The sequence below is a fragment of the Pseudomonas sp. MF5691 genome, assembly GCF_016405645.1.
Lineage (GTDB): Bacteria > Pseudomonadota > Gammaproteobacteria > Pseudomonadales > Pseudomonadaceae > Aquipseudomonas > Aquipseudomonas shahriarae.
Window position 1 is genome coordinate 1 of sequence record NZ_JAEKDC010000022.1, and the last position, 57671, is coordinate 57671.

Annotated in this window: 45 protein-coding genes (1 of these 45 running past the window's edge); 25 read left to right on the plus strand and 20 right to left on the minus strand. The window is 61.1% G+C overall.

Annotation, left to right across the window (positions count from 1 at the left end; all coding sequences use genetic code 11):
* Positions 1–9 precede the first annotated feature (9 nt).
* A complete protein-coding gene (locus JFT44_RS23380; protein WP_374068253.1) occupies positions 10–96 on the plus strand; it encodes an IS3 family transposase in 87 nt (28 codons plus the stop codon).
* Between the two features lie 251 nt (positions 97–347).
* Here JFT44_RS23380 and nfuA read toward each other — a convergent pair whose 3' ends face one another.
* Together nfuA and JFT44_RS23390 are read right to left on the minus strand one after the other, a co-directional pair.
* Positions 348–932, minus strand: a complete 585-nt coding sequence (gene nfuA / locus JFT44_RS23385; RefSeq protein WP_057436766.1) for a Fe-S biogenesis protein NfuA — start codon at positions 930–932, stop codon at positions 348–350.
* A gap of 86 nt (positions 933–1018) precedes the next feature.
* On the minus strand, positions 1019–3310 hold the full coding sequence (locus JFT44_RS23390; protein ID WP_198799298.1) for a fatty acid cis/trans isomerase: 2292 nt from the start codon (positions 3308–3310) through the stop codon (positions 1019–1021).
* 165 nt (positions 3311–3475) lie between these two features.
* Here JFT44_RS23390 and metH point away from each other — a divergent pair, with 165 nt between their 5' ends.
* Entirely contained in the window at positions 3476–7186 is a 3711-nt protein-coding gene (metH, locus tag JFT44_RS23395) for a methionine synthase (RefSeq protein WP_057959409.1), read from the plus strand.
* A 50-nt stretch (positions 7187–7236) separates the two neighbouring features.
* Here metH and JFT44_RS23400 read toward each other — a convergent pair whose 3' ends face one another.
* Positions 7237–14349, minus strand: coding sequence for an NEL-type E3 ubiquitin ligase domain-containing protein (locus tag JFT44_RS23400; protein ID WP_198831236.1), 7113 nt, complete (start codon positions 14347–14349; stop codon positions 7237–7239).
* 136 nt (positions 14350–14485) lie between these two features.
* Here JFT44_RS23400 and JFT44_RS23405 point away from each other — a divergent pair, with 136 nt between their 5' ends.
* Complete coding sequence (locus JFT44_RS23405) at positions 14486–14701, plus strand: DUF2970 domain-containing protein (RefSeq protein WP_057436772.1); 216 nt, start codon at positions 14486–14488, stop codon at positions 14699–14701.
* 8 nt (positions 14702–14709) lie between these two features.
* Here JFT44_RS23405 and JFT44_RS23410 read toward each other — a convergent pair whose 3' ends face one another.
* Positions 14710–15789, minus strand: coding sequence for an ABC transporter substrate-binding protein (locus JFT44_RS23410; protein WP_198831237.1), 1080 nt, complete (start codon positions 15787–15789; stop codon positions 14710–14712).
* A gap of 452 nt (positions 15790–16241) precedes the next feature.
* Here JFT44_RS23410 and JFT44_RS23415 point away from each other — a divergent pair, with 452 nt between their 5' ends.
* Positions 16242–17900, plus strand: coding sequence for a nitrite/sulfite reductase (locus JFT44_RS23415; RefSeq protein WP_057959405.1), 1659 nt, complete (start codon positions 16242–16244; stop codon positions 17898–17900).
* The gene (locus JFT44_RS23420; RefSeq protein WP_029291397.1) at positions 17884–18378 is read left to right on the plus strand and encodes a DUF934 domain-containing protein; all 495 of its coding nucleotides are present in this window, start codon (positions 17884–17886) and stop codon (positions 18376–18378) included. Before JFT44_RS23415 ends, JFT44_RS23420 begins: the two co-directional genes overlap by 17 nt.
* Positions 18379–18470: 92 nt before the next feature.
* On the opposite strand, the gene JFT44_RS23425 is transcribed toward JFT44_RS23420, so the two are convergent.
* The 6 genes from JFT44_RS23425 to JFT44_RS23450 form a co-directional block, all read right to left on the minus strand.
* Entirely contained in the window at positions 18471–21887 is a 3417-nt protein-coding gene (locus JFT44_RS23425; RefSeq protein ID WP_198831238.1) for a beta-ketoacyl synthase N-terminal-like domain-containing protein, read from the minus strand.
* 41 nt (positions 21888–21928) lie between these two features.
* Positions 21929–22786 (minus strand): polyketide synthase, encoded by an 858-nt coding sequence (locus JFT44_RS23430; protein WP_198831239.1) that lies wholly within the window; start codon positions 22784–22786, stop codon positions 21929–21931.
* Positions 22787–22903: 117 nt separating this feature from the next.
* Complete coding sequence (locus tag JFT44_RS23435; protein WP_198831240.1) at positions 22904–24256, minus strand: FAD-dependent monooxygenase; 1353 nt, start codon at positions 24254–24256, stop codon at positions 22904–22906.
* A 57-nt stretch (positions 24257–24313) separates the two neighbouring features.
* Positions 24314–24925 (minus strand): HAD family hydrolase, encoded by a 612-nt coding sequence (locus tag JFT44_RS23440; protein WP_057959402.1) that lies wholly within the window; start codon positions 24923–24925, stop codon positions 24314–24316.
* Positions 24915–26429: a class I adenylate-forming enzyme family protein gene (locus JFT44_RS23445; RefSeq protein ID WP_057959401.1), complete on the minus strand. Its 1515-nt coding sequence runs from the start codon at positions 26427–26429 to the stop codon at positions 24915–24917. The genes JFT44_RS23440 and JFT44_RS23445 overlap by 11 nt, the downstream gene beginning before the upstream one ends.
* Positions 26430–26795: 366 nt before the next feature.
* The gene (locus JFT44_RS23450) at positions 26796–27353 is read right to left on the minus strand and encodes an NADPH-dependent FMN reductase (RefSeq protein ID WP_057436785.1); all 558 of its coding nucleotides are present in this window, start codon (positions 27351–27353) and stop codon (positions 26796–26798) included.
* Between the two features lie 227 nt (positions 27354–27580).
* Here JFT44_RS23450 and JFT44_RS23455 point away from each other — a divergent pair, with 227 nt between their 5' ends.
* Positions 27581–27805 (plus strand): hypothetical protein, encoded by a 225-nt coding sequence (locus tag JFT44_RS23455; protein ID WP_057436787.1) that lies wholly within the window; start codon positions 27581–27583, stop codon positions 27803–27805.
* 92 nt (positions 27806–27897) lie between these two features.
* Complete coding sequence (locus tag JFT44_RS23460; RefSeq protein ID WP_198831241.1) at positions 27898–28797, plus strand: LysR substrate-binding domain-containing protein; 900 nt, start codon at positions 27898–27900, stop codon at positions 28795–28797.
* A gap of 19 nt (positions 28798–28816) precedes the next feature.
* Here the strand turns inward: JFT44_RS23460 and JFT44_RS23465 are convergent, their stop codons facing one another.
* From JFT44_RS23465 to dnaQ, 3 genes are all read right to left on the minus strand, one after another.
* Entirely contained in the window at positions 28817–29380 is a 564-nt protein-coding gene (locus tag JFT44_RS23465; protein ID WP_057436789.1) for a GNAT family N-acetyltransferase, read from the minus strand.
* A gap of 8 nt (positions 29381–29388) precedes the next feature.
* On the minus strand, positions 29389–31644 hold the full coding sequence (locus JFT44_RS23470) for an Orn/Lys/Arg decarboxylase N-terminal domain-containing protein (protein WP_115128315.1): 2256 nt from the start codon (positions 31642–31644) through the stop codon (positions 29389–29391).
* A gap of 217 nt (positions 31645–31861) precedes the next feature.
* Positions 31862–32602: a DNA polymerase III subunit epsilon gene (dnaQ, locus tag JFT44_RS23475; RefSeq protein WP_162947798.1), complete on the minus strand. Its 741-nt coding sequence runs from the start codon at positions 32600–32602 to the stop codon at positions 31862–31864.
* 202 nt (positions 32603–32804) lie between these two features.
* Here dnaQ and JFT44_RS23480 point away from each other — a divergent pair, with 202 nt between their 5' ends.
* A complete protein-coding gene (locus JFT44_RS23480; protein ID WP_198831242.1) occupies positions 32805–33110 on the plus strand; it encodes a DUF2388 domain-containing protein in 306 nt (101 codons plus the stop codon).
* 55 nt (positions 33111–33165) lie between these two features.
* Here JFT44_RS23480 and rnhA read toward each other — a convergent pair whose 3' ends face one another.
* On the minus strand, positions 33166–33618 hold the full coding sequence (gene rnhA / locus JFT44_RS23485) for a ribonuclease HI (RefSeq protein WP_057436798.1): 453 nt from the start codon (positions 33616–33618) through the stop codon (positions 33166–33168).
* Positions 33619–33702: 84 nt separating this feature from the next.
* Positions 33703–34461 (minus strand): class I SAM-dependent methyltransferase, encoded by a 759-nt coding sequence (locus JFT44_RS23490; protein ID WP_057436800.1) that lies wholly within the window; start codon positions 34459–34461, stop codon positions 33703–33705.
* Between the two features lie 65 nt (positions 34462–34526).
* On the opposite strand from JFT44_RS23490, the gene gloB reads away from it, so the two are divergent.
* The 11 genes from gloB (at position 34527) to JFT44_RS23545 (ending at position 49542) form a co-directional block, all read left to right on the plus strand.
* Positions 34527–35294, plus strand: a complete 768-nt coding sequence (gloB, locus tag JFT44_RS23495; protein WP_198831243.1) for a hydroxyacylglutathione hydrolase — start codon at positions 34527–34529, stop codon at positions 35292–35294.
* Positions 35295–35392: 98 nt separating this feature from the next.
* A complete protein-coding gene (locus tag JFT44_RS23500; protein ID WP_057959396.1) occupies positions 35393–36805 on the plus strand; it encodes a lytic transglycosylase domain-containing protein in 1413 nt (470 codons plus the stop codon).
* A gap of 168 nt (positions 36806–36973) precedes the next feature.
* Positions 36974–38803: an extracellular solute-binding protein gene (locus tag JFT44_RS23505; RefSeq protein ID WP_198831244.1), complete on the plus strand. Its 1830-nt coding sequence runs from the start codon at positions 36974–36976 to the stop codon at positions 38801–38803.
* Complete coding sequence (locus tag JFT44_RS23510) at positions 38800–40638, plus strand: extracellular solute-binding protein (RefSeq protein ID WP_198831245.1); 1839 nt, start codon at positions 38800–38802, stop codon at positions 40636–40638. The genes JFT44_RS23505 and JFT44_RS23510 overlap by 4 nt, the downstream gene beginning before the upstream one ends.
* Position 40639: 1 nt before the next feature.
* Positions 40640–41713: a microcin C ABC transporter permease YejB gene (locus JFT44_RS23515; RefSeq protein WP_057436807.1), complete on the plus strand. Its 1074-nt coding sequence runs from the start codon at positions 40640–40642 to the stop codon at positions 41711–41713.
* 1 nt (position 41714) lies between these two features.
* Positions 41715–42734 (plus strand): ABC transporter permease, encoded by a 1020-nt coding sequence (locus JFT44_RS23520; RefSeq protein ID WP_057959393.1) that lies wholly within the window; start codon positions 41715–41717, stop codon positions 42732–42734.
* Position 42735: 1 nt separating this feature from the next.
* The gene (locus JFT44_RS23525) at positions 42736–44346 is read left to right on the plus strand and encodes an ABC transporter ATP-binding protein (protein ID WP_169960683.1); all 1611 of its coding nucleotides are present in this window, start codon (positions 42736–42738) and stop codon (positions 44344–44346) included.
* Between the two features lie 176 nt (positions 44347–44522).
* Complete coding sequence (locus JFT44_RS23530; RefSeq protein WP_152987928.1) at positions 44523–45053, plus strand: sigma-70 family RNA polymerase sigma factor; 531 nt, start codon at positions 44523–44525, stop codon at positions 45051–45053.
* Positions 45050–46018, plus strand: a complete 969-nt coding sequence (locus JFT44_RS23535; RefSeq protein ID WP_170044136.1) for a FecR domain-containing protein — start codon at positions 45050–45052, stop codon at positions 46016–46018. Before JFT44_RS23530 ends, JFT44_RS23535 begins: the two co-directional genes overlap by 4 nt.
* Before the next feature lie 122 nt (positions 46019–46140).
* Positions 46141–48609: a TonB-dependent receptor gene (locus tag JFT44_RS23540; RefSeq protein WP_057959390.1), complete on the plus strand. Its 2469-nt coding sequence runs from the start codon at positions 46141–46143 to the stop codon at positions 48607–48609.
* A gap of 111 nt (positions 48610–48720) precedes the next feature.
* Positions 48721–49542, plus strand: a complete 822-nt coding sequence (locus JFT44_RS23545) for an AraC family transcriptional regulator (RefSeq protein WP_057436815.1) — start codon at positions 48721–48723, stop codon at positions 49540–49542.
* A gap of 1 nt (position 49543) precedes the next feature.
* Here the strand turns inward: JFT44_RS23545 and JFT44_RS23550 are convergent, their stop codons facing one another.
* Together JFT44_RS23550 and JFT44_RS23555 are read right to left on the minus strand one after the other, a co-directional pair.
* The gene (locus tag JFT44_RS23550; protein ID WP_057445062.1) at positions 49544–50131 is read right to left on the minus strand and encodes a LysE family translocator; all 588 of its coding nucleotides are present in this window, start codon (positions 50129–50131) and stop codon (positions 49544–49546) included.
* 97 nt (positions 50132–50228) lie between these two features.
* Positions 50229–50825 (minus strand): NUDIX domain-containing protein, encoded by a 597-nt coding sequence (locus tag JFT44_RS23555; protein WP_198799301.1) that lies wholly within the window; start codon positions 50823–50825, stop codon positions 50229–50231.
* 183 nt (positions 50826–51008) lie between these two features.
* Between JFT44_RS23555 and JFT44_RS23560 the strand changes: the two genes are divergently transcribed.
* Both JFT44_RS23560 and JFT44_RS23565 read left to right on the plus strand, forming a co-directional pair.
* Positions 51009–52178 (plus strand): diguanylate cyclase, encoded by a 1170-nt coding sequence (locus JFT44_RS23560; RefSeq protein ID WP_198831246.1) that lies wholly within the window; start codon positions 51009–51011, stop codon positions 52176–52178.
* Between the two features lie 74 nt (positions 52179–52252).
* Complete coding sequence (locus JFT44_RS23565) at positions 52253–53137, plus strand: alpha/beta hydrolase (protein WP_057959388.1); 885 nt, start codon at positions 52253–52255, stop codon at positions 53135–53137.
* Between the two features lie 202 nt (positions 53138–53339).
* Here JFT44_RS23565 and JFT44_RS23570 read toward each other — a convergent pair whose 3' ends face one another.
* On the minus strand, positions 53340–53552 hold the full coding sequence (locus tag JFT44_RS23570; protein WP_057959387.1) for a PLDc N-terminal domain-containing protein: 213 nt from the start codon (positions 53550–53552) through the stop codon (positions 53340–53342).
* Positions 53553–53657: 105 nt separating this feature from the next.
* Entirely contained in the window at positions 53658–53867 is a 210-nt protein-coding gene (locus JFT44_RS23575; RefSeq protein WP_057436825.1) for a DUF3079 domain-containing protein, read from the minus strand.
* A 176-nt stretch (positions 53868–54043) separates the two neighbouring features.
* On the opposite strand from JFT44_RS23575, the gene JFT44_RS23580 reads away from it, so the two are divergent.
* Genes JFT44_RS23580 through JFT44_RS23595 form a run of 4 tightly spaced genes read left to right on the plus strand, consistent with a single transcriptional unit; the run spans position 54044 to position 57116 of the window.
* Positions 54044–54574, plus strand: a complete 531-nt coding sequence (locus JFT44_RS23580) for an iron transporter (protein ID WP_057959386.1) — start codon at positions 54044–54046, stop codon at positions 54572–54574.
* Positions 54575–54898, plus strand: a complete 324-nt coding sequence (locus tag JFT44_RS23585) for a cupredoxin domain-containing protein (RefSeq protein ID WP_198831247.1) — start codon at positions 54575–54577, stop codon at positions 54896–54898.
* 17 nt (positions 54899–54915) lie between these two features.
* Positions 54916–55758 (plus strand): FTR1 family protein, encoded by an 843-nt coding sequence (locus tag JFT44_RS23590; RefSeq protein WP_057959385.1) that lies wholly within the window; start codon positions 54916–54918, stop codon positions 55756–55758.
* Positions 55759–55790: 32 nt separating this feature from the next.
* Entirely contained in the window at positions 55791–57116 is a 1326-nt protein-coding gene (locus JFT44_RS23595; RefSeq protein ID WP_169989837.1) for a 4Fe-4S binding protein, read from the plus strand.
* 194 nt (positions 57117–57310) lie between these two features.
* Here the strand turns inward: JFT44_RS23595 and JFT44_RS23600 are convergent, their stop codons facing one another.
* On the minus strand, positions 57311–57671 hold the final stretch of the coding sequence (locus tag JFT44_RS23600; protein ID WP_057959384.1) for a methyl-accepting chemotaxis protein. Its footprint extends 1259 nt past the window's final position; only the last 361 of its 1620 coding nucleotides appear in the window; the start codon falls outside the window, past its right edge — the gene reads right to left on this strand; it ends in the stop codon at positions 57311–57313.

Genomic DNA, 57671 nt, shown 5'->3' on the forward strand with positions numbered 1-57671 from the left:
GAGGATTACATTGCCTACTACAACCAAGACCGCATAAGCCTCAGACTGAATGGCTTGAGTCCGGTACAATTTCGTATCCAGACGCTGAATCAATAGCGTCCCTGTCCAACATTCGGGGGGCAGTTCATGTAAGAGCGGAACCAATAGCCGCCATAACCGCAGCAACGGATATGTTCACAAACCCAACAAGCACTGGATAAAAGAGATGTATAGATACCTACGGCTATCGCATGCAAGCCAGCTCAAAAAGCTCATCTTATTTGTTAGACAAATCGTGTAACTTGCTAACTTTAAAGCATAAAAAAACGGCGCTCACGGACGCCGTTTTTTTGTTTGCAGCGAACACCTTAATAGTAGGCGTTTTCTTTCTGCGTATGGTCAGTCACGTCACGGACGCCCTTGAGCTCGGGAATCCGCTCCAGCAACGTACGCTCAATACCTTCACGCAAGGTCACGTCAGCCTGCCCACAGCCCTGGCAGCCGCCACCGAACTTGAGCACGGCGATACCGTCATCCACCACGTCGATCAGGCTGACCTGGCCGCCATGGCTGGCCAGGCCCGGATTGATCTCGGTCTGCAGGTAGTAGTTGATACGCTCGTTGATCGGGCTATCGGCATTGACGTTCGGCACCTTGGCGTTGGGCGCCTTGATGGTCAGTTGGCCACCCATGCGGTCAGTGGCGTAGTCGACCACGGCATCGTCAAGGAAGGCTTCGCTGAAGGCGTCGATATACGCGGTGAAGCTCTTGAGCCCCAGGGCGGTGTCTTCAGGCTTTTCTTCGCCCGGCTTGCAGTAGGCAATGCACGTCTCGGCGTACTGGGTGCCAGGCTGGGTGATAAAGACGCGGATGCCGATACCCGGGGTGTTCTGCTTGGACAGCAGATCAGCCAGGTAATCGTGGGCGGCGTCGGTAATGGTTATGGCAGTCATGGGAACTCCTCACAGGCTTGCCGGCAGTTTACGCCAATCGCCGCGACGGTACAAAGTCCTAGTATTTTTGTCAGGCAAATCCACACCTACAGGTTCTCGTAGCGATTCATATCCAGCACACCCTCTTCCACCGGAGTGGTTTCGCGGATGTATTGCGATAAATCGTGGAAGTACTCCCAGAACTGCGGGTGGCTGCGGCGAATGCCCCAGCGTTCGACAATCCGTTCAAAGCGCTTGGCGTCCCTGGCCAGCTCCATGTCCTCGACAAACTCGGGCACATCCTCGGCCGGCACATTGAAGATGAAGTTGGGGTAGCTGCTGAGCACGCCCGGATAGATCGTCAGGGTATCCAGGCCCGGTTGATAGCGATAAGCCTCGCCGAGCATAAAGGCCACGTTGCTGTGGGCGCGGTTGCGCAGCAGGCTGTAGACCTCGCGTTTGCCGCTCGGAGTCTGGATGCGCAGCAAGGTGGCTTCCGGCAACTGCTCGATCACCTTGAGCCCGGCCGCCGGCCTTGAGGTCAGGCGGCTGAGGGTTTGTTCGACGTCGCGCAGTTGCGGGTCGATACCCAGACGTGAGCAGTAGGCACTGATGCAACGGTTGATCGGGTCCGGGCTGGCGTTCAAGTCGGCATACCGGGCCAGCAACTGGTTGGCAAAGTCCCGTTTCGGGTCCTGCAGGTCCAGCTTCAGGCCGCTGGGCTTGTCATTGTCGATGGCTTCATAGTCCAGCCACAGCTTGACCTTGCCGCTGTTCTGGTACCAGTCGTCGAGCAAGCCATCGCGCGAATCCGCCGGCATCAGGCGCAGGAAGTTCTGCTCGGCGCCATTGCGGATCAGGTCGAAATACAAACGGGTCTGGGCCTGGTGCGAGACATTGCCGAACACGTCGAAATTCACCGCCAACTGATAATAGGTGCGCTCCAGCAGCGGGTAGTCGAACAGCCACATCGTCTGTGGGACTTCGCCAATCAGGCCCTTGTTCACCGAAGCGCTGTCGAAGTGGCGGAAGATGCTCAGCAACGCGTTGTCATTGCCCTGCCACAGGCTCGACCAGCCCGGCGCCGGCAAATCAGCGTAGTTGTCGCGGCGCAGTACCTCGTATTCATTGCGTTTGTCACGGTAGGCCAGCCACAGGCTCAACACACTGCCCACGTCATCGTTCTGCCCCGGCATCGCCAGCAGCGGCGTGGCCTGGCCGCGATAGCGGGCATCGGTGATGTACAGGTCATGGTCCGGGTCCTGGAACAGGGTCCAGAAGTTGTCGCGGATTACGTCCGTGGCAATCTGCCCACGGCACACCGGCCCACGAATAAACGTGCGCACGAAGTATTCGGCGTTATCCAGCATGAACTGGTAGCGCGCCTTGACCGGGATCGCCTCGAACGTTTCAAACGGGTTGGCCCGACGGCCAGGGCCGTAGCCCGGCAGCGCCGTGGCTTGCCAGTCGCCACTGTAGAACAGCGACTTGACCCGCTCCATCTTCGCCGCGCTGAAGGGGTAGGTAATGTGGGTCTTGTGCACGATCACCCCTTGCACCGGCCACAGGCGGTAGTACACGCGGGTGCCAGGGTCGTCATTCGGACGACGGGTGTTGATCAGGTCGATGGGCTGGCCGCTGGGCGTACGCGAGCGGACCCACTGGAAAAAATGCCCCGGCTCACCGCCCTCGAAATAGATATGAGCGAGGAACAGATGCTCGAACAACCAGCGCGCCACCAGGCTTTCCCGGGCGCCGGGCTGGTTCAGCAGGTTTTCCCATTGCTGTACCTGCAAGGCTTCCTGGGCACTCGGCGCCAGACCCTGCTCATCAATAGGCGCACCGGACGCCAGCCAACGCTGCAGGGTCTGGTATTGCTGATCGGTCAGGCCGGTGACGGCCAACGGCATGCCTTCCTTGGGGTGCGCGCCGGCGTAGGCGTCGAACTCCCCCGGCAATGGGCACATATTCTCGCGGTTCAGGCCCAGCACAATCTCTTCGGGCAGCTTGGCATTGGGCGCCAATGGGGTTTTATGACCCAGTTCCAGCATGCGCGCCATCAGCGCCGCCTGGGTGCCCTGGGCATCCAGTACCGAGGCAAAACCGTGGCGCTGCCAGGCGGCCTTGCCAAAGGCGTCATAAAACAGCCGGGTCGGCTGCGACGCCTGGCTGCGCTCGCCGTCATACACCGGCAGCTTGCTCGCGCCGCGTGCCGCACCTTCGCCACTGCCCAGGTTGAGCTGGCAGGCGGAGTCGTAGCAGGCATGGCAGGCCACGCATTTCTCGGTGAAGATCGGTTGAATATCGCGGGTATAGGAAAGCGCCGGGGCGGGTCCGTTGGCCTGCGCGAGGCAGGCGACCAGCGCCAAGGCGGCGCCGGTGATGAGGCGAAGTTGCATGTATCCGGTCCCGAGTCGATGCGAGCGCTGAAAAATTGCCGCGATTCTACCGATGTCGAGGCGCCCTCAACATGAGCGATATTCATGCAAAACCCAGGCATGCTCTAAAAGCGCACAGGTTTGCTATGATCCACGCCCTCCGTAATGCCTGATTAGAGTAGTCCCATGTCCGATCGTAGCACTCGCCTGCAAGCCCTCCACCAAGCCCTCAAGGAACGCATCCTGATCCTCGATGGCGGCATGGGCACGATGATCCAGAGCTACAAGCTGGAGGAAGAGGACTACCGTGGCAAACGCTTCGCCGACTGGCCCAGCGACGTCAAGGGTAACAACGACCTGTTGATCCTGAGCCGCCCGGACGTGATCGGCGGGATCGAGAAAGCGTACCTGGATGCCGGTGCCGACATCCTCGAGACCAACACCTTCAACGCCACCCAAGTGTCCCAGGCCGACTACGGCATGGAGGCGCTGGCCTACGAGCTGAACCTGGAAGGCGCACGCCTGGCCCGCCGGGTCGCCGACGCCAAGACCCTGGAAACCCCGGACAAACCGCGCTTTGTCGCGGGCGTGCTGGGCCCGACCAGCCGCACCTGCTCGCTGTCGCCCGACGTGAACAACCCCGGCTACCGCAACGTCACCTTCGATGAACTGGTGGAGAACTACACCGAGGCCACCAAAGGCCTGATCGAAGGCGGCGCGGACATGATCCTCATCGAAACCATCTTCGACACCCTCAACGCCAAGGCTGCGATCTTTGCCGTGCAAGGCGTGTACGAAGAACTGGGTGTGGAACTGCCGATCATGATTTCCGGGACCATCACCGACGCCTCCGGCCGCACGCTGTCGGGCCAGACCACCGAGGCGTTCTGGAACTCCATCAGCCACGCCAAGCCGATTTCCGTGGGCTTGAACTGCGCCCTGGGCGCCAGCGAGTTGCGGCCGTACCTGGAAGAACTGTCGAACAAGGCCGACACCTACGTGTCCGCCCACCCCAACGCCGGCCTGCCCAACGAGTTCGGCGAGTACGACGAGCTGCCAGCGCAAACCGCCAAGGTCATCGAAGAATTCGCCCAGAGCGGCTTCCTCAATATCGTCGGCGGTTGCTGCGGCACCACGCCGGGCCATATCGAGGCCATCGCCAAGGCCGTGGCCGGCTACGCGCCGCGCCAGATCCCGGACATTCCCAAGGCCTGCCGCCTGTCGGGCCTGGAGCCTTTCACCATTGATCGCCAGTCGTTGTTCGTCAACGTCGGCGAACGTACGAACATCACCGGTTCCGCCAAATTCGCCCGGCTGATCCGCGAGGACAACTACACCGAAGCCCTGGAAGTCGCCCTGCAGCAGGTGGAAGCCGGCGCCCAGGTGATCGACATCAACATGGACGAGGGCATGCTCGATTCGAAGAAGGCCATGGTGACCTTCCTCAATCTGATTGCCGGCGAGCCGGACATCTCCCGTGTACCGATCATGATCGACTCCTCCAAGTGGGAAGTGATCGAAGCCGGCCTCAAATGCATCCAGGGCAAGGGCATCGTCAACTCCATCAGCATGAAGGAAGGTGTCGAGCAGTTCATTCATCACGCCAAACTGTGCAAGCGCTACGGCGCGGCGGTGGTGGTGATGGCGTTCGATGAAGCCGGCCAGGCCGACACCGAGGCGCGCAAGAAAGAGATCTGCAAGCGCTCCTACGACATTCTGGTCAATGAAGTGGGCTTCCCGCCGCAAGACATCATCTTCGACCCGAACATCTTCGCCGTGGCCACCGGTATCGAAGAGCACAACAACTATGCCGTCGACTTTATCAACGCCTGTGCCTATATCCGCGATGAACTGCCGTATGCGCTGACCTCCGGTGGCGTGTCCAACGTGTCGTTCTCGTTCCGCGGCAACAACCCGGTGCGTGAGGCGATCCACTCAGTGTTCTTGCTGTATGCGATCCGCAACGGCCTGACCATGGGTATCGTCAACGCCGGCCAACTGGAGATCTACGACCAGATCCCGGCCGAGCTGCGCGACGCCGTGGAAGACGTGGTCCTCAACCGCACCCCGGAAGGCACCGACGCCCTCCTCGCCATCGCCGACAAGTACAAGGGCGACGGCAGCGTCAAGGAAGCCGAGACCGAGGAATGGCGTGGCTGGGAAGTCAACAAGCGCCTGGAGCATGCGCTGGTCAAGGGCATCACCACCCATATCGTTGAAGACACCGAGGAATCCCGGCAGTCGTTCGCGCGCCCGATCGAGGTGATCGAAGGCCCGTTGATGTCCGGCATGAACATCGTCGGCGACCTGTTTGGCGCCGGTAAAATGTTCCTGCCCCAGGTGGTGAAATCGGCACGGGTAATGAAGCAAGCCGTGGCCCACTTGATCCCCTTCATCGAGCTGGAAAAAGGCGACAAGCCGGAAGCCAAGGGCAAGATCCTCATGGCTACGGTCAAGGGTGACGTACACGACATCGGCAAGAACATTGTCGGCGTGGTGCTCGGTTGCAACGGCTACGACATTGTCGACCTGGGCGTGATGGTCCCGGCCGAGAAAATCCTGCAGGTGGCCAAGGAGCAGAAGTGCGACATCATCGGCCTGTCCGGGCTGATCACACCGTCCCTGGATGAAATGGTGCACGTGGCCCGCGAGATGCAGCGCCAGGACTTCCACCTGCCGCTGATGATCGGTGGCGCCACCACCTCCAAGGCGCACACGGCGGTGAAGATCGAGCCCAAGTACAGCAACGATGCGGTGATCTACGTGACCGACGCCTCACGCGCGGTGGGCGTGGCCACCCAGTTGCTGTCCAAGGAGCTGAAGGCCGGGTTTGTCGAGAAGACCCGCCTGGAATACATCGACGTGCGTGAGCGCACCTCTAACCGCAGCGCCCGCACCGAGCGCCTGAGCTACGCGGCGGCCATCGCCAAGAAGCCGCAGTTCGACTGGAGCACCTACACCCCGGTCAAACCGACGTTTACCGGGGCCAAGGTGCTGGACAATATCGACCTCAAGGTGCTGGCCGAGTACATCGACTGGACGCCGTTCTTTATCTCCTGGGACCTGGCCGGCAAGTTTCCGCGCATCCTCACCGATGAGGTGGTGGGTGAAGCGGCCACCGCGCTGTACGCCGACGCCCAGGAAATGCTCAACAAGCTGATCGACGAAAAACTCATCAGCGCCCGCGCCGTGTTCGGTTTCTGGCCGACCAACCAGGTGCAGGAGGATGACCTGGAAGTCTACGGCGACGACGGCCAGCCGATTGCCAAACTGCATCACCTGCGCCAGCAGATCATCAAGACCGACGGCAAGCCGAACTTCTCCCTGGCCGACTTTGTTGCGCCCAAGGACAGCGGCGTAACCGACTACATCGGTGGTTTTATCACCACCGCCGGCATCGGCGCCGAGGAAGTGGCCAAGGCTTACCAGGATGCGGGCGACGACTACAACTCGATCATGGTCAAGGCCCTGGCCGACCGCCTGGCCGAAGCCTGCGCCGAATGGCTGCACCAGCAAGTGCGTAAAGACTACTGGGGCTATGCCAAGGATGAAGAACTGGACAACGAGGCGCTGATCAAGGAGCAGTACAGCGGTATCCGCCCTGCCCCCGGCTACCCGGCGTGCCCGGATCACACCGAGAAGGCCCAGTTGTTCCAACTGCTCGACCCCGAGGCCCACGAGATGCATGCGGGCCGCAGCGGCGTGTTCCTCACCGAGCACTACGCGATGTTCCCGGCCGCAGCGGTCAGCGGCTGGTACTTCGCCCATCCACAGGCGCAGTACTTTGCTGTAGGCAAGATCGACAAGGACCAGGTGACCAGCTACACCGCACGTAAAGACCAGGATCTGGCCGTGACCGAACGCTGGCTGGCGCCGAACCTGGGTTACGACAACTAGGGGCGATTGCCAGGCACTCTGTTCGGGTGCCTGGCACACCGCTGGCAGCCTTATAGCTTCAGCTCGGCCCGTTCCTGCCGGGTCAGGCGGATCGCCAGCGCCCTGCGCTGCTCCTTGATCCAGGCACCCAATGCCGCGTATTCACGCAAGTAGTCGGCACCGCTCTCGGGGTAGCGCTCATCCAGGCGATCGGTCTGGTGTTCCAGCTCGCGCGCCAGGGTCGCAAAATCCGTGGCGTACTTTTTCTTCAGGTAATTGCGCCAATACTCAAGGCCCACCAGCTTTTCTTCAAAGCCCGGCGTGCTCTCGCCCTCCAGGACAGTGGCGTATGCCCGGTCGAGGTCGGCCTGGGTCACTTCCGATAACTCGCTATACAGCATGCCAGAGGGCTGCCGGGGCAGGTCCAGGCGCTCGGCAAGGCCAATGCGCAGGGCTAAACGAATTTCCGCCGGGTCAATATCCTCATGGGCCTTGATGATGTCCTCGGCGATGCCTTCAACCGCCTCCAGGCGAAGCATGCCACGGGCGAACTTCAACAGGGCGGCGCCATCCTGACCAGCCTCGGCCAATCTCAACGCAGCGAACTCCTGAACGCGGGTTTCAAACGCGTTGAACATCAGGATTCTGCCATCCCCACAGGTCACCTCGGGCATCAACGCCGTCGCCCGGGCGAACACGTCCCGCCGCATGGCCGGGTTGCCGCCAATGGCCTCCAACACCGCCCATACGCGCTGGGTCAGATCGCCTGGCGCCTCAAGGAAGTCCTCGGTATTGCGCAGTTGCGACAGGGTGAAGAAGAAATCGTTGCTCCCCGGCTGTGCGTTGAGGTCGTCCCAGATTCGGTGCCTTGGCGAATCGGGCAAGACATCAGCAAACCAGCGTGCCTTCTGGATTTGTGGCGTTTCGATATCCGGATGGTCCAGCGAGTAGTCAGGGGAGTCAAAAGCCCCCCGCTCATCGCGCTCCCGGTATCCCTGGATCATTTCCTCAAGCTGCTCGGCGGAAAACCCCAAGCCATTGCCGGTCTGCGCCAGATACCCCTGCAAACGCTCACAGCTTTCCTGCTCAAGGCGGTTTCCCGAGAGGTCAGTCCCCGCCATCAAGGCGCGGTGTTGCGGCTCAAAGGCTGTATCTGGCAGGGTCTCGATCCAGTTGTCGTGCAGGTCCAGGGTGCGCAGGCGCCCAAGCTCAAGCACTGTCATGGGCCACTCGTCCAACAGGTTGGTATGCAGGTACAACGTTTCGAGCCTGGACAGGCCAGCGAGGTCCAATTCGCTCAAGACGTTCTCGCCCAGGTTCAGCCATTCCAGCGCCTGCAGGCGCGCCAGCTGCCCCTGAAGCTGGGAGGCGTTTTGTAGTTCATTTCTGCTGAGGTCCAAGCGTCTCAACCCGTGAAACTCTGCGAGGGCATCGGGCAAGGCTCGCAGGCCGTTGTCACTGAGGGTCAACGTACGCACGTGGCTGAAGGCCCGCAGGAACTCGTTGGAACCCTGGGCCGTGAGCCTGACGCGACTCAGGTTCAGTTCGGTGACGTGAGCGAAATACTTGGGCAACTTCGGCAGGTCGCCCAACAACAGGCCGGACAAATCCAGCAGGCTGGCGCTATTCACTTCAGGCAGGCTGGGCGTGGCACGTAGGGTGTGACGCCAACTGTCCAGCACACGGTCCGCTGCGCGACGACGATCCAATACACTGACCCAACCGCCATCAAGGTAGCCATGGACATCTATCCATTCATTGAGCAGTTGCACCCACTGGCTGTACTGCCCTTCCCACTCATCGAGGCGTGCCTGGATCTGCCCGGAGTCGAGGCCGCTGACTTGCAGCTCGGCTAGCCGTGCCACCGCCTGCAACTCGTCCAGCGCCGGGACCAGGCGTTGTATGCGGGCTGCGGGAGCCAGTGCAGCCGAGGCAAGTGCCGTGGGGAGTGCCACGAGCAAGTCGGGGCGGCGCAAGACATTCTCGGGAAAATACTCAGGCTCCCCCCCGGTCAGGCCTTGGGCAAGCAACTCACGGGGTATGCCCAACGGGTTTTCCAGGGCAACGGATGGGTGTTCAATCGCGTAGCGTCGCGCAAACGTCCGCGCATCGGTACGCGCCGTCACGCTGAGGCGACAACCGCGCAGATGAGTGTTGGAAAGCAAACTATCATGCCCGCTCAGCGCCGCTTCGGGGATTGTCGTTACGGCGCTGTGGCTCAGATCCAGGCGTTGCAACGACGACAACTCAAGCACACCCTGGGGCCATTCGCTGATTGCGCTGTGACTCAGGTCCAACGTACGCAAGTCGTGGAAGCCGCTGACATCCAGGCGGCTGATCGGGTTGTACTGCAGGCGCAATGATAAAAGGCCGGTCAACCTGCTCAAACGCGCCTGGATCGCCGGGTTGATCACCAGCCAATTGTGAGACAGGTCGAGGTGGCGCAGGGACGAATGGGTAAGCAGTACCGCAGGCGGCTCGGTCAGGTTGTTGCGGGCCAGGCTCAATGTTTCGACCTGGGGAAACTGGTCGAGCCAGGCATTGATGCCTTCAAGGGAAACGCCGATATCCTCCAGGATCAAGCTGCGCACATGGGCAAACCCGTTGGCCGGCACCCGTGGTAAATCAATCAGGTTGGCGCCTGACAGGTCCAACACCGCCGCCCCGGCAGGAAGTGGCTCAGCCTCTGCTACCAGGCGTTGCTCCAGGCCTTCGCGCCAGCAATCCAGGAGTTTTTCAGAGGCTAGCTGACGATCCAACTCGACCCGGCCAGTGCTTGAATCGCGATCCGACCATTGCTCCAGCTCATCGACCAATCTACGGTATTGCGCCTGCACCGCGTTGACACTCTCCAGACGTTGGCGGGCCGTCAGCCCCTGCGTTCTGAAGCTGAGCAACACCCTTTCGGCGAATGTCGGGTCCGCGCGTCGCAAGCGAGCCAAAGCTCCTTCGCAGTAGGCCTGCACCAGTCGCTGCTCATCGACCAGATGGGCCGGATTGTCATGCAGGTACTCAAAAACCCGCATGAAGTCTTCAGGCTCATACGCCGCCCAATTCATCTGCAACCCGCGCCACAACCGTTGATGCCCGACCAGCATCTCGGCCGGCACCGAACGCAACTGGGTCTGGGCAAGGTCAAGAAACTCCAGGTGCTCAAGTGCCAGGAGCCCTTGGGGCCAGGTTTCCAGGGTTCCGGACACGGTTAGGCGGCGCAGCGCCGTCAGCCCTTGGATATCCAGGGTTTCCAGGTTGCCGGCCAGGGACAATCGTTCAAGCGCAGTCATGCGATTGAGCGCCAGCAGCACTTCAGGCGAATAGGTCAGCAATGGCCCGGTGAGCGACAGCCGGGTGATGCCGGGCACGCTCGCCAGCCGTTCAGCCACCTGGCCAAGATTGTTGGGGCGCACGTAGAGCTCCAGATACTGCACATTGGGAAATGGCCGAAATAAATCGCTGGCTTGTTGGGCGAGCAATCTGGCCCCTGACAGGTGCAGGGATCGCACATGGGAAAAGTCGGCCTCCATCTGCGGTAGCGCGTGCTCCCCGCGCAGATTCAGGGTGGCATGGGCGCTGCGGTCTCGGTCATAGCCCTGGCGCCAGCATTCGATGACGTCCTCTACCGAACGCAAGCGCTGCGCATCTGCCCCCGCCCATTGCTCAAGGGTGTTGCGCAACCCCAACAACTCTCGCTGGCGATTGGCGAACAACCGCCAGATTTGCGGGTTGCTTTCACCGTCACGTCGGCGCGCCCAGATCAGCTCTTGCGCCTGGGTGTCGCTGATATTTGGATACGCCGTGCGAACCTGGGCGATCAGAGAGTCATCCGCTGCAAAAGGCCCGCCGCGCCCCGATAACTCATATCCCAGGCGCCCGCTGGGCAGGCGCAGCGCCGGCCGGGACCTGGGCCTGCGCAACTTTAAGATGTCATCGGCCATAACGTCGCGGTGGCGCCTGGCGTAGGCTGCCAACACCGGCTGCAAGTCCGCCCCATGAGGGGTCAGCGCCAGCGCTTGACGCGCCGCTTCGGGCAAGGCATCGACGATCGACGGGAATAGATTACGGCCCTGGGCCGGTGCGCTATTGAGCGGCTTGCCGGCTTGATCCTGGGCCTGGAAACGATTGCCGCGTTTGATCAGGTAGCGACGCGTGGCGGCGTGCGCCTCGCCAATGCTGTCGACCAAGGGCCCTTGAATGCTGTCTACACGCATCTCCAGGCGCAAGCCTGAAGGCCATCCGGGCAGGCGCTCCAGGGTATGCAAGGCGAGCCGGTCGCTGTCGGCGTTGGCGAGTCGGTCGCGGTGCAGGCCACTGATCGCTCGGCTCAAGCGCCCCTGGTGCAGGCTGCTGCGGGCCTGGTGATCCAGACGCTCGCTCAGCCGCGCGCTGTCTTGCAAGCGCCGCAGTTCCTGGGGGCTGGCGCTATTCAGGAGTTCCTCCCGGGCCCGCGCAGACAGCGAGGGAAACCGGCGTTGCAATGGCCCCCGGTCAACCGCCGGGTCACCCTTGGCAGATAACCGAGCGTCGAACAGCGCTGACTGGCGGTGCAGGCCATGATCGGCCAGGCGCTCGTTGAACACCTGCTCCCTGGGCCGCCCCCTCCAACTGGACGCACTGCCCAGCAGGCCGGTGATTTCCTGTTCGCTCAGGCCATTCAACAGCACCTGAGCGAGCTTGCCGTGCTGTAAATCGGCCCGGCTGATTTTCAGGGTCGGCAACTCATCATCTGCCAAGGCATGGCTGCCATAGCGAATGGAGCGCCCCGCCGGTTCCCAACGCCCGCCTTCCCACTCATCGATCAGCGGCGCGCCAGGCTGCTCGCCGCGCTGCGGCGTGCCCAGCAGACGCCGGGCCTCCTCCTCGCCCAGCCCCGTCTGGCCCTGCGCGCGCGCCACGAAGGCTACCTCCTCAAACACTTCCAATACCCGCCCTGGCGGCCAGCCGCCCATCTCCACCGTGAGGGGCAAGGCGTATTCGTGGCGGCTGTCCAGGCCGGCTCCACGGCGTAGGCGCCCGATCAGGTCGTCGATCTCCTGATCGACCCGGAATCGCTCCAGGGTGTCAGCCAGTCCTGCAGGCACCGGCAGGCCATCCATATGCACTTGGCGCAGCAGGTCGTCATCGACACCACTCACATCGCCGATCAGCCCCAAAGTCTCATCAGAGAACCCGTCGGTGATATGCCCCAGGCGCCGCAGCAGCGTCGGGCGGTCCCACGCCAAGGGCCGCTCATGACTATGGCGCCAGGCCCCCGCCCGGTTGTGCTCAAGGATCGGCTGATAGGCCATGGGGTCTTGCGGGTGTTTGATGCGCCATTTGTTGATCTGCGGATCGAAGGTTTTCTCGTAGAACGCGTTATCCATATGGATGTGGAGCTGCCCATCGACCTCATACTGCCCCAAGGCGTTGGGCTGGCGGCCTGACGCAAGGGTGAGGTGCTTCTTGTAGGGCGCCAGGTCGGGCCGCCATAAGCGCTTCCGGCCGTCCGGCAGCGTTACCGGCACCAGGCCTTCGATCACCGGCTCGGGTCTGAGTTGGCGCAGCGCCGAACCACCCGCCGCCATCAAGCCGATCAAGGCGAGGTTCTGCGCCAGGTCGATCAAGTGCGCACGGGCCGCCTGGCGGTCGCCCGCACTCCACTCCTGGGTTGCCTCAATCGCCCCCGTCAACAATTGCTCGACCATCACGGCCAGCATGAGCTCCCCCAACACGGGCACGAAGCCTGCCACAGCACCCAGGGCAAACATCTCGATATTGAGCACCATGGCCAGTTTCTGTTTACGCACACGGGCATCGACCTGCGCGGTGGGCACGGCGCGGCTGGCCGCATCGGCGATGCACTTGTGCCGATGCTGCTCATACAGGTAGGTCCACAGATCGACTTTATGGCTGCCGAACGCCTGGCCTTTGAACGCTATGGCCTTGGGTGCCAAAAACGGATCCGGGTTTGGCACCTGGGGGGCCAAAGGCAGCGGCGGGAAATTCTTCAGCCTCAAAGGCGTCAGCTTGCTGACCAGCTCATACAGTTGCCCGATGCCGGGGAAATTCGAGCCGATTTTCTCGCGCAAGGTGGCATCGGGCGCATCCTGGGTGAATTGCCTGAAGTAATAAGGGTGGTCGGCCGCCTCGACGAACTGACTGAAAAAGGCCTGATACGCGGTTGGCCCCTCGACCCGGGTGGTGGCCGCGCCAGGCGTGGTGAAGCGGCGCTGCAAAGTCCCCAGCAACTGTGCGTGATCCTTATAGCGCTTGAGAGGGTGATACGGGTCCTGGGGCACATAAAGGATCGGCGAATCCAGATGCTCATCATCGAAGGCCAGAAACAACACACACCCCGTCATGCGTAATTTCATCAGGCCAAGGTCGCAGATCCACACCGGTTGCCCATCCATCTGCGGCGCGCGCTCGCCGTTGATCACCGACAGGATCATGGTGTAGTCGTCCTCGGTAATGTCCTGGCATAAGCGTGCCAGCTCGGCCGCAGCCCTTATTGCCGCCTTTTGACTGGCAATGAATTGCTGGCGCAGGGTGGTTTCGACCGAGGCAAAGAAATCGCTGATATAGGCCTGGTACTTTCCGCCCAGATCCAGGCTGCGGCACAGTTGCACAAACTCATGGACCTTGAGCCTGCCCAAGCGCACGGGCAGCAACGGCTCGTCAGGTGAGGAACCGGAAGACGACACGTGCCAGCGGAAACCGGACGAGGGGTGAAAGGCCCCCTCCTCGCATTCGGATTCCTCGAAGTTATGCAGCGCAGCCTGCAGTAGCTCCAGTTTCAAAAAGTCGTAGGTCCGCGCCGCTATCTTGAAGTCACTGACCAGCAGGGATTTTCTGAGGCTCAACCAGGTGTCGACGTGGGGGGCCAGTGTGACGTCATATTGCTCTTTAAGCGCATTGACCAGCAGCGGCCTGGCAAATGCGTCGATCCCCTGCAAGGCAGACAGGGTCTTGTCCACCGCCGTCTGCGTGGAAAAGCTTGCGGTAAAACAGGCATGCAACTGCTGGCGTTGCTCGGGGGTGGCGCGCCAATAGGCCGGCGGCAGTGACGTATCGGCGTGTTTGAGCGCCGCCCGTCGTGGGGCAGTGCTCTCGATCAGCCATTGCGGGGTGGCACCGATCAACAATTGTCGATGGATACTGGAGGTTGGCGGCTCAAGGCGCGCGGGCGTTACGGGAGAGTCGGGCATGATGCAGCTCCAGGAAAAGGAGCTCCAGCACATCACGCAGGTCAGGCGCGACAGCGGTAACTACGTCTACCTATTCCCCCGGCCTTGGCTATCCTGTTGGGAGACATCATGTCACCCAGACCTCGCAGGAGGACTCATGGACGCACCGGACAATAAACCGCCGACCTTCTGGCAGATGCTTCACAGCGTGATGGCTGCCGCTTTTGGCGTGCAGAGCGGCAAGAACCGCGCGCGGGACTTCACCCATGGCAAGCCCAGCCATTTTGTAGTGCTGGGGATCCTGTTTACCGCCGTGTTTGCCCTGACCCTCTTTGCCATCGTCAAGCTGGTGCTGCACCTGGCCGGGGTCTAGGGGCGCGCTTACTTCCACAGCATCTTCAAGCTGAAGGGGTACTGGTAGGCCGCCGGCTTGCCCTGAGCCGACAGTGCGCGAAAATTCACCCCGTCGCCCTCGTGGTTACGCAGGTCCAGCAGGCGCTGGGCCTGTGGCCTATCAATCAACTGAAATAACCTCACCTGACGCTCGCGCCCGCCATGGCGTTGAATGTCCACCCCACTGGCGTCGTCATGCAGCAGCACCATGGCCCAGCCACCGAGCGTAAAATGCCCGGCCACCAGCGCACTGACCCGCCCTTGCAGGCGCGCCTGCAACACCTCGGGGGAACTGTTGATCGCGCTGAACAACACCTCCTTGCCGGGCGTGCGCCCACTGCCATTCAAGGCCTGCATGGCGCCGAGGGCCATTTCATCATTGGCCGACCAGACCAGCGTCGCCTGCGGGTAGCGCTTGAACATCAGGGTTGCTTGCTCGAAGGCGCGCTGGCGGCTCCATTCGCCATAAACCAACTGGCGCAGATGCACTTGCGGGTGTTCGCCCAAGGCCCGCCGCAGGCCCTGCTCACGGGCCTGGGAAGTGGGGGTATTCTTGGCACCGGAAAATGCCAGCAATTGGAGGGTTTCGCCCGCCGGAACCGGGCCGTGCTGACGCAGCAGCTCCTTGAGCATCAGGTAGCCGCCCTCCTCGTCGTTGGCGGTGATGCTGCCGATCCAGTTGGGGTATTTGCCGGCATCCAGCAACTGCACCTGGTCCGGGGTCAGGGCATTGTTGACGATCAGCAACTTGACCGGGCTGCCCTGGGCCATCCGCAAAATCTGCGGGGCGATGTACTGCTCATTGACCACCACCAGGTAATCCGGGGAATTGGGGCCTTGCAGTGCTTCGCGGGCTTGTTGCAAGGTGTTCTGCCCGTTGCGCTCCGAATAGCGCACACGCAAATCCAGGCCGAGGTCCTTGGCTGCGGCCTGCATGAATTGCGAATAGCTGACCCAGAAGGTTTCAGTGGACAGGCCGGGGTTGAGAAACACCACCGACGTGGCATGAGCGATCGTCCCGAACGTCAGCCCCACCCACCACAAGCACCCACAGAGAACCTTCAACATTACTGCCCGCACCCTGGAAATTGACCGATCATAATAATGGCAATGAGCCTTTTGATCTTGGCTATTTGTCAGATAGTAGGACAGTTGCGTGGCGATCAGCGCTCCCTATTGATGGCTGACCCAGAACACGGCGGTGGCAACCACCAGGATAATCAGGAACAGAATTGCCCAGGCATCCACACTGCTGTCGGGTTTGCGGGCTTTGGTTGGATTGCTCATCGCATCGCCTCTTGTCGGTTTTATGGCTGATTGCATTAAGACTCGACCACAGTAAAGTCGATGATTGCCCGCATGACAAATGTGGGTATCGCAATAACCGTTCTCATTAGGCTATTTGGTTATGTGCATATACTAAAACATCACTTTTGCGCATAAACGCAAGCTGGTATCGTTCGCCGGCTCCGTTGGGAGTGCGCGGCCGTGCGCGCAGATTTGCCGAGAACAGGACCTATATGTACGTATACGACGAATACGATCAGCGCATCATCGAGGACCGCGTCAAGCAGTTCCGTGATCAGACCCGACGCTATCTGGCAGGTGAACTGAGCGAAGAAGAGTTCCGCCCTCTGCGCCTGCAAAATGGCCTTTATGTCCAGCGTTTTGCGCCGATGCTGCGGGTGGCCGTGCCTTACGGCCAACTGACTTCGCGCCAGACGCGCATGATGGCCAAGATCGCCCGTGACTTCGACAAGGGCTATGCCCATATCAGTACCCGCCAGAACGTGCAGTTCAACTGGCCGGCCCTGGAAGACGTGCCGGACATCCTGGCTGAATTGGCCACCGTGCAGATGCACGCCATTCAGACCAGCGGTAACTGCCTGCGCAACGTGACGACAGACCAGTTTGCCGGCGTGGCCGCCGATGAAGTGATCGACCCGCGCCCGTGGTGCGAGATCGTTCGGCAGTGGACTACGTTCCACCCAGAATTTGCCTACCTGCCGCGTAAATTCAAGATCGCCATCAATGGCTCGGCTTCCGACCGTGCCGCGATCGAAGTCCACGATATCGGCCTGGAGCCGGTGTACAACGCTGCCGGCGAACTGGGCTTCCGCGTCCTGGTGGGCGGCGGCCTGGGGCGTACCCCGGTGGTGGGCGCATTCATCAATGAATTCCTGCCCTGGCAAGACCTGTTGAGCTATCTCGACGCCATCCTGCGTGTGTACAACCGCTATGGCCGTCGGGACAACAAGTACAAGGCGCGCATCAAGATCCTGGTCAAGGCCCTCACCCCCGAGGTGTTTGCCCAGAAGGTCGACGCCGAGATGGAACACCTGCGCGGCGGCCAGACCACTCTGACCGAAGCCGAAGTGCATCGCGTGGCCAAGCACTTTGTCGACCCGCACTACAAGGCCCTGGACAACCAGGACGCCGAACTGGCCGCACTCGACCAGCAGCACCCGGGCTTTGCCCGCTGGCGTACCCGCAACACCCTGGCGCACAAGCAGCCGGGCTATGTGGCCGTGACCCTGTCGCTCAAGCCGACTGGCGTAGCACCTGGCGATATCACCGACAAGCAGCTGGACGCCGTCGCTGACCTGGCCGAGCGTTACAGCTTCGGCCAACTGCGTACGTCCCACGAACAGAACATCATCCTCGCGGACGTTGAGCAGAGCCAACTGTTCACCCTGTGGGGTGAGCTGCGCGAAGGCGGTTTCGCCACGCCGAACATTGGCCTGCTGACCGATATCATCTGCTGCCCGGGTGGCGACTTCTGCTCCCTGGCCAACGCCAAGTCAATTCCGATTGCCGAGTCGATCCAGCGCCGTTTCGACGACCTGGACTACCTGTTCGACATTGGCGAGCTGGACCTGAACATCTCCGGGTGCATGAACGCCTGTGGTCACCACCACGTCGGCCACATCGGCATCCTCGGGGTGGACAAGAAAGGCGAAGAATTCTACCAAGTGTCCCTGGGTGGCAGCGCCAGCCGCGATGCGAGCCTGGGCAAGATCCTCGGCCCATCCTTCGCCCAGGAAGCCATGCCCGAGGTGATCGGCAAGCTGATCGACGTTTATATCGAACAGCGCACCGAAGATGAGCGCTTCATCGACACCTACCAGCGCATTGGCATTGACCTGTTCAAGGAGCGCGTCTATGCAGCGAATCATTAAGAACAACGAAGTCGTCGACGAAACCTGGCACCTGTTGCCCAAGGACGCGACGTTCGATGGCATCTCCAACTGCGACGACCTGATCGTGCCACTGGCCCTGTGGCGCGAGCATGGTCATGCGCTCAAGGCCCGCGATGGCGGCCTGGGTGTGTGGCTGGACGCCGATGAAGAAGCCGAGGAAATCGGCGATGACGTGCAACACTTCCAGGTCATCGCCCTGAATTTCCCGGCCTTCACCGACGGGCGCAACTACTCCAACGCGCGCCTGCTGCGTGACCGCTACGGTTACAAGGGCGAACTGCGGGCGATTGGCGATGTGCTGCGCGACCAGTTGTTCTACCTGCATCGCTGCGGCTTCGATGCCTACGCCTTGCGCGCTGACAAAGACCCGTATGAAGCGCTGGAAAGTCTCAAGGACTTTTCGGTGACGTACCAGGCGGCTACGGATGAACCGCTGCCGCTGTTCCGTCGGCGCTAAGCGCCAGCCAATGAAAAAGCCCTGACCTGTCAGGGCTTTTTTGGTTTTACGCCGTGCGGACACGGCTTTGCCGGGGTTGAGGGCAAGCGCGGTTATGCGCCAGCGTGCGCCCGACTCAGCAATTGAGCGGTAATGTCGGCTTGACCGATTTTTTCTCCCCGATTGAACAGATCAATACAAACCTGGTTGGTTTTGAATGACGGCTCAGGCGCCTCGAAGCTGCCTTGTGGCGCCAGTAGCAACGGGCTGTTCGTCGGAATCGGTCGATCCAGCGTGAAACTCAAGGCCAGCAGGTTCATCGGGGTGCCCAGTGGGATGCGTCGGTGGGTGTGAGCAATCTGCATGAAGCACTGGCGCGCAACTTCAAGGAAATACACCATCGAGTAATGCTTGGGGCCGCCCTTGCGGAAAAAGTGCTCGTTGGCCGGTTGAAGGGTTTCGACGCTCAAGCCCCGAGCGACATCGCTCATGTCGCTGACCAGAACGTTTTCTTGTCTGTCCTTGTGCAGCAGAGCCTTGTCGCGGCAGGCGGTCGCAGTGAACGGGGCGGCGGGCAACGCCTCGTGTGCCGAGCTGTATGCAATGCCCAGGGTGCAGGTGCACATGAGCTTGCCGGCTTGCCGGACCTTCGCGCGAAATACCTGGAGTTCTTGGTCGTATTCCAGTTGCAGGTCAATTGCCCCTTGTTTTTGTACGTACCGCTGGAACTTGATCGTCAGGTCGTTGACATACGCGACCCGGCCACTGCGTGGAGGCATGGCGAGTTCGGTCAACTGCAATACCCCCTCGATCAATAAAATGCCGGGGACATGGTCCAGTGGGTGATCAAAAAAATAGGGGTGCGCTTCATTTACCAGCAATTGCGCGTGCAGTGACTGCGCACTGCGTTGAACATTGCTGATCACGATGTTTTCCGGGCTGCGCTGCCAGTGCTCGGCAGGCCGGGCGTGAGCGTCACGGCGCAGGGTGCAAAGCGCTTCGATGGCACGCACCCTGACACGCAGCGCCGAGAGCAGTGTCTCTGTCAGTTGATCGCTGAGTGCCAGCACGCCTGTCTCATCGTTTTGCAAATCAGCCACAGGGCTGGCAGGACCGTCAGGCCCGATGCACGACTGCAACGCCTGAGGCTGCGGGTGCGCGAAGCGCAATTCAAAGGGGCGCTTGATGGCTGGCGGGCATTCGGGGGCGGTGATCCCCCACTCCCGCAGTTTCTCGGTGAATAACCACATCACCGGCTTGCCGGCCTGGCGCACCTCGATCACCGAGTGAACCGAAGCACTCATCATTACGGCCAACAGGGTTTCGACGCCGGTGGCTTCAGCCAGGCAACCGGTCATGGCTTGCCATGAACCGCCGACAGGGGCTGCCGCCGGCTGCAACTCACACACCTCAATATGCTGGACATCGCTTCGCGCCCGGCCCAGACGTGCGCACGCCGCTTCCAGGGAGGTGGCGACATGGCCCAAGACCGCTGCGCGGATCACCAGCACAGGTGTGTCACTGGTTTGCGCTCGATAGGGCCGCAAAGCGAACACCCCCATGCCCTCCCCCTGCAGGGTCGGTGACTGCCGAACGCGCTCGATTTCGGCTGGCGCACTGATGAAGCGCCCCGCACCGAGCAACAGCGTGGTGATGCCTTCGTTGAACCATTGTTGCGAGGCCAGCAGGGCGTGCCAGAACACCCCAGGCGTGCCGACCAATGTCTGATGAAAACCCTTGAGGTCGAAAATTTTCGCCGGGTACCCCGACAACATGCTCGGCAAACTGGTTGCCACGTCCGCCGCATCCTGCTCGGGTGGCATGCCCTGTGCCCGGCCGAAGAAGTTGTGAATACGGCTATAGGCGTTACTGAAGTGCGCGCCGCCCAAGTTACAGCACATGACCATCGCGGTATCGGGTGAGCCGGCTACCCCGGGCAGGCGCCGCAGTAGGTGATTGACACGATCGGTGATCAACAGTTTGAACGGATCGACACTGGCCAGCAGTTTGGGGCCCATGCCGAAGCCATCGATATCAATGACGTGGTCCTGCGCCAGGAATCGCCCTGGCAACGGCTGAACCGAAGTGGCCGGGTAATCAACAAAGCGCCCGTGGGGAAAACCAACCAAGGGGGCCTCAGGCAGATCAAGTTGTTGCTTGAGTGAGTGTAACGAGAAGTGGCTGCCGATCGCCGCCTCCGCCTCGACAATGCCCAGGTCCAGTAGCAGCACGCCGGGGCTGACTCGGGAGGCCATGGGCTGGTTGCCGGGCAGGTATTGATCCACCACCAGGTGCGCGTTGGCACCGCCAAAACCAAAGCTGGAGATGCCGATGCGAATCGCCGACTGGCGATCAGCCAAGGGCTGTCCCTGCCCGCTCGCAAGTTGCAGACAGGATTCATCGACCTTGGCGCTTGGCGAGTAGTCGGGCTGGGGTGGAATGGTTTTTTGAGCCAGTATCATCAACGTCTTGGCGAGCGAAGCACCTCCTGCGGCCGCCAAGGGATGCCCAATGACAGATTTGATCGAGCCTATGGGTAATTTTTTACCCTCGGTCCGATAGGCACCGAAGAAACTGTTCAGCGAGTCGAGTTCTGTCGCATCACCCAGCGGGGTGCCCGTACCATGGGTCTCGATATAGTCCACCGCGCCGGGGTCCAGGCCGAGATAGGCGCGTTGGTAGGCCGTATATTGGGCCTGTTTGCCGGGTGCAAACACTGACCCCTCTGCGCCATCGGCCGACAGCCCCAATGCGCGCAGTATGCCCAGGGGGCGGCGCTGCGCCTGCAGGGCTTGGGATACCGGCTCGACCAGGAAAGCCACCGCGCACTCACCCGGCACAATACCGTCTGCGTCGCGACCGAACGCCTGCATCCGGGCCCTGGGCGAAAACGCCGTCAACTGGGAAAACCCCAGGAAAAGTGGAAGCGGCAGTACCGTGTTCAACGCCATCACGATAGCGTTATCCGCTTGCCCGCTGTTGACCAGGGCCTGGGCCATGTTCAGCGCGTAGGGGAACGAACTGCAGGCGGTATCGACGGACAACGCCGGCCCTCCCAGCCCCAGCGCCAACGCCAACTCCGCCACTTGTTCGCCGGGCGCATAGCCCTGTGGCGCACGGGCCTCAGTCGATGTGGGGGCAAGGAAAAAACTCTCGTCGCTCCAGGACGTCGCGACGACCAACGCCGTGCGCTCCCTGATCAACGCCGAACCTTGTGCAGTCAATTGCGCAAGGAGTGCCTGCAGCACTTTCCGGCCAATGGCGACCTGCCTTCCTTCATACCGTGAAGGGGTCGCTGTGCTATCAGACAGGCAATAGGCACTGTCCAGGTAGGTGCGGTTTTTTTCCCCGACCGTGGCTGAATAGATCGACGCTTTATCCAGCTCCCAGCGTGGCAGCATCGAATTCAGAGGCGCGATCTGCCCTTGTGCCAGCAAGTGCCAAAGCGCATCTACTGATGGCGCCCCAGGGAACTCGCCAGCCATGGCGCTGAAGCAAAAATCCCCCTCTGGTGTCACCGTGCTCTGCATGTCGTTTCCTCCTGATTGCCAAAATTGCAGCGGGGCGAGTCTCAGCTCAGCCTTTCCAAAAACCACAGCGTGTCCCGCGGCGTACGACATGACATCAACGCTTCACCGGCAAACTGGCTGGCAGAGCACTGCTGTGCCAGTGCTTGGCAAAATGCTTCGCGGGCAAAACCATTGAGTCCCAGCTCGGTGAAGGGCGTATCAATATCGAACGCTTTTGGCTCGCCCGGGATCAGCGGTACCAAGGCGTCGAACAGTTGTTGGCTGAAGGCCGGCTCGGCGCTCTGGGCCTCAGGCGTTTGCGCAGCACTTGCCGGCGCGGGGGGCGACTCGGGCGCGGCCAGAGCCGCTTTAATCAGTGCGATAGTGTGTTGCGGGCACTTGGCGTTGAGCAATTGAGTGCCGCTGGCTTTGAGTTCCGGCCACAGGTCGACGAGCGACTCGAGGAATTCCATCTGCACCAAAGAGTCCAGCCCCAGGCTTTCATAGGGTTGTTCCTGGTCGATCTGATCTACGGTAAAACCGGTGATAATTGCCAGTTGTTCAAGCACCGAGGCTTCGACATCCACAGCTGGCAATTGCGCACTGCCTGGCTCATCAAGAGTGGCCGTTGCCAGTGTGGCTGAGTTCAAGTACGACGTTTCCAGCGGTGCAAGCGTTGGATTAAGCGGTACTTCAACCCGACGGGAAAACGCGCCCTCAAGTACTTGTTTGTGAGCATTGAGATACTGCACCGTGATGGTTTCGGCCTGAGCCAGCAAACGCATTAATATTGATTCTTTCGCTGTATCCGAGTCGCCCAGCGAATCAATGATCCTCTCTGATAGAGAGAAATAACTCTGGACCATTTTTCCATTGGACACGATAAATTCCTGCACAACATCGCCAAGTTCAAGGCGCATGGAGACCTCCCAACCGAAGTTAAATTTGGTTATTTAAAACAAACTATCAGTTCATCGCCAACGCGGGCCTTGCGCAAACTAATGAACTGCGCACACAGGTTTAAATCGGCAGCGCCGTTAAATCATTCTTGCTGGAAGTTGCTTTTTTTTCACCTTGACCAGCCCGGATCGCACGTGCAGATACGTCATCAGCGTAGTTATATCCAGCCCCTGAAAAGCGATATAGCCGTCAGGACGAATCAGCATCAATGTGCCTGCCCGCGCGTGATAACGCTTGTGCAAGCGCCAGTCCGGGTCCAATAACGTCGAATGTTGAAACGGCGCCCCTGCACTGCCGAGGGCATCAATAACGCAATAGGCCTTGATACCTGGGTAATCCGTCTGCACTGCATCAGCCAGTGCGTAATAACCCGGCAGTAAAGAGGAAAATTGATCGGCCGCACTGAAGACCAGTAACGTGAACGTTCCCTGGAACAGATCCATCAAGCGTCTTGGCGGCGTACCTGGGGGTTGCCATAACTCGATATCGGGAGCCAGTTGGCCGGCGCGAGGCGCTGCGGTCGGGAACCGCGACTTCCTGCCCTTTTTATTCCAATGCGCGCGCTGCTTGTTCGTCAGGGACTCTTGAATACCGGTACTTTTGCCGTAGCGGTAGTGATGAGCACAAATCATCGAGGCCAACGTGCGCTGGAGCGGGCGCCAGTCACCCAGCAGTGGCAGGATGTTATCCCGCAGCCAGACAAGCACTCGGTGCACCATGCTCTCGGCTCGCAAGGTTGTCGGGAAGCACTCTTCGTTATAGCTCTGCAGCAATGCGGGGGCTGCCAGGCCCTGATCGACATAGGCGATTTTCCACGCCAGGTTATAGGCCTCGCCCATCCCCAGGTTAATCGCCTGATCCGCCAGAGGGTGGCCGATAGGCGCCGAATCGCCTGCCAGGAACACGGCATCGTGCTGCAGTGCCTGCACACGACGCGGCTGGGACGTGGCAATGCGGCGATGAGCACCGTCGCAGGCGACCATCCAGCGAGCGCTCAAACGTTCGTCGCGGCCATCAGCATGATGCAGGAGCATCTGCACGGATTGCGGCTGGTTCTGCAGTTCGACCAGTTCGGTATTCCACTCAACACCCAGGCCCGATGCATCAAGACGCTCAAGCAGGATTTGCTCTAGCGTCGACGCTGGCAAGCTGAGTAAAAAAGGGTAACAGGCATCCAGATAGGAGAAGTTATCGTTCGGTACCCGTTTGCTGTTCGCCTGCAGCGAAAACTGCTTGAGCGTAAAACCGTTGCTGACAGCCTGTTCGGCAACCCCCAGGTGCCGGAGCATTTCCAGGGTTCTTGAATGCACGACCCGCGACGTGGTGGCGGTCGAAGGGCCGGCATTCTTGTCAATAAGGCGGAAAGAAACGCCCCATTTCTGCAGTAGGTTTGCCAGTAGCAGGCCAACAGGTCCGGCACCCACGATCATGACCGTCGTCGGCACAGCGCATGGCCCGGGGACTGAAGTGTTCGAGGCGCCCATAAGTCAGTACCAGTTCCGATAAAAGGGGGCGTTGGCAATACCGAGCAGGGCATCGTCGCCGGATGAGTCGCCGTAGGCGTAAATGTAGTAGTCATCAAGGTTGGCCAGGCAGCCTCTGAGCCGTATGACTTTCTCCGGCCCAACACAGTTGGTGCCTGAGATGCCCCCCGTCAGCCTGTCGTTCTCGGTTTCCAGGCGAGTGCCGCACACATAGTCGAACCCCACTGCCGCCCCCCAGGGAGCCAGGTAGTTCTCTGGCGAGTTGCTGACCAGCGCCGTGACATGCCCCATGGATTGATGCCATTGCAGCCGGCGCAGCGCCTCGGGCCTGATCCAGCGTGGCAATTGCTCAGTCACGAAATGCCGCGCGTGCTCACGCTCCTTCTCCACCGACACGCCACCCAGGTAACGCGCAATAAACGCCAATCGAGCCTGCATCAACGGGGTCACGCCCAGAATCACGCTGAACACTTTTGGCAGCAGCCAGATCATTTTGAGCCAGAACATTTTTGTTCCCGCGACGTAACGCATATAGCGCCAGAACGTATGCCGGTCGGAGAGCGTGCCGTCAAAGTCAAACACCGCCAATACCGGTGGCGTGCCATCAGCTTGCATGGCTGTGCTCCTTGAGAACGATGATCTCAATGGTCTTGGGCAGTTTGAACCCCGAGAGGTGCTGAGAAAGCAGCGTGGAAATTGCGCTCTGAGTCAGCCCGGCACGCCCCTCGACACACAGGTGCAATGCGTTGACCTCTTTGTGGTCGGGAACGATGTAGGCTTTTGCACGCACCGCATCGGGGTGTTGCATGGCGACGGATTCGACCTCCAACAGATCGACCATCTGCGCTTTGATCTTTGAGATGCGTAAGCGTTGACGATAGAAAAACACATGTCCATCGTCATCGCGCCAAACCAGGTCACCCGTGTGCAGCCAGCCGTCACGGAAGAACCGCTTATTGGCTTCTTCTGCATCGTCGTAACCGTCAATCACCATCGACCCGCGTACCAGCAATTCGCCGATCCGCCCTGGCGCGACGTCTTGCCCTTGAGCGTCGACGACGCGCAGTTCCACACCCCTGATCGGCTGCCCCATGGCACCGCGCTGCGCGACGCCAAGCGTACTCTGTAGCAGCACGGGCATGCTCTCGGTCAAGCCGTAGCCCTGCAATACCGGTTTGCAGCCCAGCAACCGCCCCAGTTTCTCCGCTTCGTCCGCGGGTAGATGGCTACCGCCTGAGTAAATCATCAGTTGAGGGTGCATCGGCAACAGCGCGCCTTTGCGCTTGGCCAGTCGGCTATTGAAATAGCGAATGACATCGGGCACCAGGCAGGTATAGGTGACCTTATGCCGGGACAGGACTTCTGCCAGGTCCCTGTTGAGCACGGTATCGGTCATCAACAGCGTGGCGCCCACGCTCAATGGAAAGATCATCATCGCCGACAGCCCGAAGATGGCGTGCAGCGGCAGCGTGACCAGATGGACGGAGCCGACCCCCTGGCGATGAATATGCTCGTGCATGCCATCGATTGCATGCGTCACGTCAAGGTAGCGGTGAGGAACCGCCAGCGGTTTGCCGGTGCCCCGATAAGTGAACTGTATCGAGACGATTGGGTTGCCTTCAGGCAATACCAGCGGTTCGTTGCGACACATAAGCTGAACATCAGGCGTCGCATTTTCAGACAGGGATGAGGACTCACCCACTTCCAATAACAAGGAGTGACGAACGCCGTTGGCGAGTTGGAATATTTCGCTGTGTTTTTCGAAGAGCGCAGCTGTTGTCACAACCAGCACAGGCCTGGCGCTGCCCACCACACTCGCCATTTCAAATGGCGTCAACTTGTAGTTAAGGATGACCGGAATTGCACCACGTCCAACGATCGCTAAAAAATAAGCGATAAATTCAACACCGCTGGGTAGAACAAGTGCAACTTTTTCGCCCGGCAAGATATTTAAAGTGCCGAGCGCACCGTTACACTGCTCGGCTTTTAGTCGTAACTCGCGATATGTCACAACCCCTGTGTCGACATCCAGATTCCTGATAGCGATATGTTCAGGGAAGGACTCTGAGATCCCGAAAAATCGGTGTAGAAAACCGTCCTGACACAGCAAGGATTCCATTTATTAATACTCCTGACGTTTCAAACCAGTGAATTGGACTAAAGCACCTTAGGCACAGGTAGAGTGACGAGGCCGTTTATACTTCCAGGGCGCTTGGATCTTACTCATCTGAGGCTCGAATACATGTAGGACACTTCAACATGTAATGCCGAATTATCTTTGAAACACTTTTAAGTTCCAGTCCAGGGAACCCCCATAGCCCTCTTTTCACCAACGCAACAGTGCCAGGCGCAGACCCTGGGCTTCCAGAACCCCTGCATGCAAGCCAGGCTCAAGTTTATCGGGCGGCAGGCGTTGCACCTGGCCGACCAATTGAGCTGACCGTAGCAAAAGACCCAGCCGCGATGCCTGGGTCTTGCCGATCGGTCAGCCCTTCTGTTTCGTTACCCACTGGCCATAGGCATCAATAAACGCCTGCAGGAACGGTTTGGTTTTCTCCGACAGTTTGCCCGCCTCATCGAACGCACTGCCCGCGCCTCCCAGGTAGGCTTCTGGCTGCTGCATGCACGGCACATCCAGGAACACCAGGGACTGGCGCAAATGGTGGTTGGCGCCGAACCCACCAATGGCCCCCGGTGAAACGCTGATGACCGCACCTGGCTTGCCGCTCCAGACGCTCTGGCCATAAGGACGCGAACCCACATCAATGGCATTCTTCAAGGCCGCCGGCACCGAGCGATTGTATTCGGGGGTGACAAACAGCACCGCATCGGCCGCAGCCACCTGCTGGCGGAAGGTGCTGTAGGCGGCAGGCGGCGCTGAGCCATCAAGGTCTTCGTTATACAGCGGCAATTCGCCGATTTCGACGATGCTGAGCTTGAGGTTTGCAGGCGCCAATTGCGCCAATGCCTGGGCGACCTTGCGGTTGATCGACTGTTTTCTCAAGCTGCCGACCAGTACGGCAATCGTGTAGACCTTGCTCATGGGGCTTTCCCGACATCTGACTAAAGGAACCTGTAGTTATAGAGCCTTAGCCGGCCTATCACCAGCAGGTTGTGGCCAATCGGCGGCTGTTTTGCGCCGTGATCTACCTGTAGGAAAAATAAGCGGCACATCATCGAATAGTATTTTTTCTATGTAGGTAAACTACCCGCCTTAATGACGGTCTACAGAACCGCAAATCGGTGTTTTTCTCCAGAGGTTCTAAACAGATGGCAGCAGTACTTGTCGGACAATTCCATGCCCGCGACGCGGAAGGCCGCGTTTATTCCGTGCATGAATTCCAGGAGTCCACCTCGACAGACGGCGGTTCAGAACCTGTCATTTCCTACAAGCTGGCGATTGGTGATCGGGTCAACAAAGTCGATGACAATACCTTTGTGCTGGTCCAGTCGCAGGTTTCACTGACCCGCGAACCCGAAAACACGCCTGTTTGATAAGGCTGTGCCTCCAGGCAGAAGTCATATGAGCGGACTTGGGTTAGGATTCACCCGGTGAATCCCTTACCTGCTGAACATGGACTTCATGCATGCGTTTACGTCATATCGAAGTGATTCAAGCCATTTTGCAAACCGGACACCTCGGCACCGCCGCCGAATGGTTGCAATTGGCTGTGTCCGACGTGGACGCCACCCTCAAGGACGCTGAGCAGCAACTGGGATTCATGCTGTTTGCCAGCGTCCGCGGGCGGTTGCAGGCCACCCGGGAAACCCTGGCGATGCAGGCACAGATCGCCCATCTCTACGAAGCCCTGGAACCGATACAACGCCTGGCCAGCAGCCTCAAGCATCATCATGCGCCGCCACTGCGCACGCTCTGTACACCGCCGTTGGCCAATCAATTGCTGCCGCAAAGCATTGCGCTGTTGCGTCGGCGTTTCCAGGACACCCCCTGCAACCTGTCCAGCCAGCCGACCCGCGACATCGTCAGGAGCCTGTTGCTGCAAGAGGCCGACCTGGGCCTGAGCCTGCATGATCCCGAACACCCGCAAATCACCAGTACCGTGCTGGCCCAGGGCAAGTTGCAGTTGTTGGCGCCCCATGGCTGGCTCAAGCCACGGCAGAAATACATCGCCCTGCAAGAATTGGCCGGCCAGTCGATAATCGGCCTGGAGGGCCAGGACCCGTTGAGCCAGTTGCTGGACAGCAAATTACAGGCGCTGCGCCCGTTGCCGGTAATCCAGACACGGGTGCAGACCTATCAGATGATGCGCAGCATGGTCGAGGCCGGCGAAGGGTTGGCGGTGGTCGATCCCTTCACCGCCAGTGGCGCGCGTGAGGCCGGGCTGGATACCTGCCCGTTATCACCGCCAATCCTGGTAAGCCTGTATGGCTTGACGGTCAAGGACAGCAGCCCGAGCCCGGCGCTCAATGCGTTGCTGGAGATTGTCACGCACAAAGCGCAGGGCCTGTTGTCGCCGGTCAATTAGCCCCCGCCACGGGTGGGGCTCAGCCGAACAAGCGATACCAGAAAATCGCCACCTCACGCGTCTGCGGATCAATCCCGCGATAACGCAGATGGTCGATCCCGCCCATGACGTAGCCGCTGCGTTCATACAGCCGACAGGCCCCGAGGTTGTTGTTCTGGGTCTCCAGCATCATCCCCGGCAGGTTTTTCTTGCGGCTCCAGAACTGTGCCACGTCGAGCAAAGCCTTGGCCACGCCATGCCGGCGTGCCGGCAGCACCACCGCCAACTCATCGACATGGGCATAGCCGTTCCAATTGGTACTGACGACGATATGGCCAACCGGCCGATCATCCAGGTAAGCCATGAATACCGCGCTGTCGGCGGCATCGCGATAGCTGGCGAACTCCTCCGGATCGATGCCGTAGCATTTGCGGTACGGCAGGATCTGCTCCACCGCCCACTGATCAACTGGCTTGCCCAGTTCCGGCGTGCCATATACGCACACCTCAAAGCTGAAATCATTGCCCCACACGTAGGCGTCAAATCCCTCGTCGGCGACTCGTACACTGAGCCCCGGGTACTTCGGATTCACTACAGCTTGCATAACCATCCTTAACACTTGATGCAATCGACGGTGTAACAACGACCGTTGCCGTCGTCTTCGTGTTGTAAACCATGCACATCGGCGACAAACCCCGGGAAGCTGCTATCGAACTCCCGGGCAAAGGCCAGGTAGTCGATAATCGAGCGCGTCGATTCGGTAAAGCGCTCCCCCGGCATGATCAGCGGAATGCCCGGCGGATAAGGCACCAGCATCACGGCGGCGATACGCCCTGGCAAGGCATCTATGGACACGGCCTCGACTTCACCGCGTACCAGTTGGTCATAGGCATCGGCCGGTTTCATGGCGATTTCCGGTAACACCGTGTACATGCGCTTAAGGTGCTTGGCCGTTGCGTTGCTGCGATAGCAGCCGTGCAACTGGTCGCACAAGTCTTGCAAACCCATGCCCTGGTAGCGCGTCGGGCCCTGCTCGAACACCGATGGCAGGCAACTGGCCAGGCTGCTATTGGCGTCGTAACTGCGCTTGAACTCCAGCAATTCCGTGAGCAGGGTACTCCACTTGCCTTTGGTGATCCCCATGGAAAACAGCACGAGGAATGAATAGAGCCCGGTTTTTTCCACCACCAGGCCACGCTCCCAGAGGAATTTACTGACCACCGCCGCCGGGATTCCGCAGTCACTCAAGGCACCGCCCGCCGTAAGGCCGGGCATCACCAGGGTGACCTTGATCGGGTCGAGCAACACATAGTCTTCGGCGATATCACCAAAGCCATGCCAGTCGGCCTCGGGCTGCAGCAACCAGTCGGCCGTCGCCACCCGGTCAATGCCCGCCACCGAAGGCGGTTGCCAGATGGAGAACCACCAGTCATCGGCGGCAATATGCTGGCGCAGATTGGCCAGGGCCCGACGGAAACTCAGGGCCTCATCGAACATTTCCTGGAGCAGCGAACGCCCTGCCGGCCCTTCCATCATGGCCGACGCCACGTCCAGCGAGGCAATGATGCTGTACTGCGGCGAGGTAGAGATGTGCATCATGAACGCTTCATTGAACCGGTCACGGTCCAGTTGCCGTGCCCCGCCGTCCTGTACATGGATCATCGACGCCTGGCTGAAGGCCGCCAACAACTTGTGGGTCGAATGCGTGGTGAACACCAGCGGGCTATCGGGCGTACGCGAAGTCCCCATGCCATACCGCCCGGCGAAAAACTCGTGGAAGGCCGCGTAGGCATACCAGGCCTCGTCAAAGTGCAGGACCTCGACACTGTTGCCCAGTTGTTGCTTGATCAGCTCGGCGTTGTAGCACAGGCCGTCATAGGTCGAGTTGGTCACCACCGCCAGCTTGACCTTGGGCTCGCGGCCCCGGGTCAAGGGGCTGGCCTCGATCTTCGCGAGAATCGACTCGCGGCTGAACTCGGTCAGCGGAATCGGGCCGATGATCCCCAGCTCATTGCGCTCCGGGCACAAGTACAGCGGGATCGCGCCGGTCATGATGATCGAGTGCAGCACCGACTTGTGGCAGTTGCGGTCCACCAGCACCAGGTCGTCGCGGCCGACCATGGAATGCCAGACGATCTTATTGGCGGTGGACGTACCATTGATCACAAAGAAGGTATGGTCGGCGCCAAAGTTGCGCGCCGCACGGGCTTCAGCTTCGGCCAAGGGGCCGGTGTGATCCAGCAGCGAACCGAGTTCCGGCACCGACACCGACAAATCCGAACGCAGGGTATTTTCCCCGAAAAACTGATGAAACGCCTGCCCCACCGGGCTTTTGCGATAGGCAACACCACCGCCGTGGCCGGGGGTATGCCAGGAGTAATTGGAGTCGGCCGTGTGCTGCACCAGGGCCTTGAAGAATGGCGGCAGCAGGCCATCGAGGTAAGTACGCGCCGCCCGGGCCACCTGCCGGGCCAGAAATGGCACGGTGTCTTCGAACAGGTAGAGAATGCCGCGCAGTTGGTTGAGTTCACTCATGGCGTCGGCCGGGGCATTTTCCAGGGTGACTTGCTCGCCCAGGGCAAAGATCGGCAGGTTGGGCGCACGCAGGCGCGCCAGTCGGATCAGCTCGACCATGTTCTGCAGCAGATGGGTATTTTCCCCGGCGCCTTCAGCGGCGATCAGCATGCACGCCAGCCCATGATGGGTCGAAGCCACCAGCCGGCCCTCGGCATAGTCCACGGCAGAAAAGATACTGAAACCTTCTTGCTCCAGCTCCCGGGCGATGCCCCGGACCCGATCACCGGCGACGGTGTCGGCCTTGATATCACGGTGCACGATCAGGATAGGGAACTTCAGGTCTTTGTACATGGGGCTTGGCGTCCTGAGAGCGATGTACTCAGGGTAGAAGCTGGGAGCGAATGTCGCGAATGAAGATTTCGAAGCCTATACAGAACCAATGTGGGAGCGGGCTTGCCCGCGATGGCGGTGGATCAGTAACAGCTGCACTGGCTGTCAAACCGTAATCGCGGGCAAGCCCGCTCCCACACAAGCCTGCTCCGACATGTTTAGACCGTGCCGGGCCCGACTAGTGTTGGGTCAACTGGGTCCACAACGCCGGCGCACCCGCCGACTTGGCGATGGCTTCCAGGCGTGCCGCGTGCTCGGCCATGTCCTGCTCGCTGGCGCGGATGATGGTCGTGGGCTTGCGGTCCGCCGGCAGGCGACGGATTTCCGAAGGTCGGTTGCCCGAGCCTTCGGCCGAACCGTTGCCATCGGAGGCGTTGCCGGCCAGGGACAGGCTGGTCTGCCCGCCCGTCATGGTCAGGTAGACGTCCGCGAGAATCTCGGAGTCGAGCAAGGCGCCGTGCAGTTCACGGCCGGAGTTGTCGACGCCATAGCGTTTGCACAAGGCGTCGAGGCTGTTGCGCTGGCCTGGGTGGCGCTCACGGGCCATCATCAGGGTGTCGAGGATCGAGCAGTGACGGGTGATGTCCGCCCGATCCGTCTGGCCCATCAGCGCGAATTCGTTGTTGATGAAACCCACGTCGAACGCCGCGTTGTGGATGATCAACTGCGCGCCGTTGATGAACTCGAAAAACTCATCGGCAACTTCCGCAAAGCGCGGCTTGCCCACCAGGAATTCGTTGGTGATGCCGTGGACGCCAATGGCGCCTTCGTCACTTTCCCGGTCCGGTTGCAGGTACACGTGGAAATGCCGGCCGGTAAGGCGGCGGCCCATCAACTCGACACAGCCGATTTCAATGATCCGGTGACCATCGGTCACCGGCATGCCGGTGGTTTCGGTATCGAGTACAACGGATCGGATGGCCATCAGGGTTCAGCTCTCAACGGTGTGTGTATTTCAAGGGGCGGGATATTAGCACGCTCTATAACCGGAGCGCCCCCTGGAGGAACGCCGCGAGCCCTCGCCCAACAGTTTTTTACAAGGTTTAGCAAAGCTTGCGCAGTTTGCTATCAAGCGCCTTGTTAGCCTGCGCCGCTCCTTACAGATGCGTAAAAATCTACCCATGCTCAAGCCAAACTATCTGCTCGCCCTGTGCCTGATGGGCGCTACCCATACCCAGGCCACCAGCTTTGTGATGACCACCGACGCCCTGGTCAGCCTGTCGATGAGTGCCACCAAGGGCACCAGCAGCAACTTCAAGGATGACAAGATCGTACTGGCGGCCAAGGACGATGCCGCGGCGTTTGTTGCCAGCCACGGCGAGATACGGGGTGTCCAGCTGGAGTCGGCATTGCAGCACATTCGCCGCACCTTGCCGGCGTTACGCGATACGGACGAGCAACTCGCCCGGGGGATTCTGGCGTTGTGATTTCAGCGATTGCCAGATCCAGAACCGCGCCAGCCAACAAGGGCTATGGGGAACCTCAGCTCTGCTTGTAACCGCGCACGTCATCCACGCCACGATTGGCCAATTGGTCGGCCCGCTCGTTGCCCGGGTGGCCGATATGCCCGCGCACCCATTTCCAGGTGATGTTATGGCGGTTGCACTGTTCATCCAGCAACTGCCATAGGTCGGCGTTCTTTACCGGCTCCTTGGCTGCGGTTTTCCAACCGCGCTTTTTCCAGTTGACCATCCATTCGTTGATGCCTTTCATGACGTACTGCGAGTCCGTCACCAGCAGCACGTCGCAACGGCGCTTGAGCTCCTCCAGGCCGCGAATGGCGCCCATCAGCTCCATGCGGTTGTTGGTGGTGTTGGGTTCGCCGCCCCACAACTCCTTCTCCACGCCCTTGCACACCAGCAAGGCGCCCCAGCCGCCCGGACCAGGATTGCCCTTGCAGGCGCCGTCGGTAAAGAGTTCTACGCTATCGGTCATTACGCTATCCATCAAAGCGGGTTGCCGGTAATCGACCGACAGCTCCCGAGGTCGCACACGACGACCTGAATGCCAAAAAGTGAGTTATTGCTCGCTGGAGCGACGGTTGACCTTGGCCAGGGGCATTGGCACCAGTTTGCCGATGGGCTCGCGCCGGACCTGGCTCACCGGTCGCAGGCCGACCACGATCTTACGGGCTACCAGCAGGTAGAAACCGCCCCCGGACAACTGCCAGGCCCCGGCACGGCGCTCCCAACCGGCCAACCGGCCCTGCCACTTGGGCGAAGCAAGCGGCGGACGATAGCACCCGAAGCGACGTTTCTCCAGCGCGAAGCCCAGCAGGTTCAACCAGTCGCTGACCCGCGAGGGCGAGATGCAGCGCGCCTGGCGCAGCGCATCATGGGCGAAGACATGCCGCAGGCCCCAGGAGCTCCAGGGGTTGATGCCGACGATCAACAGATGGCCACCCGGGCGCACCGCGCTGGCCGCTTCACGCAGCAAGCCATGGGGCGACAGGCAGAAATCCAGGCCATGCTGCATCACCACCACATCGGCGGCGTGCTCGCTCAAAGGCCAGGCCTGTTCTTCGCAGACAATCTCGACCCCCGGCAACGGCGCGCCCAGGCGCACATTGCGCTGCACCTGGGGCGCGGGCGGCGGGGTTTGTGCCGAAGGGCCGTAGTGCACCAGGTAGCCGCCAAAGAAGCGCTCAAGCTCTTCTTCGAGCATAAGCCGCTCCTGTTCCAGCAGAAATTGCCCGATCGGCCCGGACAGCCACTCACGGGCTGCGCTGATCAACGCCAGCCACTCGGGATCGGCCTGGGCGAACGCTTTATCAGTCATTGCATTCTCCAACTCGCCAAGACGTTCTAAGATGCACCAATGTGTTCAGCTTGGCGAATAGAAGAATGATACAGATCAGTGCCCTGCCCGCCTTCACCGATAACTACATCTGGTTGTTACAGGACCATCGCAGCCATCGTTGTGCCGTGGTCGATCCGGGCGATGCCGCGCCTGTCATGGCGTGGCTTGCGCAACATCCGGACTGGACCCTCGGCGACATCCTGATTACCCACCACCACAATGACCACGTGGGCGGTGTAGAGCAGCTCAAGCAAGCCACAGGCGCCAAGGTCTATGGCCCGGCCAGCGAAAAAATCCCGGCCCGTGACGTCGCGCTCAACGATAACGACCGGATCGAGGTGCTGGGCTGGGGCTTCGACGTGCTCGCCGTGCCGGGACACACCCTGGGACATATAGCCTTTTATCATCATGGCTTGCTGTTCTGCGGCGACACCCTGTTCGCCGCCGGTTGTGGGCGTTTGTTCGAAGGCACGCCGCAACAGATGTACAACTCCCTGGAGCGCCTGGCCGCGCTGCCGGCCGACACACTGGTCTACTGCACCCACGAGTACACCCAAAGCAACCTGCGCTTTGCCCAGGCCGTGGAACCGCACAACGCCGATATCGCCGAACGGGTGGCTAAAGTCAGCCAACTTCGGGCAGCCGGCAAGATGACGATGCCCTCGACCCTGGCCCTGGAAAAACTCACCAACCCGTTTTTGCGCACCGCTGAAACATCCGTTAAACAAAAAGCGGACGAGTGGGGGAACCGCGATAACCGCGCCGGGAGCGAGGTTTTTGCTAGCTTGCGAGCGTGGAAAGACACGTTCTAAGCAGACAGGTTCTGATACGAAATTTCTGAATGGTTGACCGGAACCCAAGCGCTTTCTAGAATCGCCCGACATTTTTGCCCGGAACTAACTTCCAGCCAATGTCGTCATCTATTCGTAAGTCCAACCATTCAGACGCATTGACCCGCCTGGCTCAAGCCATTGCGGTGGCCGTATCCGCAACTCTGGCGGGCTGCCAAACCACTCATTTCGCTGCACAATCCACCGTGCAACCCAAACCCGTACTCACAGCCAAGATCAAGCAAAAACCCCTTTGGCTCTCAGAGAAGCCAAGCCCGCAGGTACCCCAGGATGTCTGGGAGCGCATGCGCCAGGGGTTCCAACTGCAGGACGGTGTCGGCGTCAACCCGCGTATCGAGCAACAGCGCCTGTGGTTCGCCAGCAACCCGTCCTTCCTGGAGAACGCCAGCGAACGCGGCAGCCTCTATATTCACTACATCGTCGAACGCCTTGAAGAACGCAACATGCCCCTGGAACTGGCACTGCTGCCAGTGATTGAAAGTGCCTACAACCCAATGGCCTATTCACGCAGCGATGCGGTCGGCCTGTGGCAATTCATTCCCTCCACCGGGCGCTACTTCAACCTGCGCCAGACCCGTGCCTACGACGGCCGTCGCGACATCACCGCCTCCACCACCGCCGCCCTGGACTATCTGACACGTCTGCATGACATGTTCAACGGCGACTGGCTGCTGGCCCTGGCGGCCTATAACGCGGGTGAAGGCACCGTCAGCCGGGCCATCGAGCGCAACGAGAAGCTCGGCCTGCCCACCGACTACTGGAACCTGCCACTGCCCCAGGAAACCAAGGACTACGTGCCCAAGTTCCTGGCGCTGTCCCAGGTGGTGCTGGCCCCCGAGGCCTACGGCGTCAACCTGAACCCGATTGCCAACACGCCATACTTCGAAATGGTCGAAGTCAAGCAAAGCATGGACCTGTCCCGGGTCGCCGCGCTGGCCGAGATCGACGAAGACGAACTGTTCCAGCTCAACCCGGCCTTCAAGCAACGCACCACCCTGGACGGTCCCCAGCATTTGTTGGTGCCCACCTCCAAGGCGCAGTTACTGGCCAGTAGCCTGTCCTCGATGAACCCCGAGGAATTGTTGAGCCTGCGCCCGAAAAAGCCGGTGTTTGACGAAGTCGAGCACAAGGCCGTGGCCGGGCGCTCGCGCAGCTATAAGGTCAAGAGCGGCGACAACCTGACGCTGATTGCCAAGGCCAACAAGGTCAACGTGCATGACCTGCAGCGCTGGAACAAGCTCAATGGCCAGGCCTTGAAGGTCGGCCAGACCCTGGTGATGCAGGACACCCGTAAACTGGTGGCCAAGGCTCGCGGCAAGAAGCCGGTGCAATACAAGGTCAAGAAAGGTGACTCGCTGTACTTGGTTGCCAAGCGCTTCAACGTCGAGATGCAACATCTCAAGCGTTGGAACCCTCGCACTGGCCAGGCCTTGAAGCCGGGGCAGATGCTGGTGGTCTCCGGGCCAAGATAAACCGAGTGCACGCAGGCCTGTATGGGAGCCAGCTCCCATATCTGCCCTGCGTACCGCTCAAGATCCCTCCGAGCCTGAAAATGGCCTTTTCAACAGTCTTTTTCCAAGTGGAACAAGCTGTTACTGTACCGATCATAAAGCCCAAGCCGCCCGGATCGGATCTCTGACTTGAAGCGTCCCCTCCTTCTACTAATAAGTCTGGCCTTGAGCTTTTGCGCGAATGCGAGCATTACCGAGAACCACGGTTATGCGCAGTTCGGTACGCTCAAGTACCCGGCCAAATTCACCCACTTCGATTGGGTAAACCCCGCAGCGCCCAAGGGCGGCACCTTGCGGGTCATGGCATTTGGCACGTTTGATACCCTCAACCCCTATACCTTCAAGGGCTCCAGCCCAGTCTCAACCGCCAATTTCCTGCAATACGGCGTCAATGAGCTCAACGAGCCGCTGATGGTCGGCACCGGCCAGTACGCCCCGTCCGGCGACGAGCCCACGTCCAGTTATGGCCTGATTGCCCAATCTGTGGAGTACAGCGAGGACCGCAGTTGGGTGGTGTTCAACCTGCGCCCGCAAGCGCGTTTCCATGACGGCAAGCCCATTACCGCCGACGACGTGGCGTTTTCCTACCGCACGTTGCTGACCGAAGGCCATCCGCAATACCGCACCAACCTGCAGGAAGTGGCCCGGGTGGATGTACTCAACCCCCATCGCATCCGCTTCGTGTTCAAGCGCGCCGGCAACCCGTTGTTGATCCTGCGCCTGGGTGAGTTGCCGGTGCTGCCTCAGCACTACTGGAAAAACCGCGACTTCAAGGCCACCACCTTCGAGCCACCGCTGGGCAGCGGGCCCTATCGCATCAGCCAGGTCCAACCGGGCCGGCAATTGGTGTTCGAGCGGGTCAAGGACTATTGGGGCAAAGACCTGCCGGTCAATCGCGGGTTCTACAACTACGACAAGGTCGAGGTGGAGTTCTATCGCGACAGCGACGTGGCCTTCGAGGCATTCAAGGCCGGCGAATTCGACATTTATATCGAACACCAGGCCAAAAACTGGGCCAATGGCTACAACTTCCCGGCGGTGAACCGTGGCGAAGTCATCAAGGCGCAGATTGCCCACCAGGTTCCGACCCAGAGCCAGGGCCTGTTCATGAACAGCCGGCGCGCCACTTTCAGCCAGGCCAAGGTGCGCGAAGCGCTGGGGTTGATGTTCGATTTCGAGTGGACCAACCGCACCCTGTTCAGCGGCGCCTATAAACGCACCCTGAGCTACTACCCCAACAGCGAATTCGCAGCCAGCGGCCTGCCGGTGGGTCATGAATGGCTGATGCTCTCACCCTATCGCGACCGACTACCGGCCAATCTGTTTACCCAGGCCTTCAGCCTGCCGCAGACCGACGGGCGCGGCATCCCCCGGGAAACCTTGCGTCGTGCCCTCGGCCTGCTGGCCGAAGGTGGCTGGACACTCTCTGGCCAGCGCCTGCTCGACAGCAATGGCCAGCCGCTGCGTTTCGAAATCCTGCTGGTCAACCCGAACCTGGAGCGCATCCTGCAACCTTACGTCGAAAACCTGCGCAGCATCGGCATCGATGCCCGCCTGCGTACGGTAGACCGCGCGCAGTACAAGCAGCGCCTCGATCAGTTTGATTTCGACATGATCCTGATGACCCTCAACCAGACCTTGAGCCCTGGCCTTGAGCAGTGGCAGTACTTCCACTCCAGCCAGGCCGCGATCAAAGGCAGCAAGAACTACGCGGGCATCGCCAACCCGGTGGTCGACCACCTGCTGGAGCAACTGCTCGCCGCGCAGACCCGCGACCAACAAGTCGCCGCCGGCCGGGCTTTGGACCGGGTCCTGCTGTGGCAGCACTACAGTATTCCCAATTGGTATCTCAACTATCATCGCCTGGCGTACCGTAACCGGTTCGCCTTCGTCACCACGCCGCCCTACAGCCTGGGCCTGAGAGCGTGGTGGCTGAAAGCTTCGGAGAAACCCCAATGATGCCTTTGCGTACTGCGATTATCAGTGGCCTGTTGTTTTGCGCCCAGGCCGTTGCTGCCCCACAACATGCCCTGACCCTGTATGACGAGCCGCCCAAGTACCCGGCCAATTTCAAGCATGTCGACTACGTCAACCCGGATGCGCCCAAAGGCGGCACCTTTCGCGAAGCAGCCATGGGCAGCTTCGACAGCCTCAATCCGTTTATCAGCAAGGGCGTGCCCGCCGATAACATCACCCTGGTCTACGACACCCTGGCCCAGCAGGGCCTGGACGAGCCCATCACTGAATATGGCCTGATCGCCGGCAAGATCGAAAAGGCCCCGGATAACAGCTGGGTACGCTTCTACCTGCGGCCCGAAGCGCGCTTCCACGATGGCCATCCGGTGCATGCCGAAGATGTGGTGTTCACCTTTGAAACCCTGATCACCCAGGGCAGCCCGATCTACCGCACCTACTACGCCGACGTCGCCGAAGTGATCGCCGAAGACCCGTTGCGCGTGCTGTTCAAGTTCAAGCACACCAGTAACCGCGAGCTGCCGTTGATCCTCGGCCAATTGCCAGTGTTGCCCAAACACTGGTGGGCCGGGCGTGACTTTGCCAAGAGCAGCCTGGAGATCCCCCTGGGCAGCGGCCCGTACAAAGTGGCCGAGGTCAAGCCAGGGCGCTCGATCCGCTACGAGCGGGTCAAGGATTACTGGGGCAAGGACCTGCCCGTCAACAAGGGCCTGTACAACTTCGATTACCGCGTCAGCGATTACTACCGCGACAGCACCGTGGCCCTGGAGGCGCTCAAGGCCGGGCAGTTCGATTACTGGCAGGAAATGACGGCCAAGAACTGGGCCAACGCCTACAACGTCCCGGCCGTGGCCGAGGGCCGGCTGATCAAGGAAGAACTGCCGAACGGCAATCCCACCGGGATGCAGGGTTTTGTGTTCAATATCCGCAAGCCGATGTTCCAGGACGTGCGGGTGCGCAAGGCGATCAGCCTGTTGATGGACTTCGAATGGACTAACAAGCAACTGTTCAACGGCGCCTACACCCGTACCCGCAGCTATTTCGAGAACTCGGACATGGCCGCCACCGGCCTGCCCAGCCCTGCCGAACTGGCGATTCTCGAACCGCTGCGCGGCAGGATCCCTGACGAAGCCTTCACCCAGGCCTTCGCCCCGGCAAAAACCGATGCCAGCGGCATGATCCGCACCCAGCAGCGCGAAGCCTACCAACTGTTGCAAGAGGCCGGCTGGCGCATTGTTGACGACAAGATGGTCGACACCACCGGCAAGCCGGTGAGCATCGAGTTCATGCTGGCCCAGACCGACTTCGAGCGCATCCTGCTGCCGTTCAAGCGCAACCTGGCGGACCTGGGCATCGAACTGGTGATCCGCCGGGTCGATGTCTCGCAATACGTCAACCGCGTGCGCTCGCGGGACTTCGACATGATGGTCGGCAGCTTTCCGCAGTCCTCTTCACCGGGTAACGAGCAGCGTGAGTTCTGGCAATCGAGCAGTGCCGACAAGCCCGGCAGCCGCAACTACATCGGCCTCAAGGACCCGGCCATCGACGAATTGGTGGAACAATTGATCAATGCCGACTCGCGTAACAGCCTGGTGGCCCACGCCAAGGCCCTGGACCGGGTCTTGCAGTTTGGCTACTACGTGATCCCCAACTGGCATATCAAGACCTACCGCGTGGCCTATTGGAATCACCTTGGCCACCCTAAAGTCCCGCCCCGCTATGACGTGGGCATTGCCACTTGGTGGATCAAGCCCCATCAGGCCCCGGCCGTAACGCCGCAACCCCAGACCACGGCCGATCCGGCGAGCGGAGGCGACTGACATGCTGGCTTATATTTTTCGCAGGTTGCTGCTGATCATCCCCACGCTGTTCGGCATTTTGCTGATCAACTTTGTGATTATCCAGGCCGCCCCCGGCGGCCCGGTGGAACAAATGATCGCCAAGCTCGAAGGCTTTGAAGGTGCTACCAGCCGTATCGCCGGTGGCGGTGCCGAAGTCTCGGTGGCCGGCTCCAGCTACCGCGGGGCCCAGGGCCTGGACCCGACGCTGATCAAGGAAATCGAGAAGATGTACGGCTTCGACAAGTCGGCGCCGGAACGCTTGTGGATCATGGTCAAGAACTACGCCCAGCTGGACTTTGGCGACAGCTTCTTTCGCGACGCCAAGGTCATCGACCTGATCAAGGAGAAAATGCCGGTGTCCATCTCCCTCGGGTTATGGAGCACCCTGATCATGTACCTGGTCTCGATCCCCCTCGGGATCGCCAAGGCCACTCGCCATGGCAGCCACTTTGACGTGTGGACCAGTTCGGCAATCATCGTCGGCTATGCGATCCCGGCGTTCCTGTTTGCCATTCTGTTGATCGTGGTGTTTGCCGGCGGCAGTTATTTTGACTGGTTCCCGTTGCGAGGCCTGACCTCCAACAACTTTGACGAACTGAGCTGGGGCGGCAAGATCCTCGACTACTTCTGGCACCTGGCGCTGCCGGTCACGGCCCTGGTCATCGGTAACTTCGCCACCATGACCCTGCTGACCAAAAACAGCTTTCTCGACGAGATCAACAAGCAGTACGTGATCACCGCCAAGGCCAAGGGCCTGACCAATCACCGGGTGCTCTACGGCCATGTGTTCCGCAACGCCATGCTGCTGGTGATCGCCGGGTTCCCTTCAGCCTTTATCGGCATCTTTTTTACCGGCTCGCTGCTAGTCGAAGTGATCTTCTCCCTCGACGGCCTGGGCCTGATGAGCTTTGAAGCGGCGATCAACCGCGATTACCCGGTGGTGTTCGGCACCCTGTTTATCTTCACCCTGCTGGGCCTGGTGGTGAAACTGATCGGTGATTTGACCTACACCCTGGTCGACCCGCGTATCGACTTCGAAAGCCGGGAGCATTGAGATGACGCTATCCCCCCTCAATCGCCGCCGCTTCGAGCGTTTCAAGGCCAATAAACGTGGCTGGTGGTCGCTATGGCTGTTCCTGATCCTGTTTGGCCTGAGCCTGGGCGCCGAGTTGATCGCCAATGACAAGCCGTTGGCGGTGCATTACGACGGCGACTGGTACTTCCCGGTGCTCAAGCGCTACCCGGAAACCACCTTCGGCGGCGAATTCCCCTTGGAAGCCAACTACAAAAGCCCGTACATCCGCGAACTGCTCAAGGCCAAGGATGCCTGGACGCTCTGGGCACCGATCCCCTACAGCTACCAGAGCATCAACTACGACCTGAAAGTCCCGGCACCGGCGCCGCCCTCGGCGGACAACCTGCTGGGCACCGACGACCAGGGCCGCGACGTGCTGGCGCGGGTGATCTATGGCTTTCGGGTCTCGGTGCTTTTTGCCCTGACCCTCACGGTGTTGAGCTCGATCATCGGTGTGGCGGCCGGGGCCCTGCAGGGTTTTTATGGCGGCTGGGTCGACCTGGCCGGCCAGCGGTTCCTGGAAATCTGGTCGGGGTTGCCGGTGCTGTACCTGCTGATCATCCTCGCCAGCTTTGTACAGCCGAACTTCTGGTGGCTGCTGGGGATTATGTTGCTGTTTTCCTGGATGAGCCTGGTGGACGTGGTGCGCGCCGAGTTCCTGCGCGGCCGTAACCTGGAATACGTGCGCGCGGCCCGGGCCCTGGGCATGCAGAACGGCGCGATCATGTTCCGCCATATCCTGCCCAATGCCATGGTCTCGACTATGACCTTTATGCCCTTCATCCTCACCGGCGCGATTGGCACCCTCACCGCCCTGGACTTCCTGGGCTTCGGCTTGCCCGCCGGGTCGCCGTCCCTGGGCGAGTTGGTGGCCCAGGGCAAATCCAACCTGCAGGCGCCATGGCTGGGCATCAGTGCCTTTGCGGTGCTGGCGATCATGTTGAGTTTGCTGGTGTTTATCGGCGAGTCCGCTCGCGATGCCTTCGACCCGAGGAAATGAGATGAATCAGGACAATCTGATCGAAGTCCGCGACCTCAGTGTCGAGTTCGTCACCGGCGAGCAGCATCAGCGCGTGGTGGAGAACATCAGCTTCGATATCCGCCGCGGTGAAACCCTGGCCCTGGTCGGCGAAAGCGGCTCCGGCAAGTCGGTGACCGCCCACTCGATCCTGCGCCTGCTGCCCTACCCCCTGGCGCGGCATCCGTCCGGCACGATCAAGTATGCCGGGCAGGATCTGCTGACCCTGAAAGAAAAGCCCCTGCGCCAGATTCGCGGCAACCGCATTGCGATGATCTTCCAGGAGCCGATGACCTCGCTGAACCCCCTGCACTCCATCGAAAAGCAGATCAACGAAGTGCTGGGCCTGCACAAGGGCCTGACCGGCAAGGCCGCGACCCTGCGCACCCTGGAATTGCTGGACCTGGTGGGCATCCCCGAACCGCACAAGCGCCTCAAGGCCTTGCCCCATGAGTTGTCCGGCGGCCAGCGTCAGCGGGTGATGATCGCCATGGCCCTGGCCAACGAGCCGGAACTGCTGATCGCCGACGAGCCGACCACGGCCCTGGACGTGACCGTGCAGTTGAAGATCCTCGAACTGCTCAAGGAGTTGCAGGCGCGCCTGGGCATGGCGCTGTTGCTGATCAGCCATGACTTGAACCTGGTGCGGCGCATTGCCCACCGCGTGTGTGTGATGCAGCGCGGTTGCATTGTCGAGCAGGCGTCCTGCGAAGAACTGTTTCGCTCCCCGCAGCATCCGTACACCCAGGAACTGCTGGCCGCCGAGCCCAGTGGCGGTCCGGCGAGCAACGCGGTTGGCCCGCCGCTGCTGGAAGTCGACGACCTGAAAGTCTGGTTCCCGATCAAAAAAGGCTTCCTGCGCAATACCGTCGATTACGTCAAGGCGGTGGACGGTATCCACTTCAGCCTGCCCCAGGGCCAGACCCTGGGTATTGTCGGCGAAAGCGGCTCGGGCAAATCCACCCTGGGCCTGGCGATCCTGCGGTTGATCGGCAGCAAGGGCGGGATCCGTTTTGAGGGCCAGCAACTGGACCAACTGACCCAGCAACAGGTGCGGCCATTGCGCCGGGAAATGCAGGTGGTGTTCCAGGACCCGTTTGGCAGCCTGAGCCCGCGTATGTGCGTCAGCGAGATCGTTGGCGAAGGTTTGCGCATCCACAAGATCGGCACCGCGGCCGAGCAGGAAGCAGCGATTATCGCCGCGCTCAAGGAGGTAGGGCTCGACCCGCAGACCCGTCACCGCTACCCCCACGAATTCTCCGGAGGTCAACGCCAGCGCATCGCCATTGCCCGCGCCCTGGTGCTCAAGCCACGCCTGATCCTGCTGGATGAACCCACCTCGGCCCTGGACCGCACGGTGCAGCGCCAGGTGGTGGAACTGCTGCGTAACCTGCAGGCCAAGTACAACCTGACCTACCTGTTTATCAGCCATGACCTGGCGGTGGTCAAAGCCCTGAGCCATCAGTTGATGGTGGTCAAACAGGGGCAAGTGGTGGAACAGGGGGATGCCAAGACCATCTTCGCCGATCCCCAGCATGCCTATACCCGGCAGCTGCTGGAGGCCGCGTTTCTGGTGCCAACCTCACGTAGCTGATCTTGAGTTTAGGCCGGAGACGCCTTGTGGGAGCTGGCTTGCCAGCTCCCCCATTTGATTTGTGCAGCTCTGCAGGCAAAGCCTTTCGCAAAAGCAAACCAATATCATTTGCGCTGCCCGCAGGCCTTTGCTTTAATCGCGACCAATTCCTATTCACGTCGTGGCGCCAGCGCCGGTTGGATATTGTGTCGACTTCCCCCGCTTCCTTCAGTCAGCTCTACGGCAGCCACCACTCCTGGCTGCTCGGCCTGTTGCGCCGGCGCCTGAGCAACCGCTGGGATGCCGCCGACCTGGCGCAAGACACCTTTATCCGCGTGCTCAAGCGCCCGCCTGACCAGGCTGACGCCGTGCGCGAGCGCTCGTACCTGGCCACCATCGCCCGTGGCCTGTGCATCGACCATTGGCGCCGCCGCCAACTGGAGCAGGCCTGGCTGCAAAGCCTCGCCGACCGCCCACAGGCGGTGCAGCCATCGCCGGAGCAGCGGGCGATCATTGTCGAAACCCTGTACGAGGTCGATGCCATGCTCGCGCGCCTGCCGCGCAAGGTCAGCGATGCGTTCCTGCTGGCGCAACTGCATGGCCTGACCTACAAGCAAATCGCCGTGCAGTTGGGGGTCTGTGAGCGCATGGTGAAAAAATACATGGCCCAGGCGCTGTTGCACTGCGCGGTGCTGGAAGCCGAGCTCGACGGGGTGCTGGTGGAATGAACCCCAGCGGAAAACTCAGCCACGCCAGCCTGCAGCAGGCAGCCCAATGGTATGTGCGCCTACAGGACCCGCAAGGCGGCAGCCAGGCACAACAGCATTGGCAGACATGGCTGGGGCAGAACCCCGAGCATCAGGCTGCCTGGCGCTATGTCGAGCGCGTCAGCCAACGCTTCGCGCCCCTGACCGACGAGCCCATCGGCGCCGGCCGCGCCCTGCGCAGCACGCGGCGGCAAACCCTCAAGACATTATTGGTACTGTGCGCCGGTTCGACCTTGGCCTGGGGCACCTGGCGCGGCACTGCCCTGCCCCGGGTGATCGGCGGCTGGAGCGCCGACTACGCCACGGCCAGCGGCGAGATCCGCGACGCATTGCTCGCCGACGGCACACATATCTGGCTCAACGCCCTGAGCGCCATGGATGTACGCTTCGATGCGCAGCAGCGCCTGCTGCACCTGCGTTTTGGCGAAGTGTTGATCGACACCGCCAAGGACCTCCAGCGCCCGTTCCTGGTCGACACGGCGCACGGCCACCTGCGTGCCCTGGGTACGCGCTTCAGTGTGCTGCACAGCGAAGACAGCACCACCCTGAATGTCTTCGACGGCCGGGTAGAAGTGCGCACCGCCGACGGCCAGCAGGTACGCATTATCGAGTCCGGACAACAGGCGGTGTTCGGTCGGCACACGATCCGCAGCACAGTGCCCGCATCCGCCACCCGCGAGGCCTGGAGCCGCGGCGTGCTATTGGCCGACAACCTGCCCCTGGGCCAATTGATCGGTGAACTGAACCGCTACCGGCCCGGCCACCTCGGTTGTGACCCGGCCGTGGCCCATCTGCCAGTGATGGGCTCGTTCCCGCTCAAGGACAGCGAGCATGCGTTGCGGCTGCTGGAGGCGGCATTGCCGATCCAGGTGGACAGAGTGCTGCCGTGGTGGGTCAGCGTGGGGCCCAAAACACACGCTACCTAACGCCAACCATCCGGGCTGTTGTGGCGAGCAGTTTTTTTGGCTCCACCTGTTCCCCTTTTCGACGTTCGTTCGGTTAACCCAGCAGACGCTTTCATATTCGCCGAATCCGTAGGGAACCTTCCATGTCGCAACCCGCTGCTTTCACGCTGCGCCCCCTGGCGCTGGCCATCACCGCGACCCTGCTCTGCCTGGGCCCGCTCAATGTGCAGGCGGTGGAAACGCCGTCGACCCAGGAAACCACGCGCAGCTACAACATTGGCGCCGGGTCGCTGGTCAGCGTGCTGAATCGCTTTGCCGAGCAGTCCGGGGTGTTTATCGCCGGCCACAACAGCCTGGCAGCCGGGAAGACCAGCCCTGGACTCAGTGGCAGCTACACCCCCGCAGCCGGCTTGCAGCGTTTGTTGCAAGGCAGCGGTTTGCAGGCCCAGCCCCAGGGCGACAATGGCTATGTGCTGGAGCTGGTGCCGCTCAATACCGGCGAGCTGGAGCTGGGTGCCACCACCATTTCCGGCGTGGCCCTGGGCGCCACCACCGAAGACAGCCATTCCTACACCACCGGCTCGATGGCCTCGGCCACCGGCCTGCCGCTGTCGATCCGCGAGACGCCGCAGTCGGTCACCGTGATCACCCGCCAGCAGATGGATGACCAGGGTTCCAACAACATCGCCGACACCCTGCGCCGCGCCCCTGGCGTCAGCGTGCAGAACTACGACAGCGAGCGCTGGGAGTTCTCCAGCCGTGGCCTGCCGATCACCAATTTCCAGTACGACGGCGTCAACTCCACCTATGACGGCGTGTATGACTACGGCACCACCAGCACCGATATGGCGGTGTACGACCACCTGGAAATCATCAAGGGCTCATCGGGCCTGATGAGCGGTTCGGGCGACCCGTCGGCCACGGTCAACCTGATCCGCAAAAAGCCCACCAAGGACTTCAAGGCCTCGGTTACCGGCACCGTGGGCTCCTGGGACAACTATCGCACCGAAGGCGATATCTCCGGGCCGCTGACCGAGTCGGGCAATGTGCGCGGGCGTTTTGTCGGGGTTTATCAGGATCGCTCGTCGTACCTGGACCACTACCAGCACACCAAGGACATTGCCTACGGCATCCTCGAAGCCGATCTGACTCCCGACACCCTGCTGACCTTCGGTATCGACCAGCAGGACACCCGCTCCCGTGGCGCCAGCTGGACCGGTTTCCCGATGTATTTCAGCAATGGCAATCGCACGAATTTCTCGCGCTCGTTCAATCCGGCCGCCGACTGGAGCCGCCGCGACTTCCAGAACCAGACGATCTTCGCCTCGGTCCAGCAAAAGCTGGCCAACGACTGGTCGCTCAAAGTCAGCCTGGACCGCAAGCGCAGCCAGCACGACACCTTGCTCGCCTCCGCCAGTGGCGGCAACCCGGACCAGGTCACTGGTGAGGGCATGTATATGTTCATGGGCAAGTACAAGGGCGACCAGGTGCAGAACACCCTCGACGTCAACCTCAGCGGCCCGTTCAGCCTGTTGGGTCGCGAGCACGAGTTGATCATGGGCTTTATGGCAACCCGCTCGAAACAGGACGTGCCGGTCTACGGTTCGATCTACCCGCCGGTGGGCGGCAGCATTTATGACTGGCGTGGTGAGTACGCCAAGCCGGATATCCCGCGCAGCGGCCAGAACGATATTGTGCAACGCCAAACCGGCGCCTACCTGGCGACCCGCCTCAAGCCTACCGATGACCTGTCGGTGATCCTGGGTACCCGCGTCAGCAATTTCAGCAACACCGACACCACCGACTTCTACGCTGCGACGAGTACCGACGCCCGCACCAGCTACAAACAAACCGGGGTGGTGACGCCCTACGCCGGGGTGGTCTATGACCTCAACGACATCTGGTCGGTGTACAGCAGCTACACCAAGATCTACCGCCCGCAAAACAGCAAGGATGCCGACCGCAAATTGCTCGACGCGATTGAGGGCGACACTTACGAAGCCGGGCTCAAGGCAGCCTTTTTCGACGGCCGCCTGAACGCCAGCTTCGCCGCGTTCCGCATCGAACAGGACAATGTCGCGCAATACGTCTCGGGCTTTGAAAGCGACTCGATCTATCGCCCGATTGCCGGCGCCACCACCAAGGGCTTTGAGGTGGAACTGGCCGGCGAAGTGCTGGACGGCTGGAATGTCTCGGCCGGCTACACCTACCAGCACACCCGCGATGCCAACGACGATTACGTCTACAGCTCGGTGCTGCAAACCACCACGCCGCAACAAGTGGTGCGCCTGTTCAACACCTATCGCCTACCGGGCGCGCTGGACAAGGTGACCCTCGGCGCCGGGGTCAACTGGCAGAGCGAATTCTTCGGCAATGTGTTCCAGCCCAACCCGAATGACACGGTCAACTTTGGCCAATACGCGCGCATCACCCAGGACAGCTACTACCTGGTGGACCTGATGGCACGCTATCGCTTCAACGAGCACTTGAGCGCGACGTTGAACGTGAAAAATGCCCTGGATAAAAAGTACTACACCGGCCTGGGCAACTTCGGCACCGGGTTCTACGGCGAGCCGCGCAGCCTGCAACTGGCGACGCGCTGGGACTTCTAAGCCTGGGGGCGCCCCCTGAGAAATGTGGGGGCTTGCCGGCTTCTACATAAGGTCGGCGGCGTATTTATGTGCAATCATCGTGGTCCTACAAGGTCCCCCGGAGATTGCACCATGGCGCTGCCCGACCTCGCCGCCCCACGCTTCTGGCGTGATGCCAGCCTGCCGTTTATCGAGGCGCGTACCATCGAGGATGGGCGCAAGGTCTGCTACACCCGGCATGCCCACGACCACTTCTCGATTGGCGCGATCACCGCCGGGCAAAGCCTTTATCTCCATGGCCCGGACACCTTCCACATCCGCGCCGGCACTGTGGTGCTGATGAACCCGGGCGATGTGCATGCCTGCAACCCCATCGACGACCAACCCTGGTCGTATCACATGCTCTACATCGACACGCCCTGGCTGACCGATCTGCAACACCAGTTGGGGTTTGCCAGTGACTTGGGCTTTCGCCGCTTCGACGCGACCCATACCGACGACCCGCTGCTGTTTGCCGGCCTGTTGGAGCTGTACACCGTGCTGGTCGACGAGCACACCGAACACCTGCAGAAACACAGCGCCGTGGTGAGTTTTTTCACTGAGGTGCAACTGCGCCTGAACCCGGCTGCCGAGCCTGTACGCGAGGTCAATCACAAGCTGGAACACGCCGCCGAGTACATCCGCGCGCATTGCACCGAGGCGCTGAAGCTGGAAGCAATCTGCCAGGCAGCGCAGCTGTCGCCGTCGTACCTGATTCGCGCGTTCAAGCAGGCTTACGGCATGACGCCCCATGCGTTCCTGATCAACCAGCGCGTCCAGTTCGCCCGCAACCAGTTGCGTAGCGGCCACCTGATTGCCGATGTGGCACTGGCCGCCGGTTTTGCCGACCAGGCGCATCTGCAACGCACGTTCAAGCAACACCTGGCGGCCACGCCGGGGCAATATCGCGGCTGACTCACGCCAGCAACAGGTACACCACGCTGATCACCAGCAACAGCGCCATGGCCCGATTGAACAGGCGCATGCCCCGGGCATTGCTCAGGTAACGACGAAAAAACGTGCCGACATACGCCCAGCACGCCACCGATAGATAGCAAATCACCAGGTACACCGCCGCCAGTTGCCAGACCCGCGCGGCCTCGCCATCGGCCGCAAACAGGCCCATGCCCGCCACGCACGCCAGCCAGGCCTTGGGGTTGAGCCATTGCATGACCGCGCCATAGAGCATCGACGGCGCAACAGCCGCGTCTTGCGCATCCAGCCGGCCGTCGTCCATCGCCAGCTTGTAGGCCATGTACAGCAGAAAGGCCACCCCGCCCCACTGGATGCCCTGGGTCAGGATCGGCCAGCGCACCAGCAGTTCGTGCAGGCCCAGGCCAATCAACACCAGCAGCAAGGTGAAGCCCAAGGCCGCGCCGGCCACGTGTTTCTGGCTGGCGGCAAAACCAAAGCGCGCGCCCGAGCCAAGGGCGACCACATTGACCGGGCCGGGGGTGATGGACGTCGCCAGGGCGAAGGCGGCCATGGACATGATCAAACTCATTGCACTTCCTTTTTTGTAATGACAGGTGGACAGGCCTGTACGCTACGTCCCTGTAGCCAGTGCGTATTGAAGAAAATGCCCCTGGAGGCGCTGGCTTCTACGCGAGGGTCAGCGCCGCCTTGAGCAGCCGCAGCTCCAGGTATTGCAGGAGCATGATGGTCTTGCCATCGACAATTTCGCCGCGGCCAACCATGGCGATGGCCTCGTCGAATCCCAACTCCAGCACCTGAATATCTTCGCCTTCGTGCTCCAGTCCGCCGCCCTCGCCCACGCGGTCGCCAGGTTGGTACTCACCGGTAAAGAAATGAATGCGCTCGGTCACCGAGCCCGGGCTCATGAAGGCCGAGTAGATTTTCTCCACGTGGCCTACGCGGTAGCCGGTTTCTTCCTCGACTTCCAGGCGAATACGTTCCTCGGGGCTGGCGTTGTCCAGCAAGCCAGCGGCGGTTTCGATCAGGTAGCCGTCATGACCATTGACGAAGGTCGGCATGCGGAACTGGCGGATCAGCAACACTGTGCGCTGCAAGGTGTTGTACAGCAGGATGGTTGCACCGTTGCCACGGTCGTACACCTCGCGGGTCTGGGCTTGCCAGCTGCCGTCCCGGCGACGCAGGTCGAAGCTGTATTTTTTCAGCAGGTACCAGTTGTCCGAGAGCAACTCTTCGGCGGTGATGCGTACGGGGCTGTTGTCCATGGGGGGCCTTTTGGTCGCAGGGTCGCGCAGCATGTCGGTGACGCCCTGCCAGCGTCAAGCTGTCCATAGGCCAGCATTGTTATGGGTTATCCAGCTACAATTGCGCCCTTTGTGCACCGGATCACCGCCCAGGCATGTGTCCGACGGGGTGATCTCGACAGTGCATCCTTCGGGGTCAAGGACATGATGCTGCACATACCGACGCTCCTGATAGTTGCCGTCTTCGTTTTTTGCCTGATGGGCTTGCTCACCGTGCATGCCTGGCATCGCGTACGTGAGCCCACCCTGGGCTATCTTGGCGTGATGCTGTTGCTGGCCTCCCTCGGCACGGCGTTGATGGTCGTGCGCGGGGTGGGCGTGGACTTCGTCGCGCTGGTGCTGGGCAATGTGGTGCTCCTGATGAGCGCGGCAATGAACTGGACCGCCATGCGCCTGTTTGTCCAGGGCAAGCCACACCTGCCGGGCATCCTCGCCGGGCCGGCGCTGTGGCTGGTGATGTGCCTGGTCCCGCAGTTCTATGGCTCGATGTCCAGCCGGGTGACCCTGTATTCCCTGATAGCCGCGAGCTACGGCGTGCTGTCGGCCCTGGAGTTGTGGCGCCACCGTCAACACCTGGAAGTGGCCTATCTGCCAGCCGTGGTGCTGATGCTGTTGCATACGACCTTTTACTGCGTGCGCGCCGTGCTCGATCCCGGCATGCCGTACAAGGCCCCGAACGCATTGATGAACGACGGCGTACAGCTTTTTTCGTTCATGCTGTTCGAATCCATGCTGTATGCCATCGGCATCGCCTACGTCACCCTGGCGATGGTCAAGGAGCGCGCCGAACTCAACTTCAAGGCGGCCGCCTTCACCGACGTGCTGACCGGTATCGGCAACCGCCGGGCGTTCATGCTCCATGGCGAACAACTGCTGGCCGATAGCATGCAGCGCGGGCAGCCGGTGACATTGCTGTTGTGTGACCTCGACTACTTCAAGCGCCTGAATGACAGTTTTGGCCATCCCATGGGCGACCAGGCGTTGATCGCCTTCAGCCAACTGACCGCGTCGATCTTGCGCAAGCACGATCTGTTTGCGCGTATTGGTGGCGAAGAGTTTGCCTGCCTGCTGGCCAATACCGATGAACGAGGCGCCGTGCAGGTAGCGGAACGCATTCGCCAGCGGTTCGCCGAGCTGGACCTGCTGGCACCGGGGTTCCTCAGTGTGAGCATCGGGGTGGTGACCACCACGCCGGCCTGCCACGATCTGTCGCGCCTGCTGTCCCAGGCCGACCAGGCGCTGTATCGCGCCAAGGATCAGGGGCGCAATCGCGTGCAGACCGCCTGTAACACTTTGCAAGCAATCGCCCCCTGACGGTGGTCTGAATATTCCCCTCACTGGCCAGGCATCTGGTAAAAATCCGGCTTCGCTCCTGTCCTGGAACCTCCATGGCCTCACGTTTTCTCTCGCGCCTGCGTTTGCGCTGGTTGCCCCTGCTGTGCATGGCATTGCTGATCATCGGCCTGCCCGTGGGCTGCAATGTGCTTCAACACAAGGAGCGCGAGCTGGTGTTTCGCATCGAGCCCGGCACCGCCAGTTGGTACCGCGGCCTGCCGCAAGGCTTACAGGAGTTCGAACTCAAGCCGGCCAGCTTCAAGTCCGGGCAGAGCCTGCATGGCTGGTGGTGGCCGGCGGCGAAAAAAGACGCGCCGGCGATCCTGTACCTGCACGGCGTGCGCTGGAACCTCACTGGCCAGCTGTTTCGCATCGAGCAACTGCACGCCCAGGGCTACTCGGTGCTGGCCATCGACTATCGGGGGTTTGGCCAGAGCCAGGGCGACTTGCCGTCAGAGACCAGCGTCTATGAAGATGCGCGGATTGCCTGGGAGCGCTTCCAGGTGCTGCAACCTGATCCAGGCAAGCGCCTGATCTATGGCCATTCCCTGGGCGGCGCCGTCGCCATCGACCTGGCGGCCGAGTTGGGCCAGCAGGCCGCCGATAAACAGCTGCCGCCGCCGGTGCGCGGGCTGGTGATCGAGTCCACCTTTACCTCCCTGGCCGACGTGGCGGCGGCCGTGGCGAATACCTCGCTGCCGGTGCGCTGGTTGCTGTCGCAGAAGTTTGATTCCATCGACAAGATCGCCGAGATCCATATGCCCTTGCTGGTAGTGCATGGCCTTGACGACCGCTATGTGCCGCCGCGCTTCAGCCAGCAACTGTTTGATGCGGCCCTGGAGCCCAAGCACCTGCTGTTGGTGCCGGGGGCCAGTCATAACAACAGCCTGAGCCTGGGTGGTCGCAGCTATCGCCAGGCGCTCCAGGGTTTGCTGTAGAACAGCGGATCCGGCACCGATTTCAGCGACGCGTGTCAAGCGCAAGCCGCACGCCAAAAGGCTTGCGAACGATCCTGATCAAATATTAACCGCGGGTTGAATCGCCAGCGCTGCCGGGCCCGCGCAAGGTTATCCACAGAGATACCCACGGTTTTCGTGGACAACTCTTTTGGCATTTAAACGATTTTTTTACGCGGGAGGTTCACCGATTGGCGCCGGCGTTTTCCTTGGCAATCGCCTTGGGCCCGGTGATCGCCCACAGAATCATGCCCAGCAGGGGCACGAATACAATCACCACGACCCACAGCATCTTGGTTTCGGCTCGACTGGCACTGCGCAATACGCAGTTGATCGCCCACAACTCAGCCAGCACCAACAGCGTTGCCAAAATAATCCAGATGTATTCGATTTGCATGGTTCACCTCCTGAGGTCATATACCTTAGGGCCAGGGGTGAACGTGAGGGTTCAGAAAAAATGCCAACGACTGCTCAGGCACCTGGCAAGTCCCCTCACCACCGGTCAGCCAGCTTCCGGCACTTTGTCCGTAGCAATCGGCAACTCAATCCCCCAATCACCATGCAGGTACCAATCGTCGCCGATCATCTCGGCCGGATGCATGGTGCGGTCAGCCCCGTTGCCGCAGGCCAGGGAGGTGGTTGCGCAGTAACGGTCACAGCCCCAGCAGATACGTTCGGGGTGTTTGGGGTTGAGCGGGAATGGCTTGGCCATGAGCAGGCTCCACAGCGGTGGGCAGTGATTGGATCCTACGGCTGGCGCCGCCCCACGGCCTTGACCAACGTCAAGAATGGTTATGTGTATATCCCTGGAAACTTGACAGGAATCATTATTATTTACAGCAAAGCTTTCTAGACTCGACTTCTCATTTGCCCTGTCAGGAAGTACCCATGCGTATCCCCTTCACGCTGTCACTGGCCCTGCTGTTGTCGACTGGCGCAGCCGTCGCCAAGGAATACCCGATCGGCGAGCCACAAATGTGCCCTGGCCTGGAAGTCGGCGCGGTCTATCTGCAACCGATCGAGATGGCACCGCCAGGCATGATGCGCGCCACCGCCGATTCGGATGTGCATCTGGAAGCCGATATCCGCGCCACCGCCGACAACCAGCAGGGCTTCCAGGAGGGCAGTTTCGTGCCTTACCTCAACGTGTCGTTCCGCCTGCAGAAACAAAGCGGCGCAAGCCCGATCATCGGTGAGTTCCACGCCATGGTGGCCAACGACGGGCCGCACTACGGCGACAACGTCAAGCTGCTGGGCCCGGGCAAATATCAGCTGACCTTTACCGTGATGCCGCCCAGCGGCCATGGCTCACTGGGCCGACACACCGATAAGGAAACCGGGGTCGCGCCGTGGTTCGAGCGCTGTGAAGTGCACTACGAATTCGTCTACGCGGGGATCGGCAAAAAAGGCGGCTACTGAATGCGCCGCCCCCTCGCCCTCTGCGCCTTGCTGGCCTGTGGCTCGGCCCTGGCCGCGCCCTTGCCCACCTATGAATTGACCCTGCAAGACGGCCACTTCACTCCGGCGCAACTCAAGGTGGCGGCCGGCCAGCGCTTCAAGATCGTGCTGAAAAACATCGGCCAGGGCCCGGCCGAGTTCGAGAGCACACCACTGCGCGTGGAAAAGGTGCTGTCACCGGGGGTCACCACCTTTGTGGTGATCCACCCGCTCAAACCGGGCGCCTATCCCTTTTTCGACGAATTCAACTCACATCTGCCCGAAGGCAGCATCCTCGCCGAATAACGGCCCAGGAGCATTTGATGAATCAATCGATGTTTATCGTCTGGCGCGAAAGCGTCGAGGCGTTGCTGGTGATCGGCATCCTTCAGGCCTGGATCAGCCAGCAGCCCGAGGACTCGCGCCTGGGGCGCTTCCTGTGGGCTGGCGTGGTGCTGGGCCTGCTGTGTTCTGCCGGGCTGGCCTGCCTGATGCTGTGGGCCGGCGAAGCCATGAGCGGGCCTGGCGGCGAATGGTTCCAGGCCGGCATGACCCTGTTGGCAAGCCTACTGATGGTGCAGATGGTGTTCTGGATGCATCGCCACGGGCCGGGCCTGCGCCATACCCTGCTGCGCGAAGCCGACGAGCGCGCGGCACGCCAGGGTGGCCTGGGGTTGCTGTTGCTGGCGCTGCTGGCGGTCAGCCGTGAAGGCAGCGAGACCGTGGTGTTTCTGTACGGCGCCGGCGCCCATCTGGACGGCCCGGCATTGGCTCTCTTCGCCATTGGCGGCGGGCTGGGCCTGGTGTTGGCCGGGCTCACAGTGATGCTGCTGCGTAGTACACGCCGGTTGATTTCCTGGTCGAGTTTTTTCGCCCTCAGCGAGGCTCTGTTACTGCTGTTGGCGGCCTCCTTGCTGGTGGCCGCCGTGGAACGTATCGGCGGGCAACTGCTGGCGATGGACATGCCCAACTGGGTCTACACCCTGGTCGGCGAAGCCTGGTGGGACAGCAGCGTGCTGCTCAGTGACAGCCACGGCCTGGGCGCCGTGCTCGCAGGGTTTGCCGGCTACCGCGCGACGCCCAGCACTATCACCCTGCTGGTGCTGGCGGGGTATTGGTTGCTGGTCGGCCGCGGGCTGTACCGGGCCCGGCGAGCGCCGTTGTGAACACCCCCTGGCTGCAACGCCTGGGGGATGGCATGCGCCGCCATGCGCGGGTGATTCGTGGCGTGCAATGGGCCGTGGTGCTGTTCTACGCCGGGCTGCTGGTAGTGCCGGCGTGGCTGCCGCTGCCCGACAGCCAGGCACGCCTGCTGGATAACCTGACGCTGCTGGCACAGTTCCTGTTCTGGGGCCTGTGGTGGCCGTTCGTGGTGCTGTCCATCGTGTTGTTCGGCCGCGTGTGGTGCGGCGTGCTCTGTCCCGAGGGCTCCTTGAGCGAATGGGCCAGCCGCCATGGACGTGGCCTGGGCATTCCGAACTGGATCCGCTGGGGCGGCTGGCCCACGGTAGGCTTCTGCCTGACCACCCTCTACGGCCAGTTGATCAGTGTCTACGACTACGCCCAGGCGGCCCTGCTGATTCTCGGCGGTTCGACCGTGGCCGCCGTGCTGGTGGGGTTGTTGTTCGTGCGCGGCAAACGGGTGTGGTGCCGCTACCTGTGCCCGGTCAGCGGTGTGTTCGCCCTGCTCGCGCGCCTGGCACCGGTGCATTTCCAGGTCGACGAACAACGCTGGAAAGCCAACGACGGCCCGCGCCTGCCCTTGCCCAACTGCGCGCCGCTGCTGGACATCCGCCGCCTGCAAGGCGCCAGCGATTGCCACGCCTGCGGGCGCTGCAGCGGGCAACGGGGCGCGGTGCAGTTGATTGCCCGCTCATGCAATAGCGAAATCCTCCAGGCCCCACGCAAACCCGCGTTGGCCTGGGATACGCGCTTGTTGCTGTTCGGGGTGATCGGCCTGGCGATGGGCGCCTTCCAGTGGACCGTCAGCCCATGGTTTATCACGCTCAAGCAGTCCCTGGCGCAGTGGCTGGTGGAGCGCGACTGGCTGTGGCCATTGCAGGACAGCGCGCCCTGGTGGCTGTTGACCCATTACCCCCAGGCCAACGACAGTTTCAGTTGGCTGGACGGCTTTTGCATCGTCGCGTACCTGGGCGCCAGCAGCCTGCTGATCGGCGGCGCCTTGATGGGGCTGGTGCGCCTGGCCGCAAGAATCAGCGGTGATCGTGCACGGTATTGGGCCCTGGCGTTGACCTTGACGCCCCTGGGCGGTGCGGGGCTGTTCCTCGGGCTGTCGGCCACCACGGTGAAGTTGTTGCGCTACGAAGGGTTGCTGCTCGAATGGGTCCAACCGGCGCGCGGCGCATTGCTGGTCGGGGCTGTCGGCTGGTGTGTGTGGCTGGCGTGGACACAGCTGGCCGATCTACCCCTGGCGCGACGCTGCACTGCCTCGGCTTGCCTGCTACTGGGTAATGGGCTGGTGGCGTATGGCTGGTGGCTACAGTTCTGGGGCTGGAACCTGTAAGACGCCGTTCAGTCAAGCGAACGCAATTCTCAAAGCGGCGCAGACCCCCTGTGGGAGCGGGTTTACTCGCGAAAGCCGTGGGTCAGTCAACATTAATGTTGACTGGCCCGACGTCTTCGCGGGCAAGCCCGCTCCCACAGGGGATCTGCGCTTAACTGAACGGCATTCGGGCAAGCCCGCACACAGGCCCAGCGCTAAACGCGGAATCTGGCGACTGTCAGGTGCAACTCGCTGGCCATTTGCGCCAGCTCATGCCCGGCCGTATCGGTATGCCGGGCCCCCAGCAACACCTGCTCGGACAGGTTGCGAATGCCCACCAGGTTGCGATCCACTTCCCGCGCCACCAATGCCTGTTCTTCGGTGGCGCTGGCGATCATCAGGTTGCGTTCGTTGATCTGCGAGATCGACTGGGTAATCGCTTCCAGCGCCTCGCCCGAGCGCTGTGCCACGCTCAAGGTGGCTCGCACCAGGTCGCTGCTGCCCTGCATCGCGGTCACGGCCTGTTCGGTGTCCAGGCGGATATTGCCGATCATCTGCTCGATCTCCTGAGTCGAG

Excerpts from the sequence above, each read along its gene's own strand:
- JFT44_RS23425 (WP_198831238.1), bottom strand. The coding sequence starts at position 21,887 with ATGCAGAGCACGGTGACACCAGAGGGGGATTTTTGCTTCAGCGCCATG.
- JFT44_RS23560 (WP_198831246.1), top strand. The coding sequence starts at position 51,009 with ATGATGCTGCACATACCGACGCTCCTGATAGTTGCCGTCTTCGTTTTT.
- JFT44_RS23580 (WP_057959386.1), top strand. The coding sequence starts at position 54,044 with ATGCGTATCCCCTTCACGCTGTCACTGGCCCTGCTGTTGTCGACTGGC.
- JFT44_RS23510 (WP_198831245.1), top strand. The coding sequence starts at position 38,800 with ATGATGCCTTTGCGTACTGCGATTATCAGTGGCCTGTTGTTTTGCGCC.
- JFT44_RS23470 (WP_115128315.1), bottom strand. The coding sequence starts at position 31,644 with ATGTACAAAGACCTGAAGTTCCCTATCCTGATCGTGCACCGTGATATC.
- JFT44_RS23480 (WP_198831242.1), top strand. The coding sequence starts at position 32,805 with ATGCTCAAGCCAAACTATCTGCTCGCCCTGTGCCTGATGGGCGCTACC.
- JFT44_RS23445 (WP_057959401.1), bottom strand. The coding sequence starts at position 26,429 with ATGGAATCCTTGCTGTGTCAGGACGGTTTTCTACACCGATTTTTCGGG.
- JFT44_RS23435 (WP_198831240.1), bottom strand. The coding sequence starts at position 24,256 with ATGATCGTGGGTGCCGGACCTGTTGGCCTGCTACTGGCAAACCTACTG.
- rnhA (WP_057436798.1), bottom strand. The coding sequence starts at position 33,618 with ATGACCGATAGCGTAGAACTCTTTACCGACGGCGCCTGCAAGGGCAAT.
- JFT44_RS23550 (WP_057445062.1), bottom strand. The coding sequence starts at position 50,131 with ATGAGTTTGATCATGTCCATGGCCGCCTTCGCCCTGGCGACGTCCATC.
- JFT44_RS23545 (WP_057436815.1), top strand. The coding sequence starts at position 48,721 with ATGGCGCTGCCCGACCTCGCCGCCCCACGCTTCTGGCGTGATGCCAGC.
- JFT44_RS23490 (WP_057436800.1), bottom strand. The coding sequence starts at position 34,461 with ATGACTGATAAAGCGTTCGCCCAGGCCGATCCCGAGTGGCTGGCGTTG.
- JFT44_RS23595 (WP_169989837.1), top strand. The coding sequence starts at position 55,791 with ATGCGCCGCCATGCGCGGGTGATTCGTGGCGTGCAATGGGCCGTGGTG.
- JFT44_RS23440 (WP_057959402.1), bottom strand. The coding sequence starts at position 24,925 with ATGCAAGCTGATGGCACGCCACCGGTATTGGCGGTGTTTGACTTTGAC.
- JFT44_RS23405 (WP_057436772.1), top strand. The coding sequence starts at position 14,486 with ATGGACGCACCGGACAATAAACCGCCGACCTTCTGGCAGATGCTTCAC.
- JFT44_RS23515 (WP_057436807.1), top strand. The coding sequence starts at position 40,640 with ATGCTGGCTTATATTTTTCGCAGGTTGCTGCTGATCATCCCCACGCTG.
- JFT44_RS23460 (WP_198831241.1), top strand. The coding sequence starts at position 27,898 with ATGCGTTTACGTCATATCGAAGTGATTCAAGCCATTTTGCAAACCGGA.
- JFT44_RS23575 (WP_057436825.1), bottom strand. The coding sequence starts at position 53,867 with ATGGCCAAGCCATTCCCGCTCAACCCCAAACACCCCGAACGTATCTGC.
- metH (WP_057959409.1), top strand. The coding sequence starts at position 3,476 with ATGTCCGATCGTAGCACTCGCCTGCAAGCCCTCCACCAAGCCCTCAAG.
- JFT44_RS23455 (WP_057436787.1), top strand. The coding sequence starts at position 27,581 with ATGGCAGCAGTACTTGTCGGACAATTCCATGCCCGCGACGCGGAAGGC.
- JFT44_RS23415 (WP_057959405.1), top strand. The coding sequence starts at position 16,242 with ATGTACGTATACGACGAATACGATCAGCGCATCATCGAGGACCGCGTC.
- JFT44_RS23430 (WP_198831239.1), bottom strand. The coding sequence starts at position 22,786 with ATGCGCCTTGAACTTGGCGATGTTGTGCAGGAATTTATCGTGTCCAAT.
- nfuA (WP_057436766.1), bottom strand. The coding sequence starts at position 932 with ATGACTGCCATAACCATTACCGACGCCGCCCACGATTACCTGGCTGAT.
- JFT44_RS23410 (WP_198831237.1), bottom strand. The coding sequence starts at position 15,789 with ATGTTGAAGGTTCTCTGTGGGTGCTTGTGGTGGGTGGGGCTGACGTTC.
- gloB (WP_198831243.1), top strand. The coding sequence starts at position 34,527 with ATGATACAGATCAGTGCCCTGCCCGCCTTCACCGATAACTACATCTGG.
- JFT44_RS23500 (WP_057959396.1), top strand. The coding sequence starts at position 35,393 with ATGTCGTCATCTATTCGTAAGTCCAACCATTCAGACGCATTGACCCGC.
- JFT44_RS23585 (WP_198831247.1), top strand. The coding sequence starts at position 54,575 with ATGCGCCGCCCCCTCGCCCTCTGCGCCTTGCTGGCCTGTGGCTCGGCC.
- JFT44_RS23465 (WP_057436789.1), bottom strand. The coding sequence starts at position 29,380 with ATGCAAGCTGTAGTGAATCCGAAGTACCCGGGGCTCAGTGTACGAGTC.
- JFT44_RS23400 (WP_198831236.1), bottom strand. The coding sequence starts at position 14,349 with ATGCCCGACTCTCCCGTAACGCCCGCGCGCCTTGAGCCGCCAACCTCC.
- JFT44_RS23555 (WP_198799301.1), bottom strand. The coding sequence starts at position 50,825 with ATGGACAACAGCCCCGTACGCATCACCGCCGAAGAGTTGCTCTCGGAC.
- JFT44_RS23520 (WP_057959393.1), top strand. The coding sequence starts at position 41,715 with ATGACGCTATCCCCCCTCAATCGCCGCCGCTTCGAGCGTTTCAAGGCC.
- JFT44_RS23535 (WP_170044136.1), top strand. The coding sequence starts at position 45,050 with ATGAACCCCAGCGGAAAACTCAGCCACGCCAGCCTGCAGCAGGCAGCC.
- JFT44_RS23565 (WP_057959388.1), top strand. The coding sequence starts at position 52,253 with ATGGCCTCACGTTTTCTCTCGCGCCTGCGTTTGCGCTGGTTGCCCCTG.
- JFT44_RS23570 (WP_057959387.1), bottom strand. The coding sequence starts at position 53,552 with ATGCAAATCGAATACATCTGGATTATTTTGGCAACGCTGTTGGTGCTG.
- JFT44_RS23525 (WP_169960683.1), top strand. The coding sequence starts at position 42,736 with ATGAATCAGGACAATCTGATCGAAGTCCGCGACCTCAGTGTCGAGTTC.
- JFT44_RS23590 (WP_057959385.1), top strand. The coding sequence starts at position 54,916 with ATGAATCAATCGATGTTTATCGTCTGGCGCGAAAGCGTCGAGGCGTTG.
- JFT44_RS23540 (WP_057959390.1), top strand. The coding sequence starts at position 46,141 with ATGTCGCAACCCGCTGCTTTCACGCTGCGCCCCCTGGCGCTGGCCATC.
- JFT44_RS23390 (WP_198799298.1), bottom strand. The coding sequence starts at position 3,310 with ATGCAACTTCGCCTCATCACCGGCGCCGCCTTGGCGCTGGTCGCCTGC.
- JFT44_RS23450 (WP_057436785.1), bottom strand. The coding sequence starts at position 27,353 with ATGAGCAAGGTCTACACGATTGCCGTACTGGTCGGCAGCTTGAGAAAA.
- JFT44_RS23420 (WP_029291397.1), top strand. The coding sequence starts at position 17,884 with ATGCAGCGAATCATTAAGAACAACGAAGTCGTCGACGAAACCTGGCAC.